Below are 54,926 nucleotides of genomic sequence, written 5' to 3'. Positions count from 1 at the left end.
GGAACGACTTCGCTCGAAAAATGCTCTAGCCGCCCCACATCTGGATCTTCACGTCGTAACAGCGGTCGCGACCCTGGCGGGTGGCGCAGTAGCCCGTTTCGTCGGAGCCTTCGTGGATCATCGCGTAGCGGCGCTTGCGCCAGGCTCGGCGCCCCCGCGCCTCCGGCATCCGCAGAATGAAGGTCATGGCCCACCCGGAAGATTACGTCTGTAGTCTTATAAACTTACAGATGTAATCCCAGACGTCAACCGACGCGACGCCGGGAACGTCGGGGTGATTAGCGGCGCAACGCAGGCAGGTTGATGCCGTCGACCTGGTGCTCGATCACCTCGCCGGGCCAGATGAAGTGTGGCGGCATGGGTCCGCGCGGGGTGACGCTCCAGACGACCAGAGCCGTCAGTATGGCCAGGCCGACGATCGACACCGCGCCGGTCGCGTGGCGCTCTTCGCTGGGCTCGGGCTGAGCCAGCAGCTTGACCCGGAGCAGCAAGGGATGGGCCGCCCAGAAACAGGCCAGGGGCGAGCCGGTGCGGGCGGCGTGCGCCTTGACCAGGGCTTCGGCATAGACCTTCCGCAGGGTGGGCCGGAGGCTCAGCACCTGGGCGTCGCAGGCCAGTTCCTGGTCCAGCCGGGCGCAGACCGCGCCGATGTGGATCAGCGGATTGCACCAGCCCAGCGCCAGGCCCACGGCGATCGCCAGATTGGCCAGCGGGTCGCCGCGCTGGATGTGGGCGCGTTCATGCAGGTCGACCATCCGCCGCGCCTCGGCGTCGAAGCGCTCCGCGAAGTCGCATGGCAAGACAATGCGCGGCCACAGCACGCCCATCACGGCGGGGCCGGCCTGACCGGCGCGCGCCTGACGCCGGAAGGCGACCTCCTGCTGGACGATGATCCCGGCGGCGACCAGAGCGCCGACCATCCAGGCGGCCAAGACGGTGATGGCGTGGGTCTCGCCCATCGGGGCCGCGGGCGCGCCGGCCTCCAAGGCCTCGGACAGACTGGGGAACAGGCTGGCGAGGACGGCCGCCGGGACCAGGATCCATAGCCGGTAAGCCAGGCGGGCGCCGATCCAGCTGCGGGCGGGGCCGCGCAGCAACAGCACCAGCAGCACCGCCGCCATGGCGGCGACCTGGGCGCGCAGCAGCGTCAGGGCGAGGAGTTCAGCCACCATCTTCAAGACCCGCGATCAGCGTCTTCAATTGCTTGATCTCGTCGGCCGACAGCGCGCGATGCTGGGCGAAATGCGCCACCAGCGGCGTCAGCTGGCCGTCGAACAGCCGGTTCAGCAGGCCCTGGCTCTCGGCCTGCACATAGTCAGCGCGCTGGACGACGGGGGCGTAGCGGGCCCGGCCCTCGATGCGGTCGGAGCGGATCGCCTTGCGCTTCAGCAGGCGGTTGATCAGCGTCTTGACCGTCGCCTCGCCCCAACCCTGCGGCTCGGCGACCTCCGCCATGATCTCGTCCACCGTCAGCGGATGGCGGGACCACAGCGCGTCCATGATGCGGCTCTCGGCCTGGGTGATGTTCATGGCGCCTCGCATCTCAAGCGCTAACGATTACGCCTGTAACCTGGGCTGTCAAGCGGCGAACCTCGACCTGAGCGCCGCCTCACGCCACAGTGCGCGGCATGACCCGCCTGCTCGAACGCCTCACCCCCTGCGGCCCCATCCTCGATCCGAAGGCCGCCGAACGGGGGCACGAGGCGATTGGCAAGAAGGCCGGCGAGGCCATGCGCCTGGTCGAGGCCGCCTGGCCGGCCCTGGCGCCGGTGTTTTCCGCCTCGCCCTATCTGGCTGGCCTGGCGCGGCGGGACGGCCAGCGGCTGCCGGCGATCCTCGACAGCGATCCCGACGCGCGGCTCGCTCAGATCCTGGCCGCCGCCGAGACCGTGGCCGCCGAACCAGACTTCGAGACCGCCCGGCGGGTGTTGCGCGAACTGAAGGCCGAGCTTCACCTGCTGACGGCCCTGTGCGACCTGGGCGGGGTCTGGGACCTGGACGCGGTGACCGCCGCCCTGACCCGCTTCGCCGACGCGTCGCTGCACGCCAGCCTGGCCCAGGCCGCGCGGCTGGAGGTGGCGCGCGGCGCGTTGACCCATGTCGGTGAAGGCAAGGATGGCCCCATCCCCGGCCTGTTTTGCATCGCCATGGGCAAGCACGGGGCCTTCGAGCTCAACTATTCCAGCGATATCGACTTCTCGATCTTCTACGACCCCGACGCCCTGCCGGTCGCGCAGGGCGTCGAGCCGCAGGGCGTGGCCGTGCGCCTGACGCATCACCTGGGCCGGATGCTGGCCGAGCGCACCGCTGATGGCTACGTGTTCCGCATCGACCTGCGCCTGCGCCCCGACCCCTCCTCGACCCCGCCCGCCATGCCGATCGACGCGGCGCTGGAGTACTACGAGAGCGTCGGCCAGAACTGGGAGCGGGCGGCCCATATCAAGGCGCGGATCGCGGCCGGCGACATCGCCCGCGGCGAGGCGTTCCTGGCCGAACTTCAGCCGTTCATCTGGCGCAAGAACCTCGACTTCGCAGCCATCGCCGACATCCATTCGATCAAGCGTCAGATCCATGCCTACAAGGTCGACGACCGCCTGACCGCCAAGGGCGCGGACCTCAAGCTGGGGCGCGGCGGCATCCGCGAGATCGAGTTCTTCGTCCAGACCCAGCAGTTGATCCTCGGCGGTCGGCACGCGAACCTACGCAGCCCCCGCACCCTCGACGCCCTGGCCGCCCTGTCGGACGCGGGCCACGTGACGCGCCAGGACCGCGACTATCTCACCAAGGCCTATCGCGACCTGCGCGCCCTGGAGCACCGGGCGCAGATGCTGGCCGACGACCAGACCCACAAGCTTCCGGAGTCCGACACCGATCGCAAGCGGGTCGCGGCCCTATGGGGCCATGGCAATCTACGTAGCTTCGACGCCGTGGTCGGGCACCTGCTGAAGGGCGTCAACCGCCGCTACGGCGCGCTGTTCAAGGGCGAGGAAGAGCTGTCGTCGCGGTTCGGCAGCCTGGTGTTCACTGGCGTCGAGGATGACCCCGAGACCCTGGCCACCCTCAAGCGCATGGGGTTCGCCCGTCCCGAGCGCGTGGCCGCCACCATTCGTGGCTGGCATCACGGCCGCATCGCCGCCACCCGCACCGAACGGGGCCGCGAGCTGTTCACCCGCCTGGCGCCGCGCCTGCTGGACGCGGCCAACGCGACCGGCGCACCGGAAGACGCCTTCAACCGCTTCGCCGACTTCTTCGCGTCGCTGAGCTCCGGCGTGCAGATCCAGTCGCTGTTTCTGGCCCAACCACGGCTGTTCGAGCTGATTGTCGAGGTCATGGCCTTCGCCCCCCGCCTGGCCTCGACACTGGCGCGACGACCGACGGCTCTCGACGCCCTGCTCGACCCAGCCTTCTTCGGTCCCATGGAAATGCCGCGCGACCCGCCGTGGGATCCCGTCGATTTCGAAGGCGCGATGAACGCCGCGCGGCGCTTTTTCCGCGACCAGACCTTCCGCATCGGGGTGCGGGTGATCAGCGGCACGGCGGGCGCCCGCGACGCCGGCGCGGCCTTCGCCGACCTCGCCGACCTGATCGTGGGCGGCTTGGCCCCGGCGGCTCTCTGCGAAGTCGAGCGGTTGGGCGGGGCCTTCCTAGGCCAGGTGGCGGTGGTGGCCTTGGGCAAGGCGGGGTCGCGCGAGATGACCGCCAAGTCGGATCTCGACCTGATGACGCTCTACGCGGCCGACGGTTCCGCCGAGATGTCGGCGATCAAGGGCTGGGGCGCGGAAAGCTTCTACGCACGCTTCACCCAGCGCCTGGCCTCGGCCTTGTCGGCGCCGACCGGCGAGGGCACGCTCTACGAGGTGGATCTCAAGCTACGACCGTCAGGGACCAAGGGGCCTGTGGCGGTCAGCTTCGCGGCCTTCGAGGACTATTACGACCGCGAGGCCGAGACCTGGGAGCTGCTGGCCCTGACGCGGGCGCGGGTGGTCTGGGCCTCGTCGCCGGGCTTCCAGGCGCGGGCCGAGGGCGCGATCGCGGGGGCTCTGCGCCGCGCCCGCGATCGCAGGAACACCGCCGTCGATGTGCTGGAGATGCGCCAGTTGATGGAGGACGAGCGGCCCGGCAAGGGCGACTGGGACCTCAAGCTGACGCCCGGCGGCCTTGTCGATATCGAGTTCGCCGCCCAGTTCCTGCAACTCGTGCATGCGGCGGATGGAGGTCCGCTGGCGCAGAACACCGGCGAGGCGCTGGTGGCGCTGCAGGCGGCTGGACTTGGCGACAAGACCGCGATGGCGTCGCTGGAGGCGGCCTGGCGGCTGGAGCAGGACCTGTCGCAACTGCTGAAGGTGGCGTTGGAGGATGGGCACGATCCCGACACCGAACCCAAGGCGTTTCGGGCGCTTATGGCGCGGGCGGGCGGTGTTCGGGCGTTCGGGTCGCTGAAGGGCAAGCTGGCCAAGGCCAAGGCGGCGGCGCGGGCGGGGTTTGAAGCGGTGGTGAGATAGGTCCTCCCCCTCTGGGGGAGGGAGCTATATACGTGCTTGACCCAGTCATCGGATTGAGGGATAACGGTTGCAGCAGGAGCCGCCGCCGTGATCCAGAAATTCGACAACCTGATCCAGCTCTTCCGGGCCTTCCCGACTGAGCAATCGGCTATCGACCACCTGACGGCCTCGCGTTGGAAGAACGGCAAGTTCTGCCCGCTGTGCGGCAACGCGGACGAGACCAAGATCGGCACCCTGACTGGCACGAACACCCACAAGTGCTACACCTGCCGCAAGCGCTTCTCGATCAAGGTCGGCACGATCTTTCAAGATACCAAGCTGCCGCTCCGCACTTGGTACACGGCGATCTGGATGATCACGAACCACCCCAAGGGCATCGCCTCGACCACGCTGGCGACCGATCTTGGCATCACGCAGAAGTCGGCTTGGTTCGTTCTGCACCGCCTGCGTCACGCAGCTCGCACCGACAGCTTCAACGCCCCGCTGTCGGGCGATGTGGAAGTCGATGAGACCTATGTGGGCGGCAAGGAAAGCAACAAGCCCAAGAGCAAGCGCAAGGGCATCAACGGGACCGCAGGGAAGACTGCCGTCATCGGCGCTGTGAGCCGGGACGGCGATGTGGTCGCCCGCGTCGTCACCTCGACCAACACCGCCACGCTGGACGGCTTCGTCCATGAGGTCGTTTCGCCGGGAGCCACTTCGGTCTCGACCGACGAGCACGCGGGCTATCGCCACCTTGGCCGCACCTTCAACCATGGCGTTGTCCGTCACAGCGCTGGCCAGTACCGCAAGGGCGACTTCCACACGAACTCGATTGAAGGCGTCTGGTCGCAACTTAAGCGCCAGATCATCGGCGTTCATCACTGGGTGTCGCCAAAGCATCTGGACCGCTACGTTGGCGAAATGACCTTCCGCTATAACCGCCGCGACATCGCCAAGGGCCAACGCTTCGGCGCGTTGCTGGACGGCATCGAATGCCGCCTGACCTACAAGGCGCTGATCGCATGACCAGCAAGAAGACGGAACCGGCGCTATTTCTAGACATGGACTTTGGGGAGGCCTTGGCGCGCTACGCCCAGACCAAACCCGAAGAGGTCACGCCACCTCCGGGAGCGAAGAAGAAAGCGGCCCGGCCCGCTCCGAAGAACAAGCCGGGCCAGCCCGATTAGCAGCGGCGATGCGGCTTCGGGCGGCAATGTTCGCGGACGCGCTCGATACGCCCACGCTTGCTGATGCGGCGGTGTTCTTTCACCCGCACACGGTCGATCAGGCCCATGGGTTCCTCCATATTGGGCTTGTGAAAGGAACCGCGTCGTGAGATTCTTCGGGCTCTAACGAGAGGCCTTGGATCCCCGCAACGCGGTGATACTCGGACAGCGGCTCGCCCCCTGGCAGGGGTGAGCCGTTTCCGTTTCTGGGCCTCATCAATCCGTCATGTCGTCTCCTTCTCGCCGATCGAAGCGGCTGCACCAATTTTACCCCGAAGCGGGGCGGTGCAACGCACAACGAGAAGATCGCGGCGGCAAAAACCGCCGTCCACGGGTTTCTAATTCGCCGGTTAATTCGCCGGCTTGTTTCTATTTTTGGAGGGTTTTCCGACCCTTACCGGGTAATTCGCCAGTTTGATTGCGCTTCTGAGGGGGCGGCGAGTAACCGTGCGCGGGTGGAAGTGTTTGGAAGCAGCCTCGGCGATTTCGTCGTGCACCATGCCGGGGCGCGATGCGAGGTAGGTTTTTGCCCAGGCCTTAAGCTGGCCCTCGCTTACGCTCCTCTCGAGCGCGATGCTTGGGGTCTCCCGCCGCGACCCCGCCTCTGGCTCGGAGGGCGCTGCGATCAGCGCCTGAATTGTGCTGGCGCTCCGCACAATCAGACCACCCGATATAGCGTGAATACCAAAGGGCTCGAATCGCACGTCGAACAAGTTCACGACCAGCGAACCCATCCGGTCCCGAATGTGAACGTCCATGTCGCCAACATGCCAAAACTTAGACCACGTTTCGTCGATATGGCCGCCGGCCTTATCCCACCAGTTCGGATCGATCGTCACAATCTTTGCGGTCTTTTGTTCGCCCTGGCTTGACCAAGTCATTGCTGATGCTGCGGCGACCACAAGCCCACTTTTCGCCCGTCCCAGTATCGTTCTAACGGCCATCTCAGGCGCTAAATCAGGAAGCGCAACCAAGGCGGCGGCTGGAATGAGCCACGCTGAGAACTCTTCGACTGTGGGATTTTCGACATTCTCTTCCGCCATAGACGCCAAGCTCAGGCGCCGATGGATGAGAGTCAAGCTTTGTGGTCAAGCACGTATATAGATACCTCTGGGGGAGGTGTCGGCGAAGCCGACGGTGGGGGGAATGATCGGCCGACGGCCACGACCCGGACAGGGCGACCCAAAGCTCCCCCCACCGGCCTTCGGCCGCCTCCCCCACAGGGGGAGGAGCTTTTCGATGTAACCAAACCCCCTCCCAGCACGTATCTTCCTATGAAGACCCCGCCCGGAACCCCGCCATGCTGATCCGCAACGCCCCCGACCTGACCGACAACGACGTCACCGATCAGGGCCTCTACCTGCGCCGGCGGCAGTTCATCGCAGGCGCGGCGGGATTGGGTCTGGCGGGGGCGGGCGGCGCGGCGAACGCCCGGGGTCTGGCCTACAAGCCGGGCTTCTCGACCACCGAGGCGCGGACCCCCAAGAAAGACATCACCACCTACAACAACTTCTACGAATTTGGGGTCAACAAGGAGGACCCCGGCGAGAACGCCGGGTCCTTGAAGACCCGGCCGTGGACCGTGCGGGTCGACGGCGCCTGCGAGGCCCCGACGACCTTCGCCATCGACGACCTGATCAAGGGCCAGAAGCTCGAGGAGCGCATCTATCGCATGCGCTGCGTCGAGGGCTGGTCGATGGTCATCCCCTGGGTCGGCTTCCCGCTGAAGGACCTGATCGCGGCGGTCAAGCCGACCTCAAAGGCCAAGTTCGTGGCCTTCGAAACCCTGATGCGTCCCTCTGAAATGCCGGGCCAGAAATGGGACACCCTGCAGTGGCCCTATCGCGAGGGCCTGCGCATCGACGAGGCGACGCACCCGCTGGCCATCTTGGCCGTGGGCCTCTATGGCGACGTGTTGCCCAACCAGAACGGCGCGCCGCTGCGGCTGGTCGTCCCGTGGAAATATGGCTTCAAGGGCATCAAGTCGATCGTCAAGATCAGCCTGGTCGAGCGTATGCCGGCCACCGCCTGGAACGTGCTGGCCCCGCGCGAATACGGCTTCTATTCGAACGTCAATCCCGCTGTCGACCACCCTCGCTGGTCCCAGGCCACCGAGCGCCGGATCGGCGAGTTTCGCCGCCGCGAGACCTTGCCATTTAACGGTTATGGCCAGTACGTCGCCGACCTCTATCGCGGCATGGACCTGCGGAAGACCTTCTGATGGACGCGACGTTGAAGCGGGTCGCGGCCAAGAAGCGGCCCTCCAAGACCCGGGACAACCTCGTCTACGCCGCCGTCTGGCTGGCCTGTCTCGCGCCGCTGGTCTGGCTGGCCTGGCGGGGGTTCAGCGGCGACCTGGGGGCCAATCCGATCGAGACCCTGATCCGCCAGATCGGCGTCTGGGGCCTGCGCCTGTTGCTGGTCGGCCTGGCGGTGACGCCCGCCGCCCGGATACTGAAGAAGCCGCGCCTCGTACGCTTCCGGCGGACCATCGGCCTGTTCGCCTTCAGCTATATCTGCCTGCACCTGCTGACCTATATCGGCGTCGATCTCTATTTCGACTGGGGCCAGCTGTGGAAGGACATCCTCAAGCGGCCCTTCATCACCCTGGGCATGGGGGCTTTCACGCTGCTGATCCCGCTGGCGGTGACCTCGACCAACGGCATGATCCGCCGGCTGGGCCGGGCGACCTGGCAGAGGATCCACTGGCTGATCTACCTGATCGTGCCGCTGGGCGTGGCCCACTATTATCTGCTGGTGAAGGCCGACCATCGCCCGCCCCTGGCCTATGCGGCGATCCTGGCGGTGTTGATGGGGTGGCGGTTCTGGGATGCGTGGGGCAGGGGAAGACCTAGACTTGCCCCCACCTGACCGCTGCGCGGTCTGTCCGCCCCCATAGGGGGCGGAGCCTCGCGCTATTGGCGGCGGCTAAGCTCTTCCCCCTCTGGGGGAAGACGACCGCGAAGCGGTCCGTAGGGGGCAAGTGTCCGCCCCTACTTCGCCGCCGTCTTGGCATAGTCCTGCGCCTGCTTCATCACGCGCAGCACGTTGCCGCCCCAGATCGCCGCCAGGTCGGCGTCGGTATAGCCGGCCGCCTTCAGCCGGGCGGTGACCTTGGGCAGGTCAGCGACGTCCTCGAAGCCGACCACGCCGCCGCCGCCGTCCCAGTCGGCGCCGATGCCGACATACTCGGGACCGACCAGCTTGAGGGTGTGCAGCAGACTGCCCATGAAGTCCTCGAAGCTGGCGCGGATCGGCGGATACCTGGCGTCGATAACGGCCTTCTTCTTCAGAAACGCGACGATCTCGGCCTCGCTGGCCGTTTCGCTGTCGGGCGCCTTGCCGATCGCTTCGAACGCGGCCTTGCGCTCGGGGCTGGTGGGCGTGGCTTTCAGATAGACCGAGTTGATGCAGATCACCCCGCCGGCCTCAGCGATCTTCTTCAGGCGTACATCGTCCAGATTGCGCGGGTGGTCGAAGACCGCCTTGGCGCCCGAGTGCGAGGCGATGATCGGGACCTTTGACAGCAGCACCGCCTGATCGACCACGTCGTCCGAGGCGTGGCTGACGTCGATGACGATGCCCAGCCGGTTGGCCTCGGCCAGCCAGCGCAGGCCCAGCGGCGAGAAGCCATGCCAGATCGGCTTGTCGGTCGAGCTGTCGGCGAACTGGTTGTTCTTGAAGTGCACCGGCCCGGCCAGGCGCACGCCGGTGGCGTGGAAGGTTTGCATCAGGGTGAGGTCCTCACCCATCGGCCAGCTGTTCTCGATGCTCTGGAAGACGAATTTCTTGCCGGACTTGTTGATCCGCGCGGCGTCGTCGGCGGTGTAGGCCAGCTCGAACTTGTCGGCGTGGGCCGCGACCATCTCGCGGATCTCGGTGGCGCGGTTCAGGGCGAAGTCGCGAGCGCCGCGATAGCCCTCGGCGGTCAGGGCGCCTTGCGTGGTGTAGATCACGAAGAACCCGCCATCCAGGCCGCCCTCGTTCATGCGCGGCAGGTCCACCTCGGTGCCATCCATCGTCACCGCATGGCGATCGACCATGCTCCAGCCCTGGCGGGCGAAGTGCTCAGGGGTGTCGAGGTGGGTGTCGAGGATCAGGTAGCCCTCGTGGGCGGCGCGATCGGCCTTGGAAATGGGCGCGTCGGCGGCGTCGGCGGCGGGGGCGAGAAGGGCTACGGAGCCGAGCAGGGCGAGAAGCAGGCGGGACATTGGGGCTCCGAAACAGGTTGCTCGGCCACGCTCCGGGATTGGGGGGATGCGGTCAAGGTGTTCCTCCCCCTGTGGGGGAGGTGATCGCGCAGCGATCGGCGGGGGGAGTTTTGGGATTGGTCCAGGATGCGACCATCCGATCACTCCCCCCACCGTCGGCTGCGCCGACACCTCCCCCACAGGGGGAGGATTTTTAAAACAGCCCCAACGCCTTGAAGCTGGCCACGCCATCACGCCCCACGACCAGGTGGTCGTGGACATTGATCTTCAGTGCTCGCCCGGCCTCGACGATCTGCTTGGTCATCTCGATGTCAGGCCGCGACGGCGTGGGGTCGCCCGAGGGGTGGTTGTGCAGCAGGATGATGTTGGAGCTGGAAAGCTCCAGCGCCCGGCGCATCACCTCACGCGGATAGACTGGGGCGTGATCGACCGTGCCATGGTTGAGAATCTCGTCGGCGATCAGTTGGTTCTTGTTGTCCAGGAACAGCACCCGAAACTGTTCGCGCGGCTCATTGGCCAGGGCGACGCGGACATAGCTTAGCAGCGCCGTCCAGGACGAGATCACCGGCCGCTTTGCGATCTTGTCGCGCCCGGCTCGCAAGGCGGCCTCATGCAAGAGCTTGATGTCGATCGCCGCGTTCTCGGCGATCCCCGGCACGGTCTTCAAGTCCTCGATCGAGGCGCTGATCGTCGCCCCGAACGAGCCGAACCGGGCCAATAGCGCCTTGGCCATCGGCTTGACGTCGCCGCGCGCGAAGGTGCGGAAGAGGTAGAGTTCCAGCAGTTCGTAGTCAGGCAGGGCACCAAGGCCGCCGGCCTTGGTGCGTTCGCGCAGGCGCTCGCGGTGGCCAAGAGCGTGGCTGGGCTCCGGCCTGCTGGGCGCGGTGTCTTCGACCCCGGTCGCCTTCAGTGATCTGCCACTGACCATCTCGCCCTCGTCATGCGAGCAGCGAGTAGGGCAGATCAATTATCGGTTGTCGAGTGGCTAGAGCATCGCGCGGAAAAGTGGCCACCGGTTTTCCGCAAAAGCGATGCGAAAACAAAAGTCTGGAGCAAGCCGTGCGATTCCTACATCGCGCGGCTTGCTCTAGGGGCTTACCCGCCCAGGATCGGCGGCTGGAACAGCCCGGTCGGCGAGCCGGTGAACACCTCGTAGCCATCCTTGGTCACGCCGATCGAGTGCTCGCATTGGGCCGACAGCGACTTGTCGCGGGTCACGGCCGTCCAGCCGTCGCCCAGCACCTTGACTGCGCTCTTGCCCAGATTGACCATCGGCTCGACGGTGAAGAACATGCCCGGCTTCAGCACCGCGCCCTGGCCCGGACGGCCAAAGTGCAGGATGTTGGGCGCGTCGTGGAACACCTTGCCCAGGCCATGGCCGCAGAAGTCGCGCACCACCGAGCAGCGCTGGGCCTCGACATAGGACTGGATGGCGTAGCCGATGTCGCCCAGGGTCGCGCCCGGCTTCACGGCGGCCAGGCCACGGGCCATGCCCTCATAGGTGATCTCGACCAGGCGGCGGGCGCGCGGGCCCACTTCGCCCACCCCGTACATCCGCGAGGTGTCGCCGTGCCAGCCATCGACGATGACCGTAACGTCAATATTGACGATGTCGCCTTCGCGCAGCGCCCATTCGCCGGGGATGCCGTGGCAGACCACATGGTTGCGCGAGATGCAGACCGTCTTGGGATAGCCGCGATAGAACAGGCAGGCGGGCAGGGCGCCCTGGTCGAGGATGAATTCCCGGGCCAAGGTGTCCAGATAGTCCGACGACACGCCTGGCGCGACGTGCGGGATCAGCATGTCCAGGCACTCGGCCGCCAGCTTGCCGGCCTTGCGCATGCCCTCGAAGTCGGAAGGCTTGTGCAGCTTGATGGCGCCGGTGCGGGTCTCGGCTTCGATCTCGGCCGTGTCGTCTAGGGTCATGGCGGCTTCGTCTCAAACGGCCGGTGCGTCCCGCCAGGGGATGCGCCGGGAAATGCGGATCTGCGTCGGGCTTATGTCGCAACCATAGCACAGAACTTCAACGCCCGCTGCCGCCGCGTCGTTCAGACCCTTGGCATAGACCGGATCCAGGTCCGCGCAGGCGGCGAAGCTGTCGCAGTCGGTGCGCTGGATGACGAACAGCTGCACGGCCCGCCCGCCCTTGGCGACCTCGGCGGCCAGGTCCTTCAGGTGCCTGGCGCTGCGGGCCGCCACGCAGTCGGGGAACTCGGCCAGGGTCCCACCACGACGGAAGTGGCAGTTCTTGACCTCCAGCCAGCACGACGGGCGATCCGGATGGGTCAGCAGGAAATCAACGCGGCTGGCCTCGCTGTATTTGACTTCTGGGCGGATCACGGAATAGCCGGCCAGCTCCGGGATGGTGTCGGCCGCCAGCGCTTCGGCGACCAGCTTGTTGGGGTTCATGGTGTTGACGCCCACCAGGCCGCGATCGGCCTCGACCAGCTGCAGCGTCCAGGCCAGCTTGCGCTTTGGGTCGCCTGACCACGACACCCAGCCGGCCAGGCCGGGATCCTTCAGTCCCAGCATCGCGCCCGGGTTGGGCACGTGCGCGGTGATCTCGCGGCCGTCGTCCAGCACCAAGTCGACGAAGAAGCGCTTGTAGCGCTCGACGATCACGCCGCGCGCCATCGGTTGCGGGAGAAGCATGGGAGCCTTAAGTCGGTCGGTGAAACATTCGGATGTAAGGGATCGAGACCATGACCACCACCCAAGCCAAGACTGGCGAGCGCGTGACGGCGGCGGTTCTGATCATCGGCGATGAGATCCTGTCGGGTCGAACGCAAGACGTGAACCTCAACGCCATCGCCAAATATCTGGCGACCTACGGCGTCGATGTCTGCGAGGTGCGGGTGGTGCCCGATATCGAGCAGGAGATCATCGACGCGGTCAACGCCCTGCGGACCCGCTACGACTATGTGGTCACCACCGGCGGCATCGGCCCCACGCATGACGACATCACCGCCGATTCGGTGGCCAAGGCATTCGGTGTCACCGCGCCCGAGCATCCCGAGATCATGGCCCTGCTGCGCGAGCGCTGGGGCGAGCCTAACGCCGCCCGCCGGCGCATGGCCCATGTGCCCGAGGGCGGGACCCTGGTGAAGAACCCCGTGCAGGGTCCGCCGGGCTTCCAGATCGGCAATGTCTTCGTGCTGGCCGGTGTGCCGGCCATCATGCGCGGCATGCTGAACGACGTTGGCCCGCGTCTGCGCACCGGGGCGGTGGTGATCAGCAAGACCGTCCGGGTCACCGGCACCGGCGAGGGCGCGATCGCCGCGCCGCTGGAGGCGGTGGCCAAGGCCCATCCGGACCTGTCGATCGGCAGTTATCCGTTTTTCGCGCCGCCCGATGTCTATGGCGCCAACCTGGTGATCCGGGGGCGCGACGAAGCGCTGGTTGATGCGGCGGTGGAAGACCTGGTTGCCGCGCTGGAGGGCGTGGGCGCGACGGGGATCGAACGTGTCGCGGGTTCGTAAGGGCGCTCGGGAGGCCTATTCCCACTCCGGCTCCACGACGGCCTTGTCCTCGCCCAGCAGGCTGGCGACCGTTGTCTGCAATCGCGGCGGCGGTCCGCACCAGCATCGAGGGGCTGACCCCGATTGGTTCCGCGCTCGTATTTCTGAACCTGCTGGAAGGTGAGGCCCAGGGTCTGGGCCAGGTCGTCCCGGCTGATCCTCAGGTGGCGGCGCTGAACCCGGATCCGGGTTGCGACAGCGACATCGATGGGGTCGGGACCAGGGGACCTATTCAAGGCCGTGTCCGATACGGGAACGTGAGGCTCAACCATCGGCGTGGCCCTCGGGGGCCGCAATGCATTCTTGCACCGTTCGGGATGGGGCGGGCGTTCGAGGCGGCCAGGGAAGACGGCGCGCGGCGCTGACTGGTGCGGGCGGCCGGGGTCGAACCGGCATGGGATTGCTCCCGACGGATTTTAAGTCCGGCGCGTCTACCAGTTTCGCCACGCCCGCACGGTCTCGCCTGAGCCCGTATAGGGGGAGGGGGCCGCGCCGCCAAGGGGGCGACCCTATCGCGGCGCCGCCGCCGTCATCACGTTGGAAAGGCGCCTGCGGCGGCACAGGGGAGCGTGGCGGCGCGGGGCAGTAGGGCCCGCCCCTCGCCAAGAGGAGCGTCAGCGCCTAAATGCTGCCGCTCCACAATCTTCGAGCCAGCCCGTGATCACCTTCGACAACGTTTCCAAAACCTATGCCGGCAACGGCCGCGCCGCGCTCAGCGGCGTGTCTCTGTCGGTCGCCCCTGGCGAGGTGTTCGGCGTGATCGGCGCTTCGGGGGCGGGCAAATCGACCCTGATCCGGCTGATCAATGGCCTGGAAACGCCGTCGAGTGGCCAGATCCTGGTCGATGGCGACGACGTGGCGGCCTTGGGCGTCGAGGGCCTGCGCGCCCTGCGTCGCCGGGTCGGCATGATCTTCCAGCATTTCAACCTGCTGTCGTCCAAGACCGTGGCCGGCAATGTCGCCTTTCCGCTGAAGCTGGCCGGACGGCCGGGCGCCGAGGTCAAGGCGCGCACCGCCGAATTGCTGGCGCGGGTGGGGCTGTCGGAGTTCGCCAACAAGTATCCCGCCCAGCTGTCGGGCGGCCAGAAGCAGCGGGTCGGCATCGCCAGGGCCCTGGCGACAGACCCGAAGGTGCTGCTGTGCGACGAGGCCACCAGCGCGCTGGATCCCGAAACCACCGAGCAGATCCTGGACCTGGTCTCCAACCTCAATCGCGAGCTCGGTCTCACCATCGTGCTGATCACCCACGAGATGGACGTCGTGCGCCGGGTCTGTGATCGGGTGGCGGTGCTTGAAGGCGGAGCGGTAGTGGAAAGCGGCCCCGTCGAGGCGGTGTTCCTGCATCCGGCCAGTCCCACGGCGCGGCGTTTCGTGAACGAGGCCGATGGAGTTGCGGCCCACGGCGCCCTGGTCGGTGGCCGCGTGGTGCGGCTGACCTTCCGCGGCGAGGCGACCTACAAGCCGATCCTGGGCCTGGTGGCCCGCGAGACCGGCGTCGACTATTCGATCCTTGGCGGCCGCATCCACCGCCTGCGCGACACGCCCTATGGTCAGCTGACCCTGGCCCTGACCGGGGGCGACGTCGAGGCGGCCATTGCCCGGTTCCAGGCCGACGGCGTCCGGGTTGATCTGCTGACGGAGGCCGGCCAATGAACGCCTTCCTCCAGAATATCGCCCTCTTCCAGAACGTGGATTGGTCCGAGATCGGCCAGGCCACGCTCGACACCCTGGCGATGCTGGGCGGGTCGATGGGGCTGACCGTGATCCTGGGTCTGCCCCTGGGGGTGATCCTGTTCCTGACGGGACCGGGCCAGATGCTGCGCAACCGCGCGGCTAACGGCGTGCTTTCGCTGGTGATCAACATCCTGCGCTCGGTGCCGTTCGTGATCCTGCTGATCGTGATGATCCCGCTGACCGTCGCCCTGGTCGGCACATCGCTGGGCGTGGCCGGGGCGATCCCGCCGCTGGTGGTCGGCGCCGCGCCGTTCTTCGCGCGCTTGGTCGAGACCGCCCTGCGCGAAGTGGACAAGGGCGTCATCGAGGCCAGCTTCGCCATGGGCGCCAAGCGTCGGCAGGTCGTGCTGGGGGCCTTGTTGCCCGAGGCCATGCCGGGCCTGATTGCCGCGGCGACGGTGACGGCCATCGCCCTGGTGTCCTACACCGCCATGGCCGGCGTGGTCGGGGCGGGCGGCTTGGGCGACCTGGCCATTCGCTTCGGCTATCAGCGTTTCCAGACCGACGTGATGGTGGTGACCGTGGTGCTGCTGCTGGTGCTGGTCCAGGCGCTGCAGATGGTCGGCGACGCGGTGGTGCGCCGGGTTTCGCACCGCTGATACGATTGGGGACAGGCCCACGGGCCTGTCCCCGTCCCGTGGATTGAAAGAGACGATGACCGAAGACGACATGCCCATCCTCACCGCCCCGCCGCCCGAGCACTGGGACGAGGCCTTCGCCCAGACCCTGGTCGGCAAGATCATGCTGGTGAATCTGACCCTCCTCGACGCCGAAGGCGAGCTTCAGGGCCGCGAGGCCTTCCATGGCGTGGTGATCACCGCCGACGCCGACGAGGGTCTGTTGCTCGACCTGCTGGGCCGGCAGGACGGCGACACCACGACCCTGCCGCCCCAGACCTCGAACATCACCGCCGCCGCGCCGGGGCTCTATCCGCTGGCCGACGGCGAGACGGTGGAAAACCCCGACTTCCTGTCAAGCTGGACGATCGCTGGGCCGGAAGAGCCGGCGAACGAGGAATAGGTCAGGCCTGGTCGAACGGGAACGGCAGCCGGCCCGCCTTGAAGATGATCACCGGGTTTTCATCGTAGTCCCCGAGTTCGACGTCGGCCGAGGCGGCGAAGGCCACCACGCCTTCGCGGATCGGAGCCAGGCGCTCGGCCTTGCGGCGGGCTTCCTCCGCGTCCTTGCAGCCCACCTGCTGCTCGGCTTTCAGGCCCTTGCCGCGGCCGGCCTTGTAGGCTTGGACGATGTAGACGGTTTCTTTGGCCATAGCTCTTCAGGCGCCCTGTTTGGCGGCGAGGTCAAGGCGGCGACCTCAACGATCCCCGACAATGATCCCCAACAAGAACCGAGACTCTAGGCCCTGGTTCAGGAAAACTGATTTCGCCATCCGCCTGCAACCGGGCAATAGCCTACCCGTCCAATCGCCTTAATGGAGCCGTTCATGGTCGCCCGCCGCGCCGCCCTTCTCAGCCTCGCCGCTCTTATGATCGCGGCCTGCTCGCGGCAGCCCGCGCCGAGCGCCGGCGATACTCTGACGGTGGCCGCCACGGCCGTGCCCCACGCCGAGGTGCTGGAATTCATCAAGCCCAAGCTGGCGGCCCAGGGCCTGAAGATCGAGATCAAGGTCTTCAACGACTATGTCCAGCCCAACACCCAGGTCGCCGAGAAGCGCATGGACGTCAGCTATTTCGAGACCCTGCCCTATCTGGAGACCTTCAACGCCGACAAGGGCACCAACCTCGTCCCGGTGATCGGCGTGCACATCGAGCCGATCGGCGCCTATTCGCGCAAGCACAAGACCATCGCCGACCTGCCGCAGGGCGCCACCGTGGCGATCCCCAATGACGCCAGCACCGAGGATCGGGCGCTGCGGCTGCTGGCCCGCAACAACGTCATCGGGCTGGACCTCGGCAAGAAGGGGCTGAGCCTGAAGGACATCGACAGCAATCCCAAGGGCCTGAAGTTCAAGGAACTGGAAGGCGCGACCCTGCCGCGCACGCTCAGCGAGGTCGATTTGGCGGTGATCAACACTAACTTCGCCCTCGACGCCAAGCTGGACCCGTCCAAGGACGCCCTGCTGATCGAGGACAAGAAAAGCCCCTATGTGAACTATCTGGTCGCCCGTCCGGACAACAAGGACGACCCGCGCGTCCAGAAGCTGGCCAAGGCCCTGACCACGCCCGAGGTCGCGGCGTTCATGGAGCAGCATTATCACGGCGCGGTGGTGCCAGCGTTCTAGGGCATTGTTCGAGCGAAGTGGTTTCGGTTCGCGTGAAGAAAAATGCGTCAAAACAGAAGATTAGAGCTCACGGCCTGACGCAGTCAGGTCGGGAAATGCTCTAGGCGCCGATGGCGGATGCGTATCCTCACGTCCTCGATTCAGCCGATCCTACGTCCCTAAGTAGATCGCTCGCTAGCGCCAGCTAAAATTTCACCGTACATATCAGGCTCACTCTTTGCGGAGCCGATCCCTTGCGACAACTGATGGCTCCCGACGATGCTCTGGCCGGCGGCGCCCGCGACCGGATCCTGGTGCTGGATGTCTGTTCATCCTCCGGCCTTGAGGACTGGTCGCCCGACCTGCAGAAGGCCAAGGTCTACGAACGCATCCTGCTGGACCTGATCCTGGGTCGTCTGGCGCCCGGCGGTCGGCTGGACGAGCAGTCGCTGGCCGCGCGCTACGATGCGGGCCTCGCCGGTGTGCGCGACGCCCTGGGCCGGCTGGCGCTGGAGGGGCTGGTGATCCGCCGGGCTCGCTCGGGCACCACGGTGGCGCCGCTTGACCTAGTTGAGCTGCGCCAGGGCTATGAGGCCAGGGCCCTGATCGAGCCGCACTGCGCTGGCCTGGCGGCCAAATACGCCAGCAAGGCCGAAGCCGCCGCCATCCGCGCGGCCTTCGACGGCGGCGAAGACGCGGCCCGCGCCCGCGACCTGCCGACCCTGGTGGCCATGGACCAACGCTTCCACGCCGCCGTCGCCCGGGCCGGCGGCAACATGGCCCTGGCCCGCATCCTGATCCCCTTGCAGCACAAGGCCGCGCGTTACTGGGTGTTTTCGTTCGGCGCGGCGACCGAGGCCGAGCTGATCGCCGACGTCCAGCAGCACCGCGACGTCGCCGACGTTATCGCCCTGGGCAATATCGACGGCGCCCGGTTGGCGATGATGCGCGTGCTCAACATCATGCCCGAGGCCGCTCGGCCGATGTTGGCGGGATAGCGGCGTCCAGGCGCGGACGCCTTTGCATTGGCCAATAGCGCCACCAGACAAGATCGTCTGAAATGTCAGATAATGTTTTGACGAACGTTGCGTAACCTCCCATCTCCTGGCCTTGCCGCCATTCCGGCGCCGTGGAGCCCACTCGATGCCAAGCCGCGTTCGCCTGTTCGTTACCGCCATGTCCATGGGCCTGATGACGGCGAGCCTGGGCAAGGCCCAGGACGCGAGCCCCCAGAACGCCGTCGATGAGGTGCTGGTCCTGGCCCGCGACAGGGCAGGCCTGCTGGAAAAGCAGCCCAGCACCACCGTTTTCGGCCTTGAAAAGCCGTTGCTGGAAACGCCTCGCTCGGCCAGCTTCGTCAGCGACACCATGCTCCAGCGGTTCGGCGTCGAGACGCTGGACGGCCTGACCGCCGTCTCGCCCGGGACCTACACCGCCAGCTTCTATGGCGTGCCCGGCGCGCTCAATATTCGCGGCACCTTGGCCGAGAACTATTTCCGCGGCTTCAAGCGGGTGGAGAACCGCGGGACCTATGCCACCCCGATCGGTGGCGCGGCGCAGATCGAGATCATGCGCGGCCCGCCCACGCCGCTCTACGGCGCGGGCAAGGTTGGCGGCATGCTGAACTTCATCCCCAAGTCGGCGCGTGACGAGGGCCGGTTCCTGACCGATCCCAGGGGCGAGCTCACGGCCACTGTTGGAGCCTACGACAAGAAGAACCTCACGGGCCAGATCGCCCTGCCGGTCAAGCTGGGCGCGGCCGATGGCGGGGTCTACGCCTATGGCGAGGTCGACGATTCAAAAAGCTTCTACCGGGGACTGCATCCCAAGCGGCAGTTGGCCGAGGTGTCGGCCGACTTCGACTTGGGCGGCGGGTGGAGCACGGCGTTCGGCGGCATGGTCTATCATTCGACCGGCGACGTGCAGACGCCCGGCTGGAACCGCCTGACCCAGGACCTGATCGACCACCAGACCTATGTCACCGGCCGCGACACCACCTTGGTCGACGCTGACGGCAACGGCCGGCTAACCCCGGGCGAGGTGGGCTTCTATCCGTTCGGCAGCGCGCTCTACATCGCTTATGGCGCCGTCCCCAAGAGTGACCCCAACCATACTCTGGACACAGGGGTGGGCACGACCAAGCTGTCGCCGCGCACCGTGCACATCAGCCCCGCAGACTTCTCCACGACCCGCACCAACACCCTCTATCTCGATCTGGCCAAGCGGTTCGACGACGGCGGCGTGCTGAAGCTGCAGCTGTTCTATGACGACCAGGAGAACAGGCGCTTTGTCTCGTACGGCTACCCGGCCTGGTTCGACAGCGCGGTGTGGGAGGCGCGGGCCAGCTACGCGTTCGAGCGCGACTTCGGAGCGGTGAGCACCCAGTCGATCGTCGGCGCCAGCTATCGCCGGTTCGAAGGACGGCGGCGCGAGAGCTTCAACAGCGGCATGATCGCCATCGACCGCCGCGACATCGCCTTCGGCGCGACGCCCACCGACATCATCGACAGCCCCTTCAGCACCGAACCGGCGGACGTCCAGGGCCTTCAATGGGAGAATGACAACAGCAGCACGTGGCGCCAGGCGGGCCTGTTCTTCACCAGCGACGTCAAGCTGGATCACCTGACCCTGACCCTGGGCGGCCGCTATGACGACTATGACGTCGCAGCCAACGATACCGGCTTCCTGCCCTTCACCGTGCCTGGCCGCCAGACCGACAGCCGAGGCAAGGCGACCTACAGCGCCAGCCTGACCTATCAGACTCCCATCGGCCTGATGCCCTATGTCAGCTACGCCAAGGCCTCGGCCCTGGAGGTCAGCCAGGCTGGAGACCTCGCCCCGGGCCTGGTCGCCGATGGGTCGTGGCTGTCGAGCGGCGACCTGGCCGAGGCTGGGGTGAAGGTCCAACTTCTGCACGGAACCCTGGTCGGTTCCCTGGCCGGCTATCGCCAAAACCGCACCCAGCTGTCGGGCCTGACGCCGATCGTCCAGAGCACACGGGCCAAGGGCGTCGAGGTGGAGGTGCGATGGCTGGCCTCAAACCATCTCAGCTTCACGGCGACCGGCAACGCCCAGCACACGACGGTCGAGGGACCCGACACCTCGTTCCAATATATTCCGGCCTATACGGCGGGCGTGCCCGGGGCGCAGGCCTATGGCGGCTCCTACGTGATCTGGTCGTTCGGCGGGCCAAGTGGCTTGCCGGGCCGGGCAGGGGACTATGACTACAGCCTGATCCCAAACTCGGTGGTCAGCCTCTACGCCGCCTATACCAGCGACGTTCACGACTGGGGCTCGGCAGGCGCGACCCTGGGCGTCACCCACGTGACCAAGACCTCCGGCACGGTGCAGGACGCGGTGACCTATCCCGCCTACGCCGTTGTGAACGCCTCGGCCTATCTGTCGCATGGGCCCTACACGGCCGAACTCAATGTCGAGAACCTCTTCGACACGCTCTATTTCACCCCCGACGCCGACACCTATGCCAATCTTGGAGCCCTGCCCGGCAAGGGGCGGGAATGGCGCGTGACCTTGAAGCGGACGTTCTGATGACCGAGCTCACCTTCTCGCGGCTCTCTCCCCACGTCCGTCCCTGGCTGCTGGTCGCGGCGTTTAGCCTGCTGCTCTTCCTGATTACCGCGGCCACCTATTCGTCGCTGGGGATCGTCATCCCGGCCATGGTCCAGGAGCTGGGCTGGAGCTGGGAACTGGCCTTCGCGGGCTTCTCGATCCTGGGCGTGTTCACGGGTCTGTCGTCCTGGCTGCCTGCCCTGCTGATCCGCAGGATCGGGGTGCGGGGAACGGTGCTGGCCGGCGTGGCGGTGATGGCCGGAGGCCTGGCCTGCCTGGCGAGGGTCCATGCCCTGCCGATCTATTTCCTCGGGACGGCGCTGTGTGGGATCGGCTTCCAGATGGCCGCCCTGATTCCCGGCACTCACGTGCTGTCGGCGATGTTCAAGCAGCGGGCCCTGCCGTTCGGGATCTACTTCACCTTCGGCGCCCTGGGCGGGGTGGCCGGGCCGCTGATGGTGGTCGCCATCCTGCGCGCGACCCATGACGACTGGCGGCTCTACTGGGCTCTGCAGGCGGCGCTGGTCGGGGTGGTCGGGCTGGTCTGCGCCGTCGCCGTGGGCGGGCCCCGCTGGCTGGAGCAAGCCGGCGCGGCGCTGGACACGGTGCTGGACGCCGAGGCCAGGGCCGGGACCCTTCCGGGCAAGGTCTACCACACCGGCCACGAATGGAGCGTCCGCGACGCCGTGCGCACGCCCCAGTTCCTGGTGCTGCTGGCGGCCTATTTCAGTCATTTGCTGGCCGGGATCACCGCCGCCAGCCTGACCCAGGCCCACCTCACGGGGCTGGGCGTGGCGGGGGGCGTGGCGGCGGGCATGCTGAGTCTTGAGGGCTTGATGCAGGTCGGCGCGCGGCTGGGCGGTGGGACCATTGGCGACCGGGTCGACCCGAAGTGGCTGCTGGTGTTCGCCCAGGGTCTGCTGGTGGTCGGCCTGCTAGCCCTGTCCCGAGCCGCGACGCCGCCGCTGCTGCTGCTCTATGCGGTGGGCGTCGGGGTGGGGTTTGGCCTGACCGTCCTGGCCGTCAGCCTGTTGCTGCTCAACTATTTTGGTCGGCGCAACAATGTCGAGCTGTTCTCCCTGACGTGCCTGGTGGGTGCGCTGTCGGCGGCAGGACCGGTGATCGGCGGCCATATGCGCGACCGTCTGGGAACCTTCGCCCCGACCTTCCAGCTATTCGCGGCGGTGACGGCGGTGGTGTTCGTGGCGGCGCTGTTCATGCGGCCGCCCAAGGGAATGCCCCAGGCCTGACGCATGAAAAAGGCCGCCTCGACTAGGTCGAGGCGGCCTCGTTCGTCAGGCTTGAAGCGTGGTTTAGAACGCGGCCTTCAAGGCGACGGTCAGGGCCGAGCCGTACAGGCTCTTGCCGAAGTCGTGGCTGTCGGTGTCCGAATAACGGATGTCGGCGGTCAGGTGATCGGTGATCGCGGCCGAGACGCCCAGGTTCCAGGTGACGTAGTTGTTGTCGACGCCCGAGAAGTATCCCTTGGCGTCAACCGTCTGGTAGCCCAGGGCGCCGCTGAGGGTCAGCTTTTCGCCGATCGGGGCGGAGCCGTTGGCTTCGACGTAGTAGGATTCGCCGCCCTTAGACGGGAATTCCGGCGAGTAGTAGAAGGCGGCGCCGAGGGTTGCGGGACCGGCGGCGATCGAGGCCGCGGCCTTGGTTTCGATGTAGCTGTACGAACCCGGGATGCCGTTCTTGTCCTTGCTATAGCCGTAGTAGATCACGCCGAGGTCCAGGCTGACTGGGCCGACCACCGGCTTCACGCCAGCATAGACATCGATTTCCGCGTCCGGGTTCGGCGTGCCGAAATCGACGTTCGAGGCCCAGACGCCAGCGTAGCCAATGCCGTAGGTGGCGTCGACGCCGCCAAAGACTTGGCCCTTGTTGTTGGTGTTGCTGATGCCGCGGAAGATGTAATCGCTGGCCACGCCGACGTTGGCGGACAGCTTCAGCTCTTCGGCCATGGCGGCGCCGCTCATGGCGACGGAGGCGGCGGCGGCGACCAGCGCGATTTTCAGAAATTTCATGTGTTCTATCCCCTTATCTGTTTTGCCGTACGAAGGGTTTTTTGGAGCCTTCGTCGTTCTTCGACGCCTGCAAGCGTATTTGAGCACAACGAGAGTTGTTGTCGGCAGCGCCCTTGTTGCAATCACGCTGTCTAAAGCGCCAGCACAAACGATGCGCATGGTGCAAAGTTTGGGCGCAGTGTGACGCTTTTGCTTCAGAAACGCCTTCGGGCGCCACAGTGTCGGGAATTTGTTTGTTTGCGCTTTACCTGCGGCATTAACGCATCGCTAGGCTCGCGCCGCCCAGGTGCAGGCCGGCGTCGACCAGCAGGGTTTCGCCGGTGACATGGCGCGAGGCGGGCGAGGCCAGGAACACCGCGGCGCCCGCGATGTCCTCGGCGGTCGACGCTACTTTCAAAGGCGTGGCGGCCGCAGATCGCTCTCGCAGCCGATCGACTCGGTCGTCGTCCATGACCTTTCCAAACCATGGCGTGTCGATGAAGCCAGGGCAGATCGCATTGACCCGGATGCGGGGCGCCAGCGCCCGAGCCAGCGACAGGGTCATGGTCGTCAGCGCGCCCTTGGAGGCGGCATAGGGCACCGAGGATCCGTTGCCGACCACGCCGGCGATCGAGGCCGTGTTGACCACCGCGCCCGGCTGCGGCGCGGCCTCCAGCAACGAGCGAGCCGCGCGCACCATCTGGAAGGCGCCCACCACGTTGACGGCGTAGAGATTCAGGAAGTCCTCGGCGTTCACCGCGTCGAGGTCGGCGTGGTTGGGCGCGAACTTGGTGATCCCGGCGTTGTTGAACAGGGCGTCGATGCGGCCCGTTCTGGCCGCCGCCTCGGCGATCTTGCGACAGTCGGTGTCCTGCGCCACGTCACCTTGAACCAGCACGGCCCTGCCGCCCTCAGCCGTGATCAGCCGCGCGGTCTCCTCGGCTTCCTGCGCACTACGGGCGAAATTGACGACGACCAAGGCCGCGCCGCGTCGCGCCGTTTCGACCGCGATGGCCCGGCCCAGGCCCGTGGAGGCGCCGGTCACCACCACCGTGAAACCGTCGAAATCGCGTCCGCTCATGGCTCGTCCTCTTCCCAACACCTGTTTGGCTCAGTGATAGCGACAGCGCGCGCGCTTGTCTCGCGCGGGCGTCGGGCCTAAATGCCGGCCATGACCGAACTTCATGTGACCCAGCTTGGCCAAGTGGTCGAGCCCGCCGCCAGCCCTGATCAGGCCGTCCTCGAGCGCGTACCCAATCCGCAGAACGACGTGACCTATCTGGCGCGTTTCGTGGTTCCGGAATTCACCTCACTATGTCCGGTGACCGGCCAGCCCGACTTCGCCCATCTGGTGATCGACTATGCGCCGGGTGACTGGTTGATCGAGAGCAAGTCGCTGAAGCTGTATCTGACCAGCTTCCGAAATCACGGGTCGTTCCACGAGGACTGTACGGTCAAGATCGGCCGCAAGATCGTCGAGATCGCCGCTCCGCGCTGGTTGCGCATCGGAGGCTACTGGTATCCGCGCGGCGGCATCCCCATCGACGTGTTCTGGCAGACGGGCCCGGCGCCGGAAGGCCTGTGGCTGCCCGACCAAGGCGTGGCGCCCTATCGCGGCCGGGGCTGATCGCACCGCCTGAATTGACGAAAGAGGGGCGCGTCCGGCTGGACGCGCCCCTCTTGTTGTTTCTGGCCTAACGCGCCGGCGGCGGGACGAGCGGCGGGCTCGACTGTCCCGGCTGCTGCGGCGGGCGCTGCGGTCCGAACAGCTTGCGGACGCTGATCCTGACCGTGCGGCCCAGTGGATCGCGGAAATCGTCCTGATAGGCCTGCGGCGTGAAGCCCAGGGCGTCGCGCACGCTCTGGCGGGTGTCGAACAGGTTCTGGGCCTGCAGTTGCACCCGCGTGCCCCGCAGCCACGGATGGGCCCGCAGCAGCTGGGGCTGCGACGACAGATCGGCGAACAGGTTGAGGCTGAAATTGGCCTGGTCGGAGAAGTATAGGTCCTGGTTGGCGGTCGCGCCGTTCAGGCGATAGCCGCTGCGCCAGCTGCCGTTCAGAAACGCGCCCATGCCGTTCTGGAAATAGCCGACCTGCAGCTGCACCTCGTGCTCGGGCCCTGAGCCCGACCCCCCGTTCAGGCGGTCGATGATCGGCAGGCCATCACGGATCTCGATCTCGTCCTTCAGTTTCCAGGTGTGGTAGAGCGAGACCTGCAGTCGGCCCTGGCCCGGACGCCCGCCGAAACGCCCGCTGCCGCCTCCGCCGCCGGGACCCCCAAAGGCGCCGCCCCCTGGGATGCGTCCGCCGCCGCCTTCCCCGCCGCCTGGAGGAGGCCCGCCGGCTCCGCCCAACGGCCCGCCGACGTTTGGCCGCGGCTTGCCGAAGGGCCGCGACAGGTTGAAGCCCCAGCGCAGGTCTCCGCGCTCGGAGCGGGCATAATTCACCGGCCGGGCATCGACCGCGATCAGCTTGCCGCTGGCGTCGCGGATCACGCGCTCAGGGAAGGCCGACCCTATGTCGGCGGTGATCGATGGGAAGTTGTTGATCGAGTCCTCGATCTTTGTGGCCGTGTAGTTGACGCTCACCGTCAGTTGGGTCTTGGCCGTCTTCTTCAGCGGCTTGAGGTTCACGCCCAGCTTCAACACCTGGCGGTTGTCGGCGTCGAGATTGGGATTGCCGCCTTCGATGCGGGTCGCCAGCACGGTCTGGCCGGTGCTGAAGTCGTAGATCGAGACGTTGGCGGTCGACAGGATCGGGTCGTTCAGCTGTGAGGCGGTCGGTGCGCCGTGCTCGTTGGTGTAGCTGACGATGAAGCTGATCGGATCGAACGGGGTCCAATTCGTGCCCGCGCCTAGCGTCGACAGGCCGCCGAAGTCCGACAACTGCTCATATTGAACATTGAGATTGGCCGACAGGCTGCCCAGCATGGGCAGGACGTCGCGCAGGCGATCGGCGATCGGCAGGGTCAGGCTGGCCTGCACATTGCCGGTGGTGCGCGAGATGTCGCGCTGCACCGCGACGCCGCCGAGGGTGCTGCGCGAATCCAGGGTCTGGGTGTCCGCCCCGACCTTGAAGGTGGTCTGCATGCCGCCCGCTGGAAGCTGCAGCAAATTGCCGATCAACACGCCTTCGGCATTGGCGGTGTTGGAGGTCGAGCGCGCCGTGTCGGGCGAGACCCGCGACAGCAGCTGATAGGGGATGTTGCCGAACGGATTGAGGTTGGGGTCGTTGGCCGCGACGCCGGCCGCGAACAGCGCCGCGTCCACGCCGCGGCCGTTCTGGGTCTCGCTGGTCGAATAGCCGTAGCCGGCGGTGGTGCTCCAGCGCCAGTCCTTGAGCCGGCCATTGGCCGCCGCGCCCAACGTCGCCTTCTGGGTGTCGACCTTGCGGGTCAGGGAGACGTAGTCGTCGACGAACCGGTAGAGCTGAACGGTCTCGGTGAAGGGCGAGTAGGGGTTGTCGCCCGGCGCCAGCACCCGGATGCCCGGCAGGCCCAGATAGCTGAGCGTGCTGGAATCGTCGAAGCCGCCCGTGAACGTCACCAGCGACGTCTTGCCCAGCGGCCGGGTCAGGGAGCCGCTCAGCGACGCCGTGGTGCTTCGGGGCGACAGGGTGCGCCAGGCGGTCAGGTCGTCGGTGGCGGGAAAGCCGGCCTTGGCGGCGAAATCGGCCACGCTGGGCGCGCCGGCGGCGGCCAAGGCAGGGACCTGGGCGACGGTGATCGGCCCGCCGACCAGGGCGGTCAAAGCCGGATCGATGGGCTGGCGCACGACGGTGACGGCGCCTGTCACCGGATCCACGACCTGGCGGTCGAGGCCGGTGATGTTGCCGGTTAAGTCATACGGCGAACCCGACGGCGCGCGTACGATGTCGCGCTCGGTCTCGAACAGCGGGGTGTCGTGGGTGAGCTTGCCGTTGAACAGCCAGCGCTGGTCGCCCTGAACGCGGAAGAACGTGCTCTGGACGTCGGTGCTGGTGCGGCCGCCCGCCGTCGGAAGCTTCACGCCGCCTTCGTTGGTAATGGCGCGGAAACGCCGGCGCAGCACAATGTTCACCACCCGCTGGTCGGCGCGGTAGCCATAGGTCAGCGACACTTCCTCGGGCAGGATCTCGAAGCGCTCGATGGCTTCGGGCGGAATGTCGCGGACCTCCTGGAAGCCCGAGATGCGCCGGCCGTTGATCAAAGTGATGGGTTGGCCGTCGCCGCGGCCCTGGCTGGTGCGCAGCTGAGGCTCCAGCGCCGCGAACAGTTCCGAGATGCTCCCCGCGCCATAGGCGCGGATCTGCGCCGGATTGAGCACCAGCTCCGGCTGGATCTTGCCCTCGACCTGGCCGCGCTTCTCGGCGGTGACCTGGACGGCCTCGACCTCGTACTCATCGGGATCGGCCGGCGCGGCGCGCGGGGGCGCGGTCTGCGCGGTGGGCGCGCCCTTGGGCGCGGGCGCGGGGTCTTGCGCGGCGTCCAGCGCGGCCGCCAGGCCCAGTATCATCAAGGAAAGTGTCATGAGCCCCGTCGGCCGGAATTGGAGGGTCGGCGATAAAACGCGCTGTCGTCTTCAAGCCTGGCCATAAGCCAAGGCTGTGTCGGACGGCAACTCAAGCGCGTTTAAAATCCCTTCAATGCAGAACTGTTACGCCAAAGTGTCTGAGTTGACGCATGGCCGCGCAGAGGGCCGCCCGTTGGGTGGGCCGTCGCCGGCTTTTCGCCTCAGTCGGCCGTCCAGTGGGTGGTGATCCTCGCGACGTCAGGTCGCGCGCGCTCCTGTGGCGGCTCGGTGACGGTGCCAAGATAAAGGTAGCCCGCCACCAACTCGCCCTGGCCAAGGCCGAGAATGTCGCGAGCCTCGGGATCGTAAGAGTACCAGTCGGTAATCCAGTTGGCGCCCCAGCCCAGGGCCTCGGCGGCCAACAGCATCTGATGACAGACGGCCGAGGCGCTCTGGCGCTGCTCCCATTCGGCGATGTCGCCAGGGATGTATCGCGAGACTACCGCCACGGCGACGGGCGGCCGGGTCAGCTTGCGCAGGGCGGCGTTGGCCTTGACCGGATTGGCCTGGCGGCCGGCCAAGGCGGTGATCTTGGCCGCGAAGGCGTCCTTGGCCTCGCCGCTCAGGATCACGAACCGCCAGGGCGCCAGCTTGCCGTGGTCGGGCACTCGCGCGGCCAGGCGCAGCAGGTCCATCAACTGGGCGCTATCGGGGCCGGGCGCGGCCAGGGTCATGGCCGAGGCCGAGCGGCGCTTGGCGAGGAAGCCCACCACGCCCGGATTGGCCTCGATCGGCAGCACGGCGCCAAATTGCGGCGCGGGGGGAACGGAACCAACCAAGACGGTCTCCACGATGCGTTATAGGTGGCACACCTATGGCCGAGCCCCGGCCACCACAAGTCGCGAGACCCCGATGGCCGACAAACCGTCCTGGCTGAAAACGCACGGCGAGCCGTGGGGCGTAAGCAGCCAGCAGATCGTCTATGACAATCCGTGGCTCACCCTGACCGAATATCAGGCCGTCGCCCCCACCGGGCGGCCGGCGCTGTACGGCAAGGTGTCGTTCAAGAACCGGGCGATCGGGATCGTGCCGCTGCACGCCGACGGCACAGTCACCCTGGTGGGCCAGAACCGCTTCCCGCGCGCCAACTACAGTTGGGAGATCCCCGAGGGCGGCGCGCCGCTGGACGAGAATCCGCTGGACGGCGCCAAGCGCGAACTGGCCGAGGAGGTGGGGCTGGTGGCGGCCGACTGGCGGCTCATCCTGTCGCTGGAACTGTCCAACTCGATCACCGACGAGCACGGCTTTGGCTATCTCGCCATGGATCTGAGTCTCACGGCCGCCGCGCCGGACGAGACCGAGGATCTGGCCGTCGCCCGCGTGCCTTTCCCCGAAGCCCTCGATGCTGCGGTCGCGGGACACATGCCGGACGCCTTGACGGTGGCTTTACTGCTTCGCGTGCACCATATGGCGGTGAAGGGCGAACTTCCCGCCAAGCTGACGCAGCTTGTCTTGGGCTAGCGACGTTCTTACAAGGACGGCGTGCGGACTAGAGCATTTCCTAAACAGATGCTCTAAAAGCCATGAGGCAAAAGGGAGATCCCGGTGGCCAAGCATCTTGAAGTCGTCGGGCACGACACGGCGCCCCCCGTCTGGGCGGCGTTGCGCAACCAAGCCGAACACGCCGCCAAGGCCGAGCCGGCCCTGGCCTCGCTGCTCAACGCGGTGATCCTCAGCCACGACAACCTGGCCGACGCCCTGACCTTCCAACTGGCGCGCAAGCTTGGCGATCAGGAGATGCGGGCCATGACCGCCCGCGAATTCGCCGCCGAGGCGTTCCACAGTGACCCGGCGCTGGTGACGGCCGCCGAGGCCGACCTCGTCGCCGTGTTCGAGCGCGACCCGGCCTGCAAGGGTTATGTCCAGCCTTTCCTGTTCTTCAAGGGCTTCCTGGCCCTCCAGACCCACCGCGTGTCGCACTGGCTGTGGAGCGAGGGGCGCGAGACCCTGGCCTTCTATCTGCAGAGCCGGGCCAGCGAGGTCTTTCAGGTCGATATCAATCCCGCCGCCCGCATCGGCCAGGGCGTGTTCATCGACCACGGCACTGGCATCGTCATCGGCGAGACCGCAGTGGTCGGCGACGACGTCTCGATGCTGCACGGGGTGACCCTGGGCGGCACCGGCGCCGACCGCGGCGACCGCCACCCCAAGATCGGCAAGGGCGTGCTGCTGGGCGCGGGAGCCAAGGTGCTGGGCAACATCACAATCGGCGACTACGCCAAGATCGCCTCGGGTTCGGTGGTGCTCAAGCCCGTGCCGCCGCACTGCACGGCCGCCGGCGTCCCGGCCCGCATCGTCAACTGCCCGACCTGCGAAGAGCCAGCCCGGACGATGGATCACACCCTGGCCGACATGGTCTACGACTACGTGATCTAGAGGTCGCGCCAAAGCCAAAGAGAAAGGGCCGCTCCTACGGGAGCGGCCCTTTTTGTTTTCCAATGTGCGCGGGCGAGCGCCTAGAGCATTTTTCGAGCGAAGTGGTTCCGGTTCGCGTGAAGAAAAATGCGTCAAAACAGAAAGATTAGAGCTCACGGCATGACGCAGTCAGGTCGGGAAATGCTCTAATAGACCACTCCGCCGACGCCGCCATCGAGGCTGAGGCTCAAGCCCTGGCTCGACTGTTCGCGCACGGTTTCTTCGCGGTAGGCGGTGTATTTCTCGGTGGTCAGGATGGTCAGCACCTTCACCCCGGCGCCGTAGCGGCGCAACAGCGAGCGCTCGTTGCAGTCGCGGGCCGGGCGTTGCGGACGGCAGCTCATGGCGCCCCCACGGCCATCGGGGCCGCCGGCCAGGCCGGAGCCGCCACCAGCGCCGCCGCCGCCGTAATAGAGCGCTTCGCTCTTGCCGCAGACAAAGGTCTCGCCGCCGAAATTGCTCTGGCTGAAGCCTTCATAGGCCCCGATCACGTACTGCATGCGCGAGCCGGCGATACAGCGGTAAAGCTCGCCCTCATAGCCGCTGTCGATGTCGCGATCAGGGGTGACCTGCGAGGCGGGGTGGGGGATGTCCTTGTCGTCCAGGCAGACGGCGCGGATGACCACGCGCTTGAACTTGGTGCGGGTGGCCTCATACGAGGCGCGACGACGGGCTTCGCCGCCTTCGACATTCAATCCCTGGATGTAGCCGGTGGAGACCGGGCCAGAATAGTAGCCGCCGTGCGTGCCGCCGCCGTAATAGACGGTCGAGCCGGCCGAGGCCCCGGCGCTAGCGCCGGCGCCAGAGCCGGCGTTCGAGGTGGACGTGGCGCTGCTGGTCGCCGAGGCGTTGGCGTTGACCACCACCGAGCCGCTGACGTGGATATTGACGCCCGGCACATATACATTGTGCCCGTTATTGCCGCAGGTGTTGCAGTTCGAGGGCGGGGTGGGCGGACGTGGCGGGGCCGGCGGCGGGGCGCAGCAAGGCGGCGGCGGCGGCGCACAGCCGCCGCACTGAGCGGAGGCGGGGCCGCTGAGCAAGAGCGCTCCCAAGCCGCCGGCAAGTCCAGCGGCCAGGCTGATCCACAGCTTGGGCAAGGTCATTTTCGGCGCCCGCATAGGCCTCTTCCCTTCACAACTCATCAGCGTCGTGCACGGCCATTAGCCATGCAAGAACCACGCCATGGTCGTCATTCCATCGGCAAACTGTCCCAGGACGATACGGTCCGGGGGCTGGCCCGATTTTCCTTGCAAGCCCGATGCGGTCGAAAAGGACCGCGAGCGAGCCGCGAGGGGAACGACGATGTTCCATCCAAGCACGGAACGATTGATAGACTATTGGCGTAGCAAGGCCGTTAACGAGGCCGTGCCGACCCGCGCCAGCGTACATCCCGGTGATTTCCTCGATCTGCTGCCACAGGTGTTTATCTTGGGCCGCGACGGCAAAGGTCGTTTTCCGGTGCGGCTGGCGGGGGGCTTCGTCACCGACCTGCACGCCCGCGACCTGCGCGGCGAGGACGCTCTGGGCTTCTGGGCTCTGTCACATCGGTTGGAAATCAAGTCAGCCTTGGAGGTCGCGCGCCGTCGGGGCGAGCCGATGGTGGTCACAGCGGACATCCGGGCTGTCGGGGTTCCGTCGGTCGGGATGGAGGTTCTGTTCGCGCCGATGACCGGGGTCGACGGCCAGGTCGACCGGTTTCTGGGACTTTACCAGCCCATCGCCATGATCCAGCGCTTGATGGGCCGGCCTGCCTCGGAGCTGGGCGTGCGCGAAATTCGCAGCCTCGGTCCAGCCAATGAGGAAGCGCCGCGTTTGCGGCTGGCGACGCTGCACGGGCGTCGGATCGCCTGACGACATTCAACAGAGCTTTTCCGTCCGGGGGGGCGGAAAGGACGACGCGAGACAGGGGACGCGTCGGACGGTGGGGAGGGGGCGCCAGGGGGCGACCTCTCCTCATCAGGGTTTCTAGGCCCCCGCCGGGTTCAACCCCTCAATCACCTCTGCCGGCAGCACCAGCCGCGCCGCGCCCATCAGTTCGGTCAGTTGCTCCACGCTGGTGGCGCTGGCGATCGGGGCGGTGATCGACGGGTGGGCCATGATCCAGGCCAGGGCGACCTGAGCCTGGGAGGCGCCCACCGTCTTGGCGGCCTGGTCGAGGGCGGCAAGCACGCGCTGGCCCTTGTCGTTGAGGTATTGCCTGACCGTCCGCCCCCGCGCCTTGCCTTCGAGATCGGCCTCGCTGCGGTATTTTCCAGTCAGGAATCCGGCGGCTAGGCCGTAATAGGGGATAACGCCAATCCCTTCCTGGCCAGTCAGAGCCTCCAGCGCGCCCTGGACCTCGCTGCGGTCATAGAGGTTGAACTTCGGCTGGATGGTCTCGTAGCGCGCCACGCCTTGGTCGGCCGAGACCTTCAACGACTGCGCCAGGCGCTCGGGCGTGAAGTTCGAGGCGCCGATGGCCCGGACCTTGCCGGCCTGGATCAGCCGGTCGTAGGCCTCCAACGTCTCGTCGATCGGCGTGGCCTGATCGTCCTGATGCGATTGGTAGAGGTCGATATGGTCGGTCTGCAGGCGCGTCAGCGAACCCTCGACTGCCGAGACGATATTGGCCGCAGACAGGCCCGGCTGGGCTGGCCACATGGCCACCTTGGTTAGGATCAGCACGTCGTCGCGCTTGCTCCGGCCCTTCAGCCAGCGACCGATCACGCTTTCGGACTCGCCGCCCGTGTGGCCGGGGACCCAGGCCGAATAGACATCGGCGGTGTCGACCGCGTTGAAGCCGCCGTCGATGAAGGCGTCCAGCAGGCGGTGCGAGGTCGCCTCGTCCGCCGTCCAACCGAAGACATTGCCGCCGAACACCAGCGGCGCGATGGACAGGCCGGAGCGGCCGAGGGGGCGGTGGTTCATGGGGCGGGGTCCTTCGCTTGGATTGGCTGAGAGAAGCACAGAGCGCGGCCCGACGCGCCTAGGCCGCCACCGCCCGCCCATCCTCGAACACCGGCACATCCACCGGCGCCGCCAGGGCCTTGCCGCGCAGCAAGTCCGACGCCCGCTCGGCGATCATGATGGTAGGGGCGTTGGTGTTGCCGCCGATCAGGGTCGGCATGACCGAGGCGTCGATGACCCGCAGGCCGGCGATCCCTTGCACCCGCAGCTGATCATCGACCACGGCCAGCGGATCGCCCGCCGCGCCCATCCGGCAGGTGCCGACAGGATGGTAGATGGTCTCGGACTTGGCGCGGATCCAGGCGTCGAGGTCGGCGTCGGTCTTGATGTCTGCGCCCGGCGAATACTCGCTTTCGCGATAGGGGTCGAAAGCCGCCTGAGCGACCACGTCGCGGGCGATCCTGACGCCCTCGCGGATGGCCCGGCGGTCTTCCTCGGTCGCCAGGTAATTGCCCAGGATGGTCGGATCGTCGAACGGGTCGGCCGAGCGCAGGCCCACCTTGCCTCGGCTTTCCGGGCGCAGCTGGCAGACGTGCAGGGTGAAGCCGTCCTTCTCGACCTGGGTCTTGCCGTGGTCTTGCATGATGGCCAGCACGCCGTGGATTTGAAGGTCGGGCCGGTCCAGGTCGGGCCGCGACTTCAGGAAGGCGCCGCTCTCCAGGAACTGCTGACGGCCCAGTCCCTTGCCCAGCAGCATGTAGGACAGGCCGGTGCCCAGCTTCCTCAAGCCCTTGTTGGCCGAATAGGCGGTGGTCAGGTTCTTTGTGGTCCAGGACAGGCAGACGTCCAGATGGTCCTGCAGGTTGGCGCCGACCCCCTTGCTCTCCTGGACGACCGCGATCCCGTGGGCCTTGAGGTCCTCCGGATCGCCGATGCCCGACAGTTGCAGGATGTGCGGCGACTGCACGGCGCCGGCGCTGAGCAGCACCTCGGCTTCGGCATGGGCCGTGACCTTATCGCCGCTGGCTCCGACGACATATTCCACCCCGATCGCCCGACCCTTCTCGACCAAAATCCGCGTCGTGCGGGCCTCGGTCACGCAGGTCAGGTTTGGACGGGTCATGACCGGGGTCAGATAGGCGGCCGCCGCGCTCCAGCGTTGGCCGTCGCGGATGGTCAGGTCGTAGGGGCCGAAACCCTCCTGCCGGTAGCCGTTGAAGTCCTTGGTCACCGCATGGCCCGCCTGGCGACCGGCCTCGACCAGGGCGGTGTAGAACGGGCTCTTGGACTCGCCGCGCGACACGTGCAGGGGACCGGCCTCGCCGTGATAGGCGTCGCCGCCGCCGTGGTGGGTTTCGCTTCGCTTGAAATAGGGCAGGACCTCGGCATAGGACCAGCCGGCCAGGCCCATCTGCCGCCACTGGTCATAGTCGCGCGCATGGCCGCGAATATAGACCATGCCGTTGATCGCCGAGCTGCCGCCCAGGCCCTTACCGCGGGGCCACCACAGCTTGCGGTCATTAAGGTGTGGCTCTTCCTCGGTCCAGAAGCCCCAGTTCTGGTCGCCCTTGGCCTTGATCAGCTCGCCCACCCCGGCCGGCATCTTGACCAGGAGCGATGTGTTCTTGCCGCCGGCTTCCAGCAACAGGACCTTGATATTGGGGTCTTCCGTCAACCGCGCGGCCAGGACGCAGCCGGCCGAGCCGGCGCCGATGATGACGTAGTCGTAGCGCGTGCTGGTCATGGCCCGACATCGCCTCCCTGGTTTGTTATCGTTGTTAAGCCAGAGAGTGATCCGGGTTTTGGCGGCGGGCAAGAGGGTTTGGCGGGTGTCGTAGCGGCATCATGTCCTCCTCCTGTGGGTGAGGTGTCGGCGAAGCCGACGGAGGGGGGAATGATCGGCAGACTGCCGTACCCTCGATTCGCAACCCTAAAACTCCCCCACCGATCGCTTTGCGATCGCCTCCACACAGGGGGAGGATTTAGGCCACCACCCTCAACCCCGCGCGATACCGCTTCCAATTCTCCACATAGTGCAGCGCCGAGGCCTGCAGGATCATCGCCTGATGCTCGGAGACCTCGCGCACCACCTTGCCGGGCGCGCCCATCACGACAGCGTTGTCCGGGATCTCCTTGCCTTCGGTGATCAGGGCGCCGGCCCCGATCAGGCAGTTCCTGCCGATCCTGGCGCCGTTGAGGATGATCGAGCCGATGCCGATCAACGAGCCATCGCCGATCGTGCAGCCGTGCAACATCACCATGTGGCCGATGGTCACATTGGCGCCGATGGTCAGCGGAGCGCCGCTGTCGGTATGCAGTACTGAGCCGTCTTGAACATTGCTGTTCTCACCGATCGTGATCGGATCATTGTCGCCGCGAACTATTGCCCCCCACCAGACGCTCGAATTCCTGTGCAGGATGACGTTTCCCATCACGGCGGCATTGGGCGCGATCCAATATTCGCCTTCCGGGGGAAGCTGGGGAACTGCGGCGCCCAAGGAATAGACAGTCATCCGTACACCCCGTGTTTTAAAAGCGAGCAAGGCCTTAACGGCTCATAAACCATGCGAGCCCCATTGTATTTGTGCGATTCGAAGGGGAACACTCCTACATCGGGAATCATTCTTCTTCGTAACCGGTCGTGGTTCGATCATCGATCATGGCATCCCGACGACGGAGACCTTGAGTGTCGGTTTTGGGGTTTGGGCGTACAGATCCGCCTTCGGGGCCCAGCTCCGAACCGTCCGGCCGCGCTCGCGCCTCCGTCTATCTCCTCCCCATCTGCCCTAAGGACGACGCCATTCGGCTTCGTCCTTTTTTCATGCCTGAATGGAGGCTTTCATGACCAAGCGAGCTCTCAAGCGGACCGTGCGCGAAGGCGCTAACGACGCTGGCCACTACGATGACGGCAAGGTGCGCCGCCTGCCGGTGGAGCATCGCGGCGGCTGGTCGCCCTTGAGCGGCCCAGATCAGGAGGAGCGCGACCAAAGTTATCTCAAAACGATCAAACCCAAATCGCCGGGCCAAGCCAGCCTGATGGAGGCGATCGATGACAAGAATTTGATCATGGCCCTCGGTCCGGCCGGCACCGGCAAGACCTATATCGCCATCGCCAAGGCCGTCGAAGCGCTGGAAGCCGGCAAGGTCGGCCGCATCGTGCTGTCGCGCCCCGCCGTTGAGGCCGGCGAGTCGCTGGGCTACTTGCCGGGCGACATGGAAGAGAAGCTGGCACCCTATCTGCGCCCGCTCTACGACGCCATGAGCGACCGGCTTTCGGTCAAGCGGATGCGGTCGCTGATGGCCGAGGGGGCGATCGAGATCGCGCCAGTCGGCTTCATGCGCGGTCGTACCCTGAACAACGCCTTCGTGGTGATCGACGAGGCCCAGAACTGCACCTACATGCAGCTGAAGATGCTGCTGACCCGCCTAGGCTGGAACTCGACCATGGTGGTGACGGGCGACCCGAACCAGTCGGACCTGCTGCCGGGCATCTCGGGCCTGGGCGACGTGGCCGAGAAGTTCGAGGCGCTGGAGAACATCGCGGTGGTCCGCCTGGCCGACCGCGACATCGTCCGCCATCCGCTGGTCGCGGAGATGCTGGGCGTTCTCTGAACCGTTCCTTGAAAGGGAATTCAAGGGCAACGCCAATCGGCGAAACGGGAAAATGCGGAACAAGACTTGAGTTTGGGGCGGTCGGACGTGCAAGGTCCGGTCGCCTTAACTCTTTTCAGGACCCTGCATGTCGTCCGACACCATCGTAACGCCCCGGTCGGAGTTCACCGTTCGAGGGGTCCTTCTCGGCATCCTGATCACGCTCGTCTTCACCGCCGCCCAGGTCTATCTGGGACTGAAGGTCGGGCTGACCTTCGCCACCTCGATCCCGGCGGCCGTGATCTCGATGGCGCTGCTGCGGGCCTTCAAGACCGCGACGATCCAGGAAAACAACATCGTCCAGACCATCGCTTCGGCGGCGGGAACACTGTCGTCGGTGATCTTCGTGTTGCCGGGCCTGCTGATGATCGGCTGGTGGAGCCACGTGCCATTCCTGACCACCTTCGGCGCCTGCCTGGTCGGCGGCATCCTGGGCGTGATGTACACCATACCCCTGCGCCGGGCTCTGGTGACCAATTCCGACCTGCCCTACCCCGAGGGCGTCGCCGCCGCCGAGGTGCTGAAGGTCGGCACCGGCTCGCGCGAAGGCGCCGCCGAGGGGGTGTTTGGCCTGATCGCCGTGGTGCTGGGCACCATCGCCTCGGCCCTGTTCGCGGCCCTGGCCGCCGCCAAGATCTTCGCCGCCGAGGTCGCAGGCTACTTCAAGGCCGGGGCCGGCGCGACCGGCCTGGGCGCTTCCAGCTCACTGGCCCTGATGGGCGCGGGACACCTGATGGGCATCACCGTCGGCGTGGCGATGTTCGCCGGCCTCGCTATCGCCTGGGGCGTTCTGGTCCCGGTCATGACCACCCTGCACCCGATGCCGGACGTCTCGGTCGCCAAGCACGCCCTCACGGTCTGGAAGACCGAGGTGCGGTTCATGGGCGCGGGCGTCATCGGCGCCGCCGCCATCTGGACCTTGGGCAAGCTGGCCGTGCCGATCTGGTCGGGCCTGATGTCAGCCTTCGAGGCCAACAAGGCCCGCAAGGTCGGCGGCGTGATCCCGCGGACCGAGCAGGATATCCCGATCGGCATCGTCGGCGTGGTGTCCCTGGCCCTGCTGGCTCCTGCCGGCTGGTTCCTGGCCCACTTCCTGACCGGCGGCCCGATCACCAGCATTGCGACCCCGCTGGTCGCCATCGGCGTCGGCTATGTGCTGATCGCCGGCCTGCTGGCCGCCGCCGTCTGCGGCTACATGGCCGGCCTGATCGGCTCGTCCAACAGCCCGGTCTCTGGCATAGCCATCCTAACCGTGCTGGGCGCCTCGCTGATGGTCGGCGTGGTCGGCCGAGGCGTCATCGGTCCCGATGTCGCCAAGGCCTTGGTCGCCTACGCCCTCTATGTCACCACCATGGTGCTGGCCGTGGCCGTGGTGGCCAACGACAACCTGCAGGACCTGAAGACCGGACAGCTAGTCGACGCCACGCCGTGGAAACAGCAGGTGGCCCTGATCATCGGCGTCGTCGCCGGCGCGATCGTCATCCCCTTCGTGCTGGAACTGCTGAACCGTTCGAACGGCTTCTCCGGCGCGGCCAACCTGGCCACCGTGGCTGGGGCCAAGCCGCTGGACGCCCCCCAGGCCACCCTGATCTCGACCCTGGCCAAGGGCGTGATCGGCGGGGATCTGAACTGGACCCTGCTGGGCGTCGGGGCGCTGATCGGCCTGGCCCTGGTGGCCGTCGACCTGATCCTGCGCAAGTCTAGCCAGGAGCGCCTCAGCCTGCCGCCCCTGGGCGTGGGCCTGGCCATCTACCTGCCCAGCGCCGTCACCGCGCCGGTCGTGGTCGGGGCCTTGGCCGGCTGGATCTACGACAAGATCGTCGGCAAGGACCGCATGGCCGCACCCGCCAAGCGCCTGGGCATCCTGATCGCCTCGGGCTTCATCGTCGGCGAGAGCCTGTTCAACGTCGCCCTGGCCGGCCTGATCGTCACCACCAACAAGCCCGGCCCGTTGGAAGTCCCCTTCGCGCCCTCCGAGCACGTGGGCATGATCCTCGCCCTGGTCGCCGCCGCGGTGGTCGTCATGGGGTTGTATGGCTGGGCGCGCAGATCGGCCAACAAGATCGCCGACGTCTGATCGCGGCCGCCGAGTGGAAGACCGGGACCCGGAGGGCGAGCGCCTTCCGGGCCCCTTTTTGTTGAGACTGGACCCAGCACCGTCAGGATCTGCTCGCACCGAAACCGAAACCCCAGCGCCTGATACAAGGCGATCGCGCCGGCGTTGTCGGCGTAGCTGTGCAGGAACGGCGTCTCGCCGCGCGCCTGGATCGCGCCAGCCACCTGCAGCATCAGCCGCGCCGCATAGCCGCGTCCGCGAAAGTCCGGATGGGTGCAGACGCCGCTGACTTCGGTGAAGCCGTCGGGGCGCATTCGCTCGCCGGCCATGGCCGCCAGGCGGCCGTCGATCTTGACCCCGACGAAATCGCCCAACTGGTGGGTGCGGCGGAAGAACGGCCCCGGCTTGGTCAGGGTGGCCAGGGCCAGCATCTCCGGCCCGTCGGCCTCGGTCAGCGGCTCGATCGCGAAGGTCACCGGCTTTGGCGCGGCCAAGCTGTCAGCGGTCATCTGCCAGCACAGGGCGCGTTTGATGACCGCCGTGTCCGGGACCGGTGGCGGATCGAACCGTTCGAACAGCCCGACCTCGCCATGGGCGCGGACCAGCCGCTGCAGGGCGGCCAGGCTGCCCGGCCTGTTGTCTGCCGTCGCCGCGAACAGGCCATAGTCGGGGTCGACGCGCAGGGCGGGACCATCGACGATGGCGTGCTCGGCCTGGCGTCCGGTGAAGGCCGACCAGACGGGGCGGTCGAGGGGATGGCTCCTCACGCCCTTCGCCGCCGACACCAGACCCTGCCTGTCACGGATACTAGCCTTCCAGGTCTTCCGCCAGGATCGCCATCTCGAACATGAACGAGCCGTCCTCGTCCTCGTCCTGGAAGACGACGCCAATGAATTCGCCGGCCACTTCGACCTCGGCGGAGTCCTTCTGCTTGGGGCGAGCCTTGAGCGCGATGTGGGGGTTGCCGAAGGTGCGCTTCAGATGGCCTTCGAGCTTGGCGATGGTGGCGGCGTCCATGACGGCTCCTGGTCTCGTTGGGGCGCCGGGGCGCGGGGGATCGGCGGAAACTAAAGGGCGTCAGGGCAAAGTGTAAGGGGGTTTGCGCCTTTAGCTGGCCTGGCCTGTTGAGAACCCGGCGGCGCGGGGGTCGCCGCGCCCTCGGCCGACAGCCAGTCGCGGAAGCGGCGGGCGGGCTTGGTGGCCTTGCCCTTGGGTGTGAGGGCGCACACCTCGGCTCGGCCGGGGATCAGCCCGATCGGCGCCACCAGCCGCCCACTGGCCAGATCGCTCCCGGCGAAGGCCCAAGGCCCCATCGCCACGCCAAGGCCGGCGGCGGCGGCTTCCAGCATGTAGAAATAGTGGTCGAATTCGCGGTTCACCGCCGCCGGCCCCAAAGTCATGCCCGACGCGGCTTCCCATTCCGACCAGCTTTCGAAAAAGCTGCGGGTGTGCAGGCGGGCAGGGCGGCCAGGGACGCCAGGTCCGGCGCCTGGGCGGCCAGGGCGGGCGAAACCACCGGCCCGACATAGTGCTTGAGGAACGGCGTGACGTCGGCGTCGGGCGAGGGCGGGGCCTCGGGCAGCCGCATGCGGATGGCCAGGTCGACGCCGTCGGCGCGGAAGTCGAAGGGGCCGTTGGACTCCACGATCCGCACCGGGATGTGGGGTAGGCGGCTACGAAGCCTGGCAGGCGCGGGATCAACCACTTCATCGCGAAGGTCGGCAGGCAGGAGACCACCAGGGCGCGGTCGGCGGCTGGCGGCGGCCGGGGAATCGCCGCGTCGATCTGGTCGAAGGCCGCCGTCAAGGCCTGGGCCAGCGTCACCCCGGTCGAGGTCAGCACCAGCTTGGTGCGCGGGCCTTCGGTCAGGGCGGCGCCCAGATGGTCCTCAAGCTGGCGGATCTGACGGCTGATCGCGCCATGGGTGACGCACAGCTCGTCGGCGGCCAGGGTCATGCGGCCACACCGCGCGAAGGCCTCGAAAGCGCGCAGGGCGTTGAGCGGCGGCAGCGATCGGGCGGTCATGTGACGAAACCTCACAGATGGCCGCTGATAAGTCGTTATTCGGCGCGGCGCAACGCGCGGATAAGGCGGGCATGACAAAGCCCGCTCCCCACCGCGCCATCCTCGCCCAATGGCTGGCCGTCGCGGCGGTTTGGGGCTTGGCGGGTTATGGGGTTTTGGCGGGGAAGCCGGCGAGCGGACAGGCTGATCGGGTTCACCTGATCGCCTGCCGGTAAATTCACAGTCCGTCTCACCTGCGAAGGCCGGGGCCCAGATGGAATGACTTTGAGGCGGGTTCCGGGAATGCCGCGCGCCTCCAATCAGCCCCGCGCCTTGGGATCTGGGTCATGGCCTTCGCCGGGAAAACGGATTTGGAGTTACTTCCCCTCCGGCTTGACCACCATCGTCCACGACTTGTCGTCGCCCAGGAAATCCTTGGCCGCCTTCTGCACGTCAGCCACCGACACCCGTTGCAGGCCGGAGATCACCGAGCGGGTCGAGTCCAGCAGGCGCGGATCGGCCTGGGCGCCCGACAGCACGCCGAGCCAGTATTCGTTGGTCTCGCGAGCTTTTTCGATCTGGTCGATGCGCGGCTTTTTGGCCCGGTCCAGCTCGTCGTCGGAGACCGCCTTGTCGCGCAGGTCGGCGGCGATCTGGCGGATGCTGGCGATGACGCCGTCGATCTTCTCGGGCGGAACCTCGACGCTGACGGCCAGATAGCCCCAGTGGTCGAAGACCACGCTGGCGGTGGCCGAGGCCGAGGGCGAGTAGGTGGCCCCCTGCTTCTCGCGCAGTTCGTCGGTCAGCCGTAGTTGCATCACCTGGGCCAGCAGCTGGGTGTTGCGGGCCCGCTGCAGGTTGGCGAACAGGTCGTCAGTCTTCCAAGCCATGAACAGCTGGGCCTGGTCGGCGCGGCCCTTGTGGGTGCGGACGATCGGCGTAGCCGAGGGAGCGGGGAAGGGGGACTGGTCGGCCGTGGCGGCGGCTGGCGTGTCGGTGCGGGCCGGCAGGGCGCCGAAGGTCTGGGCCACCGCAGCGACGGCCTTGTCCACCGTGATGTCGCCGACGATCACCACCTCGATGGCGTCGGTGGTCAGCGGCCCCGCGATGGCGGTCTTCAGTTGGTCGATCGCGCTGCCGGCGATCTCGGCCCGCGAGGGGAAGGTCCAGCGCCGGTCGCCGCCGCGCAGCAGGCCGCCCAGGTCTCGGCCCATTACGCCGCCCGCCGTGCCCTCCATCTGGTCGTGGATGGTGCCGTAATAGGTCTTCATCCGGGTGAAGGCCTCGGGACGCCAGCCGCCGTCGATGGCGTAGGCGGCCAGCACCTGCAGCTCGGTGTCCAGGTCCTCGGGGCGGGTGCGGCCCGACAGGCTGAAGGCGTCGTCCTCGACCCCCAGGCCGGCGTTCCACACCTTGCCGTTCAACACCCTGTCCATGTCCTGGGCCGAGATCTGCTTGAGACCGCCCTCGATATAGGCCGAGCCGGCCCATAGCGGGTTCTGGACCGTGGTCGGCAGGTCCAGCAGGCCGTGGCCGATGCGGGCCTTCACCAGGATCTGGTCGTCGCGGAACTTGGTCGGTTTGACAGTCAGGCGCACGCCGTTGGCGAAGCGCACGAAGACGGTGTCGAGATCGGTCACGTCCTTCTGCTCGGCGACCTTGCCCACGGCGCCAAAGCTGGCATAGGGCCAGGCGGTGTTGCTGGGCGCGGGGGGCGCTGCGACGGCGCTCGTCTGGCTGTCGGCATAGGCGGCGGTCACCGTTCCCTCGCCGCCGTCGATGGCGGTCGGTGTTGGTATGGTGATCAGCGGGCCGGAGCCGGTGAAGGCGGCCTTCAGCTTGGCCGAGACCTTGTCGGCGGTCAGGCCCTTGGTGGCCTCTTCGAACACCACCAGGTTCTGCGACGGGCTGGTGGGGATTTCCTTGTCGCCCAGGCTGTTGACGATCGCCCCGGCCAGGGCCGTGGTGCGCTGGGTGGCTTGGCCAGCGGCGGCGGCCACGAAGCCGGCGCGCATGGCGGCGATCTCGCGGTCCAGCTCGTCCTGGCGCACGCCGTACTTCACGACGCGGCGCTGTTCCTGGTCGAGGGCGGCCAGCGCTTCCTTCCAGCGGCCCGGCTGGGCGGTGGCGGCCAGGCTGGTGACCTGGGCGGCTTGGTACTGGTCGTTCTGCATCGCTACCCCGACAATGAACGGCGGGGCGTCATTGCGGCTGAGGTCCTGCAGGCGCCGGTTCAGCACCGCGAAGCCCAGGGCCTTGACCAACTCATCGGCGTCCTTGGCCTTGGTTTCCAGCTCCAAGTCGGGCGGATTGATCCAGGCCAACTGCACCGACAGCGCCGCGCCGGGCTCGACCAGCACCTTGGCGGTCAGGCCGCGTTTTGCCACGGGGCCGACGTCAGGCCGGACGCCCGCCGGACCTTGCGGCGTCCAATCGCCGAACCGGGCCTTGATCTTGGCCTCCATGGCGTCGACGTCGAAGTCGCCCACCGCCACGACCACCGCGTTCTCGGGCCGGTACCAGGCCTCGTAGAAGTCGCGGATGCGCTGGGCAGGGGCGGCGCGCAGGATCTCGGTCTTGCCGATCGGCAGACGCAGCGGCGGCCGCTGGCCCTCCATCTGGAACGAGAAGCCGTTGGTGAAGACGCGATAGGACGGGCTGTCGCGGGTGCGTTCCTCCGACAGCACCACGCCACGCTCGCGATCGACGGCGTCGGGGGCGATAGTCAGGGCGCCGGCCGCCTCGCGCAGCAGCATCATGGCGCTATCGACCGTATCGTCGTCGGTTTTGGGCAGGTCGAGCTGATAGCTGGTCTCGCCGATGCCGGTCTGGGCGTTGGTGTCGGCGCCGAACGACAGGCCGTGGCGCTCGAGGATCTTGACCATGTCGCCTTCCGGCACGTTCTTGCTGCCATTGAACGCCATGTGTTCGAGGAAGTGGGCCAGGCCCTGCTGCTCGTCGGTCTCGTCGATCGAGCCGGCGTCGAACCACAGGCGCAGGGCGGCCTGACCGGGCGGGGTGGCGTTCTTCTGGATCGCGTAGCGCATGCCGTTGCTCAGCACGCCAAAGCGGATGCGCGGGTCGGGCGCGACGTCGGACACCGCCTGCGGCCACTGGCCCGGCTTGACCGAAGCCAGGGTGGGAGCGGTCGAGGCGCCTAGCGCCGCGACCGGCGTTTTGGATGACTTGGCGGGCGTCGCCCTATCGGCGGGGCGGTCGCCGAGGGGCTTCGAAGGGGAAAGGGTCGCGCAGGCGGCGAGGCTGAGCCCGGCGGAGACAACAAGCGCCAGGCGCGGAACGCGGATCATGAGCGACCTTGGAAGTAGAGCGATGACATAGCGGCACCTTGGCCGCAGCCCGTGGCGCAAGCAAGGCGTCGGCGCCACCCTGTCTCCCTCCATCGTTTCGCGCGTGCGACATTAGGTCCGTGTGAATGCACGCCGAATGCCGCAATTGATGCGTTAATGGAGTGCTCTGTTTGGAAGCCCCTCGATGTCGCCGTCGCCCCGACCGTCCGCGCCCGCCTGCCTGCCGTTCGACACAGCGAGCTTCGAGCGCCTGCGCCGGCCGGTCTGGGTGTTCGACGACTTGCGCAAGCGCAAGGTCTACGCCAACCCTGCCGCCGTGACCCTGTGGGGGGCGGTCGACCTCGACGCCCTGCTGGCGCGTGACTTTTCCGACCAGTCGCCGGCGGTGCGCACACGGATGGAGACCATCCACCAGAAGATCGCCCGGGGCGAGGCGGTCACCGAGCACTGGACCTTCTATCCCCTGGGCGTTCCGACCTCGGTCTCGGCCACGATCTCGGCCATCACCCTGGCCGACGGCAGCGAGGCGATGCTGTTCGAGGCGACCTCGCTGGCGATCAGCCCCGACGAGCAGCGCGCTGCCGAGGCGCTGCGACACACGCCGGTGCTGGTCGGGCTCTTCGACGGCAAGGGCCGGCGCCTGTTCGCCAATCCCAGCCGCATGGCCTGCTTTCCTGATCAAAAAGTCTTCCACCAGGCCTTCGCCGATCCTGCCGAGGCCGAGCGCATCTGGGGCGAGGCCTTGGCCGGTGAAATCACCGTGCCGGCCTGTCGCGTCGTGACCTCGGCCGGCGAGCAGTGGCACGGGCTGACCGCGCGCCGCGCCGTCGATCCGGTGACCGGCGCGGTCGGGGTGCTGGTCAACCAGATCGACACGAGCGACCAGGTCGAAACCGCACGCGAACTGGCGCAGGCCCGAAGCCGCGCCGAGGCCGCCGCCCACGCCCAGGAGGAATTCCTGGCCAATATGAGTCACGAGTTGCGCACGCCCCTGACCAGCGTCATCGGCTTCGCGGGCCTGCTGCGCGCCACGCCGCTGGACGCCGGCCAGACCCGCCATCTCGACCGCATCGACGCCGCCGGCCAGGCGTTGATGTCGACGCTGAACGACGTGCTGGACCTATCGAAGCTGGAGGCCGGCGGCGTCGAGCTGGATTCGCGCCCGTTCGCCTTGGAACCGCTGCTGGACCAGGCGCTGGGGATCATCGAGGCCCAGGCCTCGGCCAAGAGCCTGAGCCTGACCAAGCGGATTGACGCCGACGTGGCGGCCTTCGTGGTCGGTGATCCCGAGCGCTTGCGCCAGATTCTGCTCAACCTGCTGGGCAATGCTGTCAAGTTCACGAGGGACGGCGGCGTAACCCTGTCGGCGCGCCGCCTCGGGCCAGACGCGGATGGCGCGGCCCGGATCGAGTTCTCGGTCACGGACACCGGCATCGGCCTGGCGCCCGACATGATCGATCACGTGTTCGATCGCTTCATCCAGGCCGACGCCTCGGTCACCCGGCGGTTCGGCGGTACGGGGCTCGGCCTGTCGATCACCAAACGGCTGGCCGAGGCCATGGGCGGCGAGGTCGGGGTCAAGAGCGACCTCGGAGCGGGTTCGCGGTTCTGGTGCGTCCTGCCGCTGCCCGTGGCATCGGCACCGGAAACCGCGCCGATCTCGCCAGCCACCGTCCCGACCGCTGGGGCGCGGGTGCTGCTGGCCGACGACAATGAGGCCAATCGAGAATTGGTCAGCGCGATCCTGTGTTCGGTGGGCCATCAGGTCGATCTGGCGACCAATGGCGTCGAGGTGGTCGCGGCGGCGGCGCGCGGCGGCTACGACCTCGTGCTGATGGACGTGCAGATGCCGATCCAGGACGGCGTCAGCGCCACCCGCGCCATCCGCGCCCTACAGGGCTCCGCCGCCCGTGTGCCGATCATCGCGCTGAGCGCCAATGTCCTGGCGGGGCAGATCGAGACTTACCGCGCCGCCGGCATGGACGACCATGTCGGCAAGCCGATCGCGGTGGGAGAGTTACTGGAGAAGGTGGCGCGATGGGGTGGGACGAGACGGGGGTAGGGTCCTCGTCGCGGCGCCCCCTTCCCGGCCGAGCCTTGCGCGGTCCCAGCGGGCGCGAGGGCTGATAACTCCGGCGCGTTCGACCGCCCCTTGCATGCCAAAAATCCGAGCGCTATACGCTGAACCATATGGTTCACTATTCAACATCTCGCCTCGACGCCTCGTTCGCCGCCCTCTCGGACATCACCCGACGTGGCGTTCTCGAGCAGCTCGGCCGTTCGGACGCCTCGATCACGGAGCTCGCCGACAGGTTCCACATGACCCTCACGGGCATGAGGAAGCATGTCGGCGTCCTGGAGCATGCGGGGTTCGTCACGACGGAGAAGGTCGGACGCGTGCGGACCTGCAAGCTCGGCCTACGCGGGCTCGAGGCTGAGGCGGCATGGATCGAAAGCTACCGTCAAGTCTGGGCCTCACGCTTCGACACGTTGGACAGGGTTGTCGAGGATTTGAAAGTCAGGGAGAAACGCGATGAGTAACCGCACGACGATCGAACGGAAGTCCGAGCGCGAGCTCGTTGTCACGCGTATATTCAACGGTCCGGCGCGCATCGTGTACGAGGCGTGGACAGAGCCCGAGTTGATGAAGCTGTGGTGGGCTCCCAAATCGTCGGGCGCGCCTCTGCTGTCCTGCGAAATGGATGTCCGCGTCGGGGGTCAGTACCGTCTCGAGTTTGGCCAGGACGCCGCATCGTCCTTCGCGTTCTTCGGCAAATACCTTGAGGTGACGCCGCCCTCGCGCTTGGTCTGGACCAATGACGAAAGCCAGGACGCCGCCGTCACCACGGTGACCTTCGAGGAAAGGGAGGGCCAGACGCTGTTGGTCCTGCACGAGCTCTATCCGTCGAAGGAAGCGCTCGACGAGGCCTTCGTCGGGATGGCAGACGGGATGCCCGAGCAGTTCGAGCAGTTGGACACGTTGCTGGCCACCTTGAGCGAGAGCGCGTGACGGTCAGGAGTTCTCCGGCTGGATTGGCCGCGCCTTAGCGGTTAAACAGGGCAGGCTGGGCGAACCGGCTTCCGGCTAGGCCTTCAAAGGACCGCCTACCGGACGCGAGCGGAAAACAATGGCGCGGAGCGATCGGCTTCGTCGAAACGGTGTTGAACACACAATTGCCGGACGATGTCCGCCGCTCCGCGACCCTTTTTCACACCTTCAGCGGCAACCCGCATGAAGTCCTACCCCATGGGGTAGGACCCTGAACAGGGGGCCCAAACACGTTCACATGCCCCAGCTCCACCGTCCCAAAGGACCCGTCCGTGACCGAAGCCTTGATCGTCCGCGGCCTGGACAAGACCTTCGCCAAGCCGGCGGTGATGGACCTGGACCTGACGGTCCACGCCGGCGAGCTCTACGCCCTGCTGGGGCCAAACGGCGCGGGCAAGACCACCACCCTGCGGATGGTCGCGGGCCTGACCAAGCCCGACAAGGGCGAGATCAGCATCTTCGGCGTCGACGCCAAGGCCGACCCGGCTGGCGCCAAGGCGATCACCGCCTGGGCGCCCGACGAGGCGATGATCTATGACAAGCTGACGCCGCTGGAATATCTGGAGTTCGTGGCCGGCCTGTGGAACGTCGAACCCAAGGCCGCCAAGGCTCGGGCCGAGGCGCTGCTCTCCAAGCTGGGCCTGGAGTCCGAGGCGCGGCGGCGCTGCGAGGGCTTTTCGCGCGGCATGAAGCAGAAGGTGGCCCTGGCCGGCGCCCTGATCCATGATCCCAAACTGCTGATCCTCGACGAGCCCCTGACCGGCCTCGACGCCGCCGCCGCCCGCCTGGTCAAGGACATGCTGCAGGAGCGCGTCGACGCCGGCGGCACGGTGATCCTCACCACCCACATTCTCGAGGTCGCCGAGCGCATGGCCGACCGCATCGGCATCATCGCCGGCGGCCGTCTGCTGGCCGAGGGCACGCTGGACGCCCTGCGCGCCCAGGTCGGCGGGATGGGGGCGGGCGGCGGCAAGGACGGCTCCACCCTGGAGGACGTGTTCCTGCAGCTTACAGCGACCCCCGCCCCCGTATCTGGCGAGGCCGTGGCGTGAACCTGGCGGCGCCGGGTTCGATCCTCTGGCTGCTGGCCCACGAGATGCGTCTCTACTGGCGAAGTTTCCGGGGCGGGCGGGCCGGCAAGGGCGCGCGGGGCCTGATCGGCCTGACGATCGTCGGCGCCATGATGATCGCCGGCGGCGTGCTCATCGCCCTGGGGCTGCACGGCCACGACATCCCGATCAACCCGCTGTCGGTCAGCATCGCCGCCCTGGCCAGCGCGGTGATCTTCACCCTGATGCTGTCCCAGACCCTCAGCGCGTCGAGCGAGGCGCTGTACGACCGGGGTGATCTGGACCTGCTGTTCTCCTCGCCGATCGGGCCGGCCAAGGTGCTGCTGGTGCGGGCGCTAGGCGTGGCGACGGGGGTGGCGACGATCTTCCTGATGGTCGCCACGCCCCTGCTGCTGCCGACCGTGCTGTATGGACATCCCGGCTGGATCGGCCTGTTCGGCGTGCTGGCGGCCCTGGCCCTGGCGGCGACGGCGGCCGGGCTGGTGCTGGCCATGGCGCTGTTCGCCCTGATCGGCCCGCGCCGCACCCGCACCGTGGCTCAGGTGATGGCGGCCCTGGTCGGCGCGGGCTTCTTCCTGGTCAGCCAGGCGCGATCCATCCTGGGGCAGCAGGCCAGCAGCAGTGTCTATGCCGACATCATGCAACGCAGCCAGGAAGGCCGGCTCAATCCGCCGCCCTTCGCCGACCTGCCGCTGCGGGCCATGTTGGGCCAGCCCCTGCCGCTGCTGGTCATGCTGGGCGGCGCTGCGGCGCTGTTCATCCTGTCCGCCCGGGCCCTGGGACGCCGCTTCTCGGACGCCGCCGCCGCCGCCCAGGGCGCGACGACAAGCGCCCCCGCCAAGGTTGGCAAGGGTCGCGCCCGGGCCTTCTCCGGCGGGGTTTTTCTGGCCACCCTGCGCAAGGAGCTGCTGCTGATCGGACGCGACGCGGCCCTGCTGTCGCAGGTGCTGCTGCGGGTGCTCTATCTGATCCCCACCGCCCTGGTGCTCAGCCGCAACGCCTCGCACGGGACGGGCGCGGCCCTGGCCGGCGGGGCGGGGGTGGTGGTCTTCCTGGCCGGTCAGGTCGCGGGCAGCCTGGCCTGGATCACCGTGTCGGCCGAGGAGGCGCCGGACCTGCTGTCGGTCTCGCCGGCCAGGATCGCCACCTTGCGCCGCGCCAAACTGGCGGCGGCCTGGCTCCCGGTGGCGCTGCTTCTGGCCCTGCCGATCGCCGTGCTGGCCTGGTTCGCGCCGCTCGCCGCCATCTGGACCACCCTGGGCGCGGCCTTGGCGGCCTGGAGCAGCGGCCTGATCAATGTCTGGCGCCAACGACCGGGCAAACGCTCGGAGTTCAAGCGTCGGGGCGGGGCGTCGTGGGTGGCGACCCTGGCCGAGATGCTGGTCTCGGCCCTGTTGGCCGGCGCCACCGGCGTCGCCGTGGCGGGCTTCGCGGTCTGGGGCCTGATCCCCTTGGCCTTGGCCGGCCTGGTGCTGCTGAGCCTGCGCCGCAGCGACGCCCAGATCGCCAAGGCCTTGCGATTAAGGTAAAGCTCCAATTAGGGTTTTACCCGATTGCACGACATTCCGCGCCGGCTAGGGTCGGTGTCGGGTCGGGGTTATCGAGGGGTTTGGGTTCACCGCGCCATGACCGCAGCACAGCTTGCCCTTCATCGGAACGACCGCCGGGAGTCAAAGGCCCTGGTCGTGGTGATCAGCGTGTTGCAACTGGCGCTCGTGGTGCTGGCCTGGCTGTTGGCCGTGGTTCCGGTGGCGTTGCTGGCCTTGGGCGTGATGACCGCGAAGGCCGTGCGCGCGGCGTTTCGACCTTCCACCCCGACCGCCAGGGCGCCCTCAGGGGTTCACGTCGCGACATCGCCTCTAAACGCCCCTCGCCGGGATGAGAGGATCAGAAAGGCTAAGATTCAACCTCAAGCCAGCGCCCCAAGCTCGCCCGCCTAACCCTCGAGCCCCGCCTCGATCCGGCAGACGACGCCGCCGGGTTGGAAGTCGATATGGGCCTCGCCCGACAGTTCCGCCGCCAGGCCGCGTTCGATCAACCGGGACCCAAAACCTCTGCGGGTGGGCGACGAAACGGGCGGGCCGCCCGATTCGGTCCAGGTCAGCACCAGCCGCGCTACGCCGGACGCCGCCTCGGGCTTTGACGTCACCGACCAGGCGATCCGCACATGGCCGGCCACGGTCGAAAGCGCCCCATACTTGACGGCGTTGGTGGCCAGCTCGTGCAAGGCCATCGACAGCGACAGCGCCATGCGCGGCGACAGCCGGACCGGTGGTCCGGTGAACGCAAAGCGGCCCGGCGCCCCGTGCAGGGCCTGCAGCCCGGTCAACAGGTCCGACAATTCCGCGCCCTCCCAATTTTCACGGGTCAGCAGATCATGGGCCTCGGCCAGGGCGACGATCCGGGCCGAGAAGGCCTCCTGGGCCTGGGGTAGCGAGCGGGCGGCGTGGAAGGTCTGGCCGGCGATGGCCTGGATCGTGGCCAGCGAATTCTTCACCCGATGGTTCAGCTCGTTGACCAGCAGCCGCAGGTGCAGCTCGGCCTTCTTGCGCTCGGTCACGTCGGAGGCGACGCCGACGAAGCGCACGCACTGGCCGTCGCGGAAAAAGGCGCGGCCAAAGGCCTCGATCCAGCGAAGGGCGCCGTCCGTGCCGCGGAAAATCCGGTATTCCTGGTTGAAGACGTGGTCGCTGGCGCGACCGGCCGGGTCGATTGCGATTTGAATCCCGTCTCGAAGCCTTGGATAATCGTCGGGATGGACCAGCCGGGCCACGGTCTCCGTGGTCGCTTTCTCGTCCTCGGTCAGGCCGAAAATCTCGCGACATCTGGGGTCCCAATAGCGCGCTCCGGTCGCGGGATTATGATCCCAGCGGCCAAGGCCGGCGGCCTCGACGGCGATCCGCAGGTCGGCTTCGGTGGCCTCCAGGGCCGCCTCGATCCGCTTGCGCTCGGTGATATCGACCATCACCCCGCGATGGCGCACCGCCCAGCCCTTCGTGTCGCGCTCGACTCGGCCCCGGGTCTGGACCCAGCGGATCGAACCGTCGGCATGGCGCAGCCGGTACTCCTCCAGGAAGTCGGCGGTGGTGCTCACATGGGTGCGCCCCGACTTCAGCAGCCGCTCGAAATCGTCGGGATGCAGGGCCTGCGAAAACTCCGACAGCGGCGCGCCTTCGGCGGCGCGTTCGGGCGACACGCCGTGAAAGGCCGCGTAGCGGGCGTTGGCATAGACCCGGTCGGCGACGATATCCCAGTCCCAGGTGCCCACGCCGCTGGCCGCATCGAGCGCCAGTTGATAGCGCTCCTCGCTGGCGCGAAGGGCCTGCTCGGCCTGTACTCGCCGGGTGGTCTCCGACAGGGCGATCAGGACGCCGCCCACGCCGCTGGCCGCTTCCGGGTCGGGCAGGGGCGTGAGACGTATGGTGAAATAGCCTTGGGTGACCGTTCCGTCGGCATGGACGGTCGGCAGCAGCAGGTCCTCAATGAGGTCGCCGCCGCTCACCCCGTCCAGCATCGCCCGCTCGGGGGCCTCGGCGTCGGCCGCCGAGGTCGGCGGGGCCTGGGCGAAGGTCTTGCCCAGCGTCTTTGGGTGACGCTCGCCAAGCATTGGGGCATAGGCGTCGTTATAGATCAGCACCAGGTCCCGGCCCCAGCGCAGGGCGGTGGGGAACTTGCTGGCCACGACCAAGGCGACAGCGAAGGTCAGGCTGGGCGACCAGCCGCCGCGCGGACCAAGCGGCGTGGCCGCCCAGTCGACAGCCTCAATCCGTGCGTCCATACCGCCGAGCCGCCGCGCGGCGATCGCTCCGCCCTGGTCACGGGTGTCCGCCATGCCCGTGTTCCTTCCCGACCGTGTCTTCAACGGTCAAAGAACAGACCTCATCAAAGGCGGGGTTTCAAGCGTCGCGGGAAGCCACTGGGATTCTTACCCAAAGAAACGCCGGCCGTTTCCATCCCTTGGGACGGAAACGGCCGGCGTTTCATCTAGGCGCCGTCTGGAGCTGACGCTTAGTCGATCGGATTCCAGCGTTGGTCAGCGGCGCCGTTGGCCCGCTTGGGGCCGCGGAAGTCACCGGCCGGCTTGGCCGCAGCGGGCGCGCCCTGAGCCTGACCGCCATTGCGGCCACGATTCTGGCCGCCGGGCTTGCCCTGGCCGCCGGCATTGGCGCCAGCGCCACCGGGACGACCGCCACGGTTACGTTGCTTTCGCAGTTCCGACGGCACGTTGTTGCGCGGGTCGGCGCGGCGTGGATCGACGTACTTTTCCGGCGGCGCCAGCTTGTCGGCCACGGCCGCGGCGGCCGCCAGATTCTTGTCGTTGCGACGGTCGAAGGTCGGGATCACCTGGCGGGTGGCCTTCTGGATGTCCTTCAGCAGGTTGCGTTCGTCATCGGCGCAGAAGCTGATGGCGATGCCTTCCTTGCCCTTGCGGGCGGTCCGGCCGATGCGGTGGACATAGGATTCCGGCACATTGGGCAGTTCGTAGTTGAAGACGTGGCTGACGTCGTTGACGTCAATGCCGCGGGCGGCGATGTCGGTGGCGATCATCGCCTTGACGTGGCCGGCCTTGAACGAGGCGAGAGCCCGTTCGCGCTGGCCCTGGGTCTTGTCGCCGTGGATGGCCGCGGCTTCGATGCCGCTGGCGACCAGGTACTTGGCCACGCGGTCGGCGCCGCGCTTGGTGCGGGTAAAGACGATGGCCCGCTCAACGGCCTTGTCGGCCAGCAGCTCGGCCAGCAGGGGGCGCTTGCGCTGGGCCTCGATGTAGATCAGCGACTGGTTGATGCGCTCGACCGTGGTGGCCGACGGAGTGATCGCGACCTGGGCCGGGTTCTTCAACAACTCGCCGGCCAGCTTGCCGATTTCGTTGGGCATGGTGGCCGAGAAGAACAGGTTCTGGCGTTCCTTGGGCAGTTGGCTGGCGATCTTGCGGATCGGCACCACGAAGCCCAGGTCCAGCATCTGGTCAGCTTCGTCGAGCACGAAGATCTCGACGCCATTCAGGTGGGCGGACTTTTCGCCCAGGTGGTCCATCAGGCGGCCCGGAGTGGCCACGACCACGTCGACGCCGGCCGCCAGGGCCTTCATCTGCGGGCCGTACTTCACGCCGCCAAAGATGGTGGCGACGGTCAGGCCCATGTGCTTGCCGTAGTCGCGGAAGCTCTCGGCGATCTGGGTCGCCAGTTCGCGGGTCGGGGAGAGGACCAGGCAGCGAAAGCCACGGCGCGGGGCCGGCTTACGGTCCTCGGCCAGTCGGTGCAGGATCGGCAGGGCGAAGGCGGCGGTCTTGCCGGTGCCGGTCTGGGCGATGCCCAGCAGGTCGCGGCCGCTCAGGACCAGCGGGATGGCCTGTTCCTGAATGGGGGTGGGCTGGGTGTAGCCCTTCTCGGTCAGCGCCTTCAGGAGGGGCTTGGCAAGGCCGAGATCGGTGAATTGCGTCAAGGTTGGATGCTTTCGTGCAGCCACAGAGACGGCGCATGCGATCCTCGCACGGCTCGCCTGGCGGCGGGTCGGTGGGGAGCGCCCCGCGTGACACGGGCGGTCTGATGGAAGCGTTCAGGGTGCTCGACAGGGCGGACCAGAAAGGTCCCTCACGCGGCTGGAGCACCGATAGCGCCAGACGGCGCACGCCCTAGATCGTTTATTGCAGGTGCGAAGTCAAGGGCGGGCAAGGGTGTGCGCGATTTGGCGCAGTGCGTCCTTCGAGGCTTGGCTGCGCCTCGCACCTTAGGATGAGCAATTCAGCAACAACTTCCCTCATCCTGAGGCGCCCGCGCAGCGGGCCTCGAAGGACGGACGGCGTCAGACCTCGAAGTACCGCTCCACCTGCGCCGCCCAGCCATAGGTGGCGCTGTTCAACTGGTCGCGGTCATAGGCCGGGGCTTCCTTGAAGCGGTCCTTGGCGATGTCGAGGACATAGGCTTCGGCCTTTTCGTCATAGGTGAGCAGGCGCCAGGGCAGGGGATGATACTTGCCGCCGGCCGCGAACAGGCCCGAAGGCTCGATCGCCACATAGCGGCCGATGCCGGCGTCGCGGTCGATATAGATCTCGCGGATCACACCAATCTTGTGGCCTCCGACGTCATTGACCTTCGTGCCGATCAGGGCGGCGCTCTTCACCAGGCGATCGTCGACGCTCATGGGGTTCTCCTCGTTCTGGGACAACCAACGCGGCCGCGTCGATGACAGTTGCCAAGCGGCGTGACCCGTTCGACTAAGGCGTCATGATCCAGTCCTCCCCCAAGCCCATCGTTCTCGTCGCCGCCGCCGCCCTGATCGACGTCGATGGGCGGGTGCTGATCTGCCAGCGGCCGCAGGGCAAGGCGCTGGCCGGGCTTTGGGAGTTTCCGGGCGGCAAGGTCGAGCCGGGCGAGACGCCCGAGCAATGCCTGATCCGCGAACTCGACGAGGAACTGGGAATCCAGGTGGCCCAGGCCTGTCTGGCGCCGTTCGTTTTCGCCTCCCACGATTACGAGTCCTTTCACCTCCTCATGCCACTCTACCTGCTGCGGCGCTGGGACGGACTTGTCACCGCCCAGGAGCATGAGGCGCTGAAATGGGTGAAGCCCGACAGGCTCGCGGACTATCGGATGCCGCCGGCCGACCTGCCGCTGATCGCCTGGCTGCGCGATCTGCTCTAAGCCGTTTCTGGCGCGACGAGCGCGGCGCCACGGCCATCGAATACGGCATGATCGTCGCCCTGATCGCCGTCGCCCTGATCGGCATCCTTGGCGCCCTGTCGGGCACCATCAAGACCACCTTCACCAAGGTGAACACCCTGCTGGCGACCAGCAACGCGGCGAAGTAGGCGGTTTTGCGCCAAGCTCAGCTTGGGTCCCCTCAGTTCACAAACGAAGTGCAACACTCTCTGACCGAGGTGTTGCGATGGGACAAGCCTATGATCACCTCACGCTCGAGGAGCGGTGTGAGCTTGCCCGGCGTCGTGAAGCGGGTGAGACGA

General features: G+C 67.2%; 52 protein-coding genes, 1 tRNA gene and 2 pseudogenes. 27 read left to right on the top strand and 28 right to left on the bottom strand.

Translation table 11 applies throughout. The features are described 5' to 3' along the window. Positions 1 to 25: 25 nt before the first annotated feature. The 3 genes from ACP694_RS18405 to ACP694_RS18395 form a co-directional block, all read right to left on the bottom strand. Positions 26 to 187 carry a hypothetical protein gene (locus ACP694_RS18405; protein ID WP_426014860.1) on the bottom strand — a complete coding sequence of 54 codons (162 nt, stop codon included), beginning with the start codon at positions 185 to 187 and terminating at the stop codon, positions 26 to 28. Between the two features lie 91 nt (positions 188 to 278). After that, the gene (locus tag ACP694_RS18400; protein ID WP_426014858.1) at positions 279 to 1,172 is read right to left on the bottom strand and encodes a M56 family metallopeptidase; all 894 of its coding nucleotides are present in this window, start codon (positions 1,170 to 1,172) and stop codon (positions 279 to 281) included. After that, a complete protein-coding gene (locus tag ACP694_RS18395; protein ID WP_426014856.1) occupies positions 1,162 to 1,530 on the bottom strand; it encodes a BlaI/MecI/CopY family transcriptional regulator in 369 nt (122 codons plus the stop codon). Before ACP694_RS18395 ends, ACP694_RS18400 begins: the two co-directional genes overlap by 11 nt. A gap of 98 nt (positions 1,531 to 1,628) precedes the next feature. Between ACP694_RS18395 and ACP694_RS18390 the strand changes: the two genes are divergently transcribed. The 3 genes from ACP694_RS18390 (at position 1,629) to ACP694_RS18380 (ending at position 5,671) form a co-directional block, all read left to right on the top strand. Beyond that, positions 1,629 to 4,502: a bifunctional [glutamine synthetase] adenylyltransferase/[glutamine synthetase]-adenylyl-L-tyrosine phosphorylase gene (locus tag ACP694_RS18390; protein ID WP_426014854.1), complete on the top strand. Its 2,874-nt coding sequence runs from the start codon at positions 1,629 to 1,631 to the stop codon at positions 4,500 to 4,502. A gap of 87 nt (positions 4,503 to 4,589) precedes the next feature. Further along, the gene (locus tag ACP694_RS18385) at positions 4,590 to 5,510 is read left to right on the top strand and encodes an IS1595 family transposase (RefSeq protein ID WP_426014853.1); all 921 of its coding nucleotides are present in this window, start codon (positions 4,590 to 4,592) and stop codon (positions 5,508 to 5,510) included. Further along, positions 5,507 to 5,671, top strand: a complete 165-nt coding sequence (locus ACP694_RS18380; protein ID WP_426014851.1) for a hypothetical protein — start codon at positions 5,507 to 5,509, stop codon at positions 5,669 to 5,671. Before ACP694_RS18385 ends, ACP694_RS18380 begins: the two co-directional genes overlap by 4 nt. Before the next feature lie 389 nt (positions 5,672 to 6,060). Here the strand turns inward: ACP694_RS18380 and ACP694_RS18375 are convergent, their stop codons facing one another. Continuing rightward, the gene (locus ACP694_RS18375; protein ID WP_426014850.1) at positions 6,061 to 6,753 is read right to left on the bottom strand and encodes a hypothetical protein; all 693 of its coding nucleotides are present in this window, start codon (positions 6,751 to 6,753) and stop codon (positions 6,061 to 6,063) included. A 257-nt stretch (positions 6,754 to 7,010) separates the two neighbouring features. Between ACP694_RS18375 and msrP the strand changes: the two genes are divergently transcribed. Together msrP and msrQ are read left to right on the top strand one after the other, a co-directional pair. Then, the gene (gene msrP, locus ACP694_RS18370; RefSeq protein ID WP_426014848.1) at positions 7,011 to 7,931 is read left to right on the top strand and encodes a protein-methionine-sulfoxide reductase catalytic subunit MsrP; all 921 of its coding nucleotides are present in this window, start codon (positions 7,011 to 7,013) and stop codon (positions 7,929 to 7,931) included. Further along, positions 7,931 to 8,581 (top strand): protein-methionine-sulfoxide reductase heme-binding subunit MsrQ, encoded by a 651-nt coding sequence (msrQ, locus tag ACP694_RS18365; protein WP_426014846.1) that lies wholly within the window; start codon positions 7,931 to 7,933, stop codon positions 8,579 to 8,581. The genes msrP and msrQ overlap by 1 nt, the downstream gene beginning before the upstream one ends. 122 nt (positions 8,582 to 8,703) lie before the next feature. On the opposite strand, the gene ACP694_RS18360 is transcribed toward msrQ, so the two are convergent. The 4 genes from ACP694_RS18360 to sfsA all read right to left on the bottom strand — a co-directional run bounded on the left by ACP694_RS18360 (position 8,704) and on the right by sfsA (position 12,573). Continuing rightward, positions 8,704 to 9,921, bottom strand: a complete 1,218-nt coding sequence (locus ACP694_RS18360; RefSeq protein WP_426014844.1) for a dipeptidase — start codon at positions 9,919 to 9,921, stop codon at positions 8,704 to 8,706. A 193-nt stretch (positions 9,922 to 10,114) separates the two neighbouring features. Next, a complete protein-coding gene (gene radC / locus ACP694_RS18355) occupies positions 10,115 to 10,849 on the bottom strand; it encodes a RadC family protein (protein ID WP_426014842.1) in 735 nt (244 codons plus the stop codon). Positions 10,850 to 11,016: 167 nt separating this feature from the next. Continuing rightward, positions 11,017 to 11,847, bottom strand: a complete 831-nt coding sequence (gene map, locus ACP694_RS18350; RefSeq protein WP_426014840.1) for a type I methionyl aminopeptidase — start codon at positions 11,845 to 11,847, stop codon at positions 11,017 to 11,019. Between the two features lie 12 nt (positions 11,848 to 11,859). Continuing rightward, a complete protein-coding gene (sfsA, locus tag ACP694_RS18345) occupies positions 11,860 to 12,573 on the bottom strand; it encodes a DNA/RNA nuclease SfsA (RefSeq protein WP_426014838.1) in 714 nt (237 codons plus the stop codon). Between the two features lie 50 nt (positions 12,574 to 12,623). Between sfsA and ACP694_RS18340 the strand changes: the two genes are divergently transcribed. Next, a complete protein-coding gene (locus ACP694_RS18340; RefSeq protein ID WP_426014836.1) occupies positions 12,624 to 13,400 on the top strand; it encodes a competence/damage-inducible protein A in 777 nt (258 codons plus the stop codon). Positions 13,401 to 13,805: 405 nt separating this feature from the next. Here the strand turns inward: ACP694_RS18340 and ACP694_RS18335 are convergent. After that, positions 13,806 to 13,892 (bottom strand) — tRNA-Leu (locus tag ACP694_RS18335). Between the two features lie 204 nt (positions 13,893 to 14,096). Here ACP694_RS18335 and ACP694_RS18330 point away from each other — a divergent pair. From ACP694_RS18330 to ACP694_RS18320, 3 genes are read left to right on the top strand one after another with little or no spacing between them, the layout of a single operon-like run. Further along, on the top strand, positions 14,097 to 15,092 hold the full coding sequence (locus ACP694_RS18330) for a methionine ABC transporter ATP-binding protein (protein WP_426014834.1): 996 nt from the start codon (positions 14,097 to 14,099) through the stop codon (positions 15,090 to 15,092). Then, positions 15,089 to 15,772 carry a methionine ABC transporter permease gene (locus ACP694_RS18325; RefSeq protein WP_426014832.1) on the top strand — a complete coding sequence of 228 codons (684 nt, stop codon included), beginning with the start codon at positions 15,089 to 15,091 and terminating at the stop codon, positions 15,770 to 15,772. The genes ACP694_RS18330 and ACP694_RS18325 overlap by 4 nt, the downstream gene beginning before the upstream one ends. Before the next feature lie 55 nt (positions 15,773 to 15,827). Continuing rightward, positions 15,828 to 16,193 (top strand): hypothetical protein, encoded by a 366-nt coding sequence (locus ACP694_RS18320; RefSeq protein WP_426014830.1) that lies wholly within the window; start codon positions 15,828 to 15,830, stop codon positions 16,191 to 16,193. A gap of 1 nt (position 16,194) precedes the next feature. Here ACP694_RS18320 and ACP694_RS18315 read toward each other — a convergent pair whose 3' ends face one another. Beyond that, on the bottom strand, positions 16,195 to 16,443 hold the full coding sequence (locus ACP694_RS18315) for a hypothetical protein (protein WP_426014828.1): 249 nt from the start codon (positions 16,441 to 16,443) through the stop codon (positions 16,195 to 16,197). Positions 16,444 to 16,605: 162 nt separating this feature from the next. Between ACP694_RS18315 and ACP694_RS18310 the strand changes: the two genes are divergently transcribed. From ACP694_RS18310 to ACP694_RS18295, 4 genes are all read left to right on the top strand, one after another. Next, a complete protein-coding gene (locus ACP694_RS18310) occupies positions 16,606 to 17,415 on the top strand; it encodes a MetQ/NlpA family ABC transporter substrate-binding protein (protein ID WP_426014825.1) in 810 nt (269 codons plus the stop codon). A gap of 245 nt (positions 17,416 to 17,660) precedes the next feature. Continuing rightward, positions 17,661 to 18,392, top strand: a complete 732-nt coding sequence (locus ACP694_RS18305; protein WP_426014962.1) for a GntR family transcriptional regulator — start codon at positions 17,661 to 17,663, stop codon at positions 18,390 to 18,392. Positions 18,393 to 18,537: 145 nt separating this feature from the next. Continuing rightward, entirely contained in the window at positions 18,538 to 20,943 is a 2,406-nt protein-coding gene (locus ACP694_RS18300; RefSeq protein ID WP_426014823.1) for a TonB-dependent siderophore receptor, read from the top strand. Further along, positions 20,943 to 22,214: a CynX/NimT family MFS transporter gene (locus tag ACP694_RS18295; RefSeq protein ID WP_426014820.1), complete on the top strand. Its 1,272-nt coding sequence runs from the start codon at positions 20,943 to 20,945 to the stop codon at positions 22,212 to 22,214. Before ACP694_RS18300 ends, ACP694_RS18295 begins: the two co-directional genes overlap by 1 nt. 63 nt (positions 22,215 to 22,277) lie before the next feature. Here ACP694_RS18295 and ACP694_RS18290 read toward each other — a convergent pair whose 3' ends face one another. Continuing rightward, positions 22,278 to 22,994 (bottom strand): TorF family putative porin, encoded by a 717-nt coding sequence (locus ACP694_RS18290; protein ID WP_426014818.1) that lies wholly within the window; start codon positions 22,992 to 22,994, stop codon positions 22,278 to 22,280. A gap of 256 nt (positions 22,995 to 23,250) precedes the next feature. Beyond that, positions 23,251 to 24,075 carry an SDR family NAD(P)-dependent oxidoreductase gene (locus ACP694_RS18285; protein WP_426014817.1) on the bottom strand — a complete coding sequence of 275 codons (825 nt, stop codon included), beginning with the start codon at positions 24,073 to 24,075 and terminating at the stop codon, positions 23,251 to 23,253. A 69-nt stretch (positions 24,076 to 24,144) separates the two neighbouring features. Here ACP694_RS18285 and queF point away from each other — a divergent pair, with 69 nt between their 5' ends. After that, entirely contained in the window at positions 24,145 to 24,600 is a 456-nt protein-coding gene (queF, locus tag ACP694_RS18280) for a preQ(1) synthase (protein ID WP_426014815.1), read from the top strand. 67 nt (positions 24,601 to 24,667) lie between these two features. Here the strand turns inward: queF and ACP694_RS18275 are convergent, their stop codons facing one another. Both ACP694_RS18275 and ACP694_RS18270 read right to left on the bottom strand, forming a co-directional pair. Next, positions 24,668 to 27,481, bottom strand: coding sequence for a Plug domain-containing protein (locus ACP694_RS18275; RefSeq protein ID WP_426014813.1), 2,814 nt, complete (start codon positions 27,479 to 27,481; stop codon positions 24,668 to 24,670). A gap of 203 nt (positions 27,482 to 27,684) precedes the next feature. Then, positions 27,685 to 28,302, bottom strand: coding sequence for a nitroreductase family protein (locus ACP694_RS18270; protein WP_426014812.1), 618 nt, complete (start codon positions 28,300 to 28,302; stop codon positions 27,685 to 27,687). Positions 28,303 to 28,375: 73 nt separating this feature from the next. On the opposite strand from ACP694_RS18270, the gene ACP694_RS18265 reads away from it, so the two are divergent. Further along, entirely contained in the window at positions 28,376 to 28,984 is a 609-nt protein-coding gene (locus ACP694_RS18265; protein WP_426014810.1) for an NUDIX domain-containing protein, read from the top strand. Positions 28,985 to 29,068: 84 nt separating this feature from the next. Then, the gene (gene cysE / locus ACP694_RS18260; RefSeq protein ID WP_426014809.1) at positions 29,069 to 29,899 is read left to right on the top strand and encodes a serine O-acetyltransferase; all 831 of its coding nucleotides are present in this window, start codon (positions 29,069 to 29,071) and stop codon (positions 29,897 to 29,899) included. 185 nt (positions 29,900 to 30,084) lie between these two features. Here the strand turns inward: cysE and ACP694_RS18255 are convergent, their stop codons facing one another. Continuing rightward, positions 30,085 to 31,059 (bottom strand): hypothetical protein, encoded by a 975-nt coding sequence (locus ACP694_RS18255; protein ID WP_426014806.1) that lies wholly within the window; start codon positions 31,057 to 31,059, stop codon positions 30,085 to 30,087. A 184-nt stretch (positions 31,060 to 31,243) separates the two neighbouring features. Between ACP694_RS18255 and ACP694_RS18250 the strand changes: the two genes are divergently transcribed. Next, positions 31,244 to 31,792, top strand: a complete 549-nt coding sequence (locus ACP694_RS18250) for a PAS domain-containing protein (RefSeq protein WP_426014804.1) — start codon at positions 31,244 to 31,246, stop codon at positions 31,790 to 31,792. Positions 31,793 to 31,906: 114 nt separating this feature from the next. Here the strand turns inward: ACP694_RS18250 and ACP694_RS18245 are convergent, their stop codons facing one another. The 3 genes from ACP694_RS18245 to ACP694_RS18235 all read right to left on the bottom strand — a co-directional run bounded on the left by ACP694_RS18245 (position 31,907) and on the right by ACP694_RS18235 (position 35,340). After that, complete coding sequence (locus ACP694_RS18245; protein WP_426014802.1) at positions 31,907 to 32,848, bottom strand: aldo/keto reductase; 942 nt, start codon at positions 32,846 to 32,848, stop codon at positions 31,907 to 31,909. 58 nt (positions 32,849 to 32,906) lie between these two features. Continuing rightward, positions 32,907 to 34,571 (bottom strand): choline dehydrogenase, encoded by a 1,665-nt coding sequence (locus ACP694_RS18240; protein ID WP_426014800.1) that lies wholly within the window; start codon positions 34,569 to 34,571, stop codon positions 32,907 to 32,909. Positions 34,572 to 34,809: 238 nt separating this feature from the next. Further along, complete coding sequence (locus ACP694_RS18235) at positions 34,810 to 35,340, bottom strand: gamma carbonic anhydrase family protein (RefSeq protein WP_426014798.1); 531 nt, start codon at positions 35,338 to 35,340, stop codon at positions 34,810 to 34,812. A 316-nt stretch (positions 35,341 to 35,656) separates the two neighbouring features. Here ACP694_RS18235 and ACP694_RS18230 point away from each other — a divergent pair, with 316 nt between their 5' ends. Then, the gene (locus ACP694_RS18230; RefSeq protein WP_426014796.1) at positions 35,657 to 36,439 is read left to right on the top strand and encodes a PhoH family protein; all 783 of its coding nucleotides are present in this window, start codon (positions 35,657 to 35,659) and stop codon (positions 36,437 to 36,439) included. 127 nt (positions 36,440 to 36,566) lie between these two features. Further along, positions 36,567 to 38,555, top strand: a complete 1,989-nt coding sequence (locus tag ACP694_RS18225) for an OPT family oligopeptide transporter (RefSeq protein ID WP_426014794.1) — start codon at positions 36,567 to 36,569, stop codon at positions 38,553 to 38,555. 110 nt (positions 38,556 to 38,665) lie between these two features. Here the strand turns inward: ACP694_RS18225 and ACP694_RS18220 are convergent. The 5 genes and pseudogenes from ACP694_RS18220 to ACP694_RS18200 form a co-directional block, all read right to left on the bottom strand. Further along, positions 38,666 to 38,965 (bottom strand): annotated as a pseudogene (locus ACP694_RS18220) (GNAT family N-acetyltransferase); the annotation flags it as partial. Positions 38,966 to 39,341: 376 nt separating this feature from the next. Beyond that, on the bottom strand, positions 39,342 to 39,551 hold the full coding sequence (locus ACP694_RS18215; protein WP_426014792.1) for a DUF3126 family protein: 210 nt from the start codon (positions 39,549 to 39,551) through the stop codon (positions 39,342 to 39,344). A gap of 50 nt (positions 39,552 to 39,601) precedes the next feature. Then, the gene (locus tag ACP694_RS18210) at positions 39,602 to 39,934 is read right to left on the bottom strand and encodes a LysR substrate-binding domain-containing protein (protein WP_426014790.1); all 333 of its coding nucleotides are present in this window, start codon (positions 39,932 to 39,934) and stop codon (positions 39,602 to 39,604) included. Further along, the gene (locus tag ACP694_RS18205; protein ID WP_426014788.1) at positions 39,931 to 40,239 is read right to left on the bottom strand and encodes a LysR substrate-binding domain-containing protein; all 309 of its coding nucleotides are present in this window, start codon (positions 40,237 to 40,239) and stop codon (positions 39,931 to 39,933) included. The genes ACP694_RS18210 and ACP694_RS18205 overlap by 4 nt, the downstream gene beginning before the upstream one ends. A gap of 179 nt (positions 40,240 to 40,418) precedes the next feature. Beyond that, a pseudogene (locus ACP694_RS18200) lies at positions 40,419 to 40,490 on the bottom strand (LysR family transcriptional regulator); the annotation flags it as partial. 140 nt (positions 40,491 to 40,630) lie between these two features. Between ACP694_RS18200 and ACP694_RS18195 the strand changes: the two are divergent. Continuing rightward, positions 40,631 to 40,774, top strand: coding sequence for a hypothetical protein (locus tag ACP694_RS18195; protein ID WP_426014786.1), 144 nt, complete (start codon positions 40,631 to 40,633; stop codon positions 40,772 to 40,774). A gap of 141 nt (positions 40,775 to 40,915) precedes the next feature. Here ACP694_RS18195 and ACP694_RS18190 read toward each other — a convergent pair whose 3' ends face one another. Next, complete coding sequence (locus ACP694_RS18190) at positions 40,916 to 43,846, bottom strand: M16 family metallopeptidase (protein WP_426014784.1); 2,931 nt, start codon at positions 43,844 to 43,846, stop codon at positions 40,916 to 40,918. Positions 43,847 to 44,030: 184 nt separating this feature from the next. On the opposite strand from ACP694_RS18190, the gene ACP694_RS18185 reads away from it, so the two are divergent. The 5 genes from ACP694_RS18185 (at position 44,031) to ACP694_RS18165 (ending at position 49,494) form a co-directional block, all read left to right on the top strand. After that, positions 44,031 to 45,908, top strand: coding sequence for an ATP-binding protein (locus ACP694_RS18185; protein ID WP_426014782.1), 1,878 nt, complete (start codon positions 44,031 to 44,033; stop codon positions 45,906 to 45,908). Between the two features lie 128 nt (positions 45,909 to 46,036). Then, positions 46,037 to 46,387, top strand: a complete 351-nt coding sequence (locus ACP694_RS18180) for an ArsR/SmtB family transcription factor (protein WP_426014780.1) — start codon at positions 46,037 to 46,039, stop codon at positions 46,385 to 46,387. Further along, the gene (locus tag ACP694_RS18175) at positions 46,380 to 46,856 is read left to right on the top strand and encodes an SRPBCC family protein (protein WP_426014778.1); all 477 of its coding nucleotides are present in this window, start codon (positions 46,380 to 46,382) and stop codon (positions 46,854 to 46,856) included. Before ACP694_RS18180 ends, ACP694_RS18175 begins: the two co-directional genes overlap by 8 nt. Positions 46,857 to 47,224: 368 nt before the next feature. Next, the gene (locus ACP694_RS18170) at positions 47,225 to 47,947 is read left to right on the top strand and encodes an ABC transporter ATP-binding protein (protein WP_426014960.1); all 723 of its coding nucleotides are present in this window, start codon (positions 47,225 to 47,227) and stop codon (positions 47,945 to 47,947) included. Beyond that, entirely contained in the window at positions 47,944 to 49,494 is a 1,551-nt protein-coding gene (locus tag ACP694_RS18165) for a hypothetical protein (protein ID WP_426014776.1), read from the top strand. The genes ACP694_RS18170 and ACP694_RS18165 overlap by 4 nt, the downstream gene beginning before the upstream one ends. A 119-nt stretch (positions 49,495 to 49,613) precedes the next feature. Here ACP694_RS18165 and ACP694_RS18160 read toward each other — a convergent pair whose 3' ends face one another. From ACP694_RS18160 to ACP694_RS18145, 4 genes are all read right to left on the bottom strand, one after another. After that, entirely contained in the window at positions 49,614 to 49,778 is a 165-nt protein-coding gene (locus tag ACP694_RS18160; RefSeq protein ID WP_426014773.1) for a hypothetical protein, read from the bottom strand. Between the two features lie 123 nt (positions 49,779 to 49,901). Continuing rightward, on the bottom strand, positions 49,902 to 51,797 hold the full coding sequence (locus tag ACP694_RS18155; protein WP_426014770.1) for a PAS domain-containing protein: 1,896 nt from the start codon (positions 51,795 to 51,797) through the stop codon (positions 49,902 to 49,904). Positions 51,798 to 51,973: 176 nt separating this feature from the next. Beyond that, entirely contained in the window at positions 51,974 to 53,407 is a 1,434-nt protein-coding gene (locus ACP694_RS18150; RefSeq protein ID WP_426014768.1) for a DEAD/DEAH box helicase, read from the bottom strand. Positions 53,408 to 53,767: 360 nt separating this feature from the next. Next, on the bottom strand, positions 53,768 to 54,106 hold the full coding sequence (locus ACP694_RS18145) for a PRC-barrel domain-containing protein (RefSeq protein ID WP_426014766.1): 339 nt from the start codon (positions 54,104 to 54,106) through the stop codon (positions 53,768 to 53,770). Between the two features lie 83 nt (positions 54,107 to 54,189). Between ACP694_RS18145 and mutT the strand changes: the two genes are divergently transcribed. Continuing rightward, positions 54,190 to 54,606 (top strand): 8-oxo-dGTP diphosphatase MutT, encoded by a 417-nt coding sequence (gene mutT, locus ACP694_RS18140; RefSeq protein WP_426014764.1) that lies wholly within the window; start codon positions 54,190 to 54,192, stop codon positions 54,604 to 54,606. Continuing rightward, complete coding sequence (locus ACP694_RS18135) at positions 54,522 to 54,773, top strand: Flp family type IVb pilin (RefSeq protein WP_426014762.1); 252 nt, start codon at positions 54,522 to 54,524, stop codon at positions 54,771 to 54,773. Before mutT ends, ACP694_RS18135 begins: the two co-directional genes overlap by 85 nt. The last annotated feature ends 153 nt before the right edge of the window (positions 54,774 to 54,926 follow it).

The organism is Caulobacter sp. DWR2-3-1b2 (assembly GCF_049896345.1).
Taxonomy (GTDB): domain Bacteria; phylum Pseudomonadota; class Alphaproteobacteria; order Caulobacterales; family Caulobacteraceae; genus Caulobacter.
Note: the sequence above shows the minus strand (reverse complement) of the source record. Positions and strands in the feature narration are given on the sequence as shown.

What these genes read in the sequence shown, in the direction of transcription:
- queF (WP_426014815.1), top strand. Translation starts at nt 24,145, where the DNA reads ATGACCGAACTTCATGTGACCCAGCTTGGCCAAGTGGTCGAGCCCGCC.
- ACP694_RS18275 (WP_426014813.1), bottom strand. Translation starts at nt 27,481, where the DNA reads ATGACACTTTCCTTGATGATACTGGGCCTGGCGGCCGCGCTGGACGCC.
- ACP694_RS18215 (WP_426014792.1), bottom strand. Translation starts at nt 39,551, where the DNA reads ATGGACGCCGCCACCATCGCCAAGCTCGAAGGCCATCTGAAGCGCACC.
- ACP694_RS18195 (WP_426014786.1), top strand. Translation starts at nt 40,631, where the DNA reads ATGACAAAGCCCGCTCCCCACCGCGCCATCCTCGCCCAATGGCTGGCC.
- ACP694_RS18405 (WP_426014860.1), bottom strand. Translation starts at nt 187, where the DNA reads ATGACCTTCATTCTGCGGATGCCGGAGGCGCGGGGGCGCCGAGCCTGG.
- ACP694_RS18400 (WP_426014858.1), bottom strand. Translation starts at nt 1,172, where the DNA reads ATGGTGGCTGAACTCCTCGCCCTGACGCTGCTGCGCGCCCAGGTCGCC.
- msrP (WP_426014848.1), top strand. Translation starts at nt 7,011, where the DNA reads ATGCTGATCCGCAACGCCCCCGACCTGACCGACAACGACGTCACCGAT.
- radC (WP_426014842.1), bottom strand. Translation starts at nt 10,849, where the DNA reads ATGGTCAGTGGCAGATCACTGAAGGCGACCGGGGTCGAAGACACCGCG.
- map (WP_426014840.1), bottom strand. Translation starts at nt 11,847, where the DNA reads ATGACCCTAGACGACACGGCCGAGATCGAAGCCGAGACCCGCACCGGC.
- ACP694_RS18380 (WP_426014851.1), top strand. Translation starts at nt 5,507, where the DNA reads ATGACCAGCAAGAAGACGGAACCGGCGCTATTTCTAGACATGGACTTT.
- ACP694_RS18245 (WP_426014802.1), bottom strand. Translation starts at nt 32,848, where the DNA reads ATGAACCACCGCCCCCTCGGCCGCTCCGGCCTGTCCATCGCGCCGCTG.
- ACP694_RS18175 (WP_426014778.1), top strand. Translation starts at nt 46,380, where the DNA reads ATGAGTAACCGCACGACGATCGAACGGAAGTCCGAGCGCGAGCTCGTT.
- ACP694_RS18290 (WP_426014818.1), bottom strand. Translation starts at nt 22,994, where the DNA reads ATGAAATTTCTGAAAATCGCGCTGGTCGCCGCCGCCGCCTCCGTCGCC.
- ACP694_RS18310 (WP_426014825.1), top strand. Translation starts at nt 16,606, where the DNA reads ATGGAGCCGTTCATGGTCGCCCGCCGCGCCGCCCTTCTCAGCCTCGCC.
- ACP694_RS18240 (WP_426014800.1), bottom strand. Translation starts at nt 34,571, where the DNA reads ATGACCAGCACGCGCTACGACTACGTCATCATCGGCGCCGGCTCGGCC.
- ACP694_RS18395 (WP_426014856.1), bottom strand. Translation starts at nt 1,530, where the DNA reads ATGAACATCACCCAGGCCGAGAGCCGCATCATGGACGCGCTGTGGTCC.
- ACP694_RS18320 (WP_426014830.1), top strand. Translation starts at nt 15,828, where the DNA reads ATGACCGAAGACGACATGCCCATCCTCACCGCCCCGCCGCCCGAGCAC.
- sfsA (WP_426014838.1), bottom strand. Translation starts at nt 12,573, where the DNA reads ATGCTTCTCCCGCAACCGATGGCGCGCGGCGTGATCGTCGAGCGCTAC.
- msrQ (WP_426014846.1), top strand. Translation starts at nt 7,931, where the DNA reads ATGGACGCGACGTTGAAGCGGGTCGCGGCCAAGAAGCGGCCCTCCAAG.
- ACP694_RS18300 (WP_426014823.1), top strand. Translation starts at nt 18,538, where the DNA reads ATGCCAAGCCGCGTTCGCCTGTTCGTTACCGCCATGTCCATGGGCCTG.
- ACP694_RS18295 (WP_426014820.1), top strand. Translation starts at nt 20,943, where the DNA reads ATGACCGAGCTCACCTTCTCGCGGCTCTCTCCCCACGTCCGTCCCTGG.
- ACP694_RS18255 (WP_426014806.1), bottom strand. Translation starts at nt 31,059, where the DNA reads ATGCGGGCGCCGAAAATGACCTTGCCCAAGCTGTGGATCAGCCTGGCC.
- ACP694_RS18190 (WP_426014784.1), bottom strand. Translation starts at nt 43,846, where the DNA reads ATGATCCGCGTTCCGCGCCTGGCGCTTGTTGTCTCCGCCGGGCTCAGC.
- ACP694_RS18235 (WP_426014798.1), bottom strand. Translation starts at nt 35,340, where the DNA reads ATGACTGTCTATTCCTTGGGCGCCGCAGTTCCCCAGCTTCCCCCGGAA.
- ACP694_RS18250 (WP_426014804.1), top strand. Translation starts at nt 31,244, where the DNA reads ATGTTCCATCCAAGCACGGAACGATTGATAGACTATTGGCGTAGCAAG.
- ACP694_RS18135 (WP_426014762.1), top strand. Translation starts at nt 54,522, where the DNA reads ATGGGTGAAGCCCGACAGGCTCGCGGACTATCGGATGCCGCCGGCCGA.
- ACP694_RS18265 (WP_426014810.1), top strand. Translation starts at nt 28,376, where the DNA reads ATGGCCGACAAACCGTCCTGGCTGAAAACGCACGGCGAGCCGTGGGGC.
- ACP694_RS18375 (WP_426014850.1), bottom strand. Translation starts at nt 6,753, where the DNA reads ATGGCGGAAGAGAATGTCGAAAATCCCACAGTCGAAGAGTTCTCAGCG.
- ACP694_RS18210 (WP_426014790.1), bottom strand. Translation starts at nt 39,934, where the DNA reads ATGACTTTGGGGCCGGCGGCGGTGAACCGCGAATTCGACCACTATTTC.
- ACP694_RS18225 (WP_426014794.1), top strand. Translation starts at nt 36,567, where the DNA reads ATGTCGTCCGACACCATCGTAACGCCCCGGTCGGAGTTCACCGTTCGA.
- ACP694_RS18170 (WP_426014960.1), top strand. Translation starts at nt 47,225, where the DNA reads ATGGACCTGGACCTGACGGTCCACGCCGGCGAGCTCTACGCCCTGCTG.
- ACP694_RS18360 (WP_426014844.1), bottom strand. Translation starts at nt 9,921, where the DNA reads ATGTCCCGCCTGCTTCTCGCCCTGCTCGGCTCCGTAGCCCTTCTCGCC.
- ACP694_RS18390 (WP_426014854.1), top strand. Translation starts at nt 1,629, where the DNA reads ATGACCCGCCTGCTCGAACGCCTCACCCCCTGCGGCCCCATCCTCGAT.
- ACP694_RS18145 (WP_426014766.1), bottom strand. Translation starts at nt 54,106, where the DNA reads ATGAGCGTCGACGATCGCCTGGTGAAGAGCGCCGCCCTGATCGGCACG.
- ACP694_RS18155 (WP_426014770.1), bottom strand. Translation starts at nt 51,797, where the DNA reads ATGGCGGACACCCGTGACCAGGGCGGAGCGATCGCCGCGCGGCGGCTC.
- ACP694_RS18305 (WP_426014962.1), top strand. Translation starts at nt 17,661, where the DNA reads ATGGCTCCCGACGATGCTCTGGCCGGCGGCGCCCGCGACCGGATCCTG.
- mutT (WP_426014764.1), top strand. Translation starts at nt 54,190, where the DNA reads ATGATCCAGTCCTCCCCCAAGCCCATCGTTCTCGTCGCCGCCGCCGCC.
- ACP694_RS18340 (WP_426014836.1), top strand. Translation starts at nt 12,624, where the DNA reads ATGACCACCACCCAAGCCAAGACTGGCGAGCGCGTGACGGCGGCGGTT.
- ACP694_RS18185 (WP_426014782.1), top strand. Translation starts at nt 44,031, where the DNA reads ATGTCGCCGTCGCCCCGACCGTCCGCGCCCGCCTGCCTGCCGTTCGAC.
- ACP694_RS18230 (WP_426014796.1), top strand. Translation starts at nt 35,657, where the DNA reads ATGGAGGCTTTCATGACCAAGCGAGCTCTCAAGCGGACCGTGCGCGAA.
- ACP694_RS18325 (WP_426014832.1), top strand. Translation starts at nt 15,089, where the DNA reads ATGAACGCCTTCCTCCAGAATATCGCCCTCTTCCAGAACGTGGATTGG.
- ACP694_RS18315 (WP_426014828.1), bottom strand. Translation starts at nt 16,443, where the DNA reads ATGGCCAAAGAAACCGTCTACATCGTCCAAGCCTACAAGGCCGGCCGC.
- ACP694_RS18180 (WP_426014780.1), top strand. Translation starts at nt 46,037, where the DNA reads ATGGTTCACTATTCAACATCTCGCCTCGACGCCTCGTTCGCCGCCCTC.